A 57,671-nucleotide genomic window follows, 5' to 3' on the forward strand; every position below is an offset into this window, starting at 1 on the left:
TGAGATTGTGGTCCTTTTTTGCGTATGTATATTTTAAAAATACTCTTACAAAAGGAAGGTAACATTTTTGTTACGGAATGTTATTGGAAACCCGGTATAATATAGGTACTGAATCCCATATACACACGCTGCATTCTTGCAGAATTATGCAAATTCTTGAATTGGGTTTGTATAGTGAATCAAGCTGGTAAGGAGGGAAGATCATGCGGCGAAATAAATGGCTTGCTCTATTAGTGCTATTCAGTGTCGCTGTCGCGATCCTTACCGGGTGCGGGACAGAGGAGCCTTCTTGGACATCGTTTGAGGGTGCAGCGAACGAAAAAACGTTTCCTGTCCCTAAAGAAGCGAGTAAAACTGATCGGGCTAGCAGTAACTCAGACATGGACTATGTACGCTATGCATTACCGGCTTTGAAGGAAAGTGATAGCTTGCCTGCTCCCTATCTGGAGGAAATTGCAGCCTGGGGCTGGACGGAAGAACCGAATCTATCGACTTATAATCAAAAAGTATTTCTGAAAAATAAGCTTATGGTGCACTTGTCTGTGCATGATGGTTCTTTTACTGTATTGGTCCCGAAGGATGGTAAAGCTGCTGCGAAAAGCAAAAGTGTAGATCTTAATTAGTAATTCACTGTTCTCGGCCTGGATACAGAGGGCTGCGGATATAGGGCTGTTTTAGGTAAGTCACAAGCGACCTCAAATGTAGCAGATAAGATGCTGTGTATAATGAACGATAAAGCTGGATATAAGGAAGCACTCAAAACTGCTGTTAAGTAGATGGGGCTTCCTTTTTTATATTGATTGGTATATTAGAGTGTTAAAGATGGTAGTGTGGAATGGTGAGGGGAATAAAAAGGAACAACCTTATAGGGCTGCTCCTTTTTTGATATGGGGTTCTAGCTTATGGGAGATGGGAGATATGCCAGATCAGGTATAAGCTTCTATCTATATGGATAGATGAATGGCTAGCCTACTGCTGATAATATGAGGCATCTTCATCGGTGAACTTCAACATGCCATCTTTCCTTTCGCCTGTGAGACGGCTCAGGATGTATAGGCGCGGTGCAATAAGCCACAGATGCCAAAAGAGCAAGGATACAGTAAAGGCTGGCGGAGACCAGAGAATGAATACAGCGAACAAGCAGATGCCGATCCATAGTGTATGTATATGCACACGGCGAAAGAGGCCGTAGCCTATGTACTGATCTGTCATATAACCCAGCCACGGCAGCTTGCGGTGAAATGCCCAACGCTTGCGGAAGGATGTTTTGCTTATGAACAGTACAGATCGGGAGATCACGAAGTGTACCCATAAGGTCAGGAAGAAAGCTAGAACAAACAAAAACAGGCTAGTCCATGAAAAGGCAAGAAGCAGGAAAAGAAGCATAATAACAGGCAACGAGATGTGACTCCATATCAGCTGACGCGGAATACTGATTTTTTTAATGAGCTTGTAGTGATAGTAGGTAGCTTTGGTTCCGGTTTCCTCTGTCATGCAAACAGTCCTTTCATTAATCTACTGCATCACAAATGGCTTCTCGACCGCCCACCCCGGAAAAAGGGACGGTGCTGCGCTCATGCGGCTCTGACAAGCACTAAATTGCTTGGGTAAGGCTATAGAATGATCGGCTTCTAGTGTGAGCCAACCTATTCTATACTTACAGGGAAAAGCTATTACGAATGAAGTATGAAACGGCTCCAATGAAAGGGTATCCATATGTAGGAGCTTTTCTTATTATATCGGCATAGACGGCTGTTTTTTAAACATGTGGGTACAAACACCATAAGGGCTCACATGGAATATATATAGAGTATATCGTCGAGCTGGGCTATGAAAAGGTTTAAAATAGTAGAAAGTGCCCATACTAATAGTAAAAGAAACAAGGGTGGGATGGATATGCATGATCAAGGCGGCCACCGCTGCATTATATGCGGACAACACAAGCATGAAGGCATCTTTATCGTTTCCGAGTTTATCTGCGATGCGTGTGAGGCTGAAATGGTGCGCACGGATGCGACAGACGCCAAATATCATTTTTTTATTGATCAACTAAAGCAAATTTGGGTACAGAAAAATGCATAATATCCTTTGTCAGCTAGTCTTTAAAGGGTTAGTATTCCAGGGCCTGTCGGTACGGGCTTTTTTTTCTGTGAGTAAAAGTAGGATTCCGCTTGATTTTACGATAAAATAGGGTAGATATAAAGCTTTGTTTCGGAAGGATTGCAGAATGATGGGGAAAAAGGCTTCACACGCACCATTAATGGAAGCTCTATTACGTTACCGGGCTCAAGGCAATGCTTCTTATCATGTGCCTGGCCACAAAAATGGACAAGTATATGAAAATGAAGATATTGCATCTCTCTTGAAAGAAGTAATGTCTATTGATGCGACCGAAATTACCGGACTGGACGATTTGCATCACCCTGAGGATGTGATCCGTGAGGGCCAGGAGCTGGCGGCGATGTGCTTTGGTGCAGAGGACAGCTTTTGGCTGATTGGAGGAAGTACAGTCGGTAATTTGGCAATGATTTTGACCGTGTGTACGAAACCGGGGGATTTACTGCTGGTACAGAGAAACGTACACAAGTCAGTCCTGAATGGTCTTATGCTGTCTGGGGCTGCTGCGGTATTTCTGGAGCCGAAAATAGATACGACCAGCGGGCTTGCGGTTGCTCCATCGACGGATACGATACAGACCGCATTAAAAGCCTATCCTTCCGCCAAAGGGGTATTGATTACGCTGCCTAACTACTATGGGATGGGTTATGATCTGACAGCAACGGCTAAAGCCTGTCATGCGGCCCATGTGCCCTTGTTGGTGGATGAGGCGCATGGTGCCCATTACGGGCTGCATCCCCGTTTGCCGGCTTCTGCTTTGTCCTGTGGGGCTGATGTGGTCGTCCAATCGACACATAAGATGCTACCAGCCATGACGATGGGAGCCATGCTACACGTGCAGGGGGGACGGATCAACCGGGAGCTGCTTCGTCAGCGACTGGCAATGGTGCAAAGCTCCAGCCCTTCGTACCCGCTCATGGCTTCGCTTGATTTGGCAAGGCGGCATATTGCGGTTCATGGGGCGAATGCCTTTACGGAAGGCTTGGCGGCAGCAGATGCTTTTAGAAAAGGTCTGAAGCAGCTTCCACGCTTTCTTCTCGTTGAGCCTATTGAGCAAGCGCCTCAGGGGAATGAGGCCCAAGAGGGCATTACAGAGCGCTTGGAGAGGGATGGAGAGAAGGTGGACGGCTATTCGACCCATGACCCTTTTAAAATGGTGCTGTACGATGCATTTGGTGTATTGGATGGCTTTGGCTTAAAGCATGAGTTGGAAGTGTATGGCTGTATTCCGGAGATGAGTGACGAAAAACATGTTGTTTTATTGTTTACGTTAGGCTCCACGATTAGAGATACTAATCACCTGTTGCAGGCTCTTGTGCATATAAATAATGATATACGGTTTAAGGGGACGGCTGGTGGGCCGGGTTCCATGCAGAAGGAGCAATGTGGACCAGATTTGGATTTTTCCACGTGGAACAATGATATTCCTACAGTTTACTCTATTCCGGTGCAGTTTGGACTTCAACCAGTTCAATCGAATCAGATGGAGGTAGTATCTGTGGAGGACTCCGCTGGCAGGGTGGCTGCGGAAATGATTATCCCGTATCCTCCAGGTATTCCACTGCTATACGCAGGAGAAATGATTACGGAACCGATTGCTCAACGAATGAGACGTCTCCGGGATTTGGGAGCCAAATGGCAAGGGGCAGCAGATGAAAGGTTGCTTACAATTCGGGTATTCCGTTTAAAATAAAGATTAGATGTTGGAGACTTAACCAATAAAGAAGACTGAATAAGAGAAGCAAATGAGCCTGTAGGTGACTCTTATTTTTCAGGCTGGAAAGCAGGGAATGGCATGAATCGCAAAGGAATTTTTATTACGCTGGAGGGGGGAGACGGCTCCGGTAAAACAACGATGATTCAACGGCTGGCCAAGTTTATGGAGGAAGAAGGCTATCCAGTTGTCACGACGAGAGAACCAGGCGGGATCGAAATTTCGGAAAAGATCCGCTCTATCATTTTGGACCCTGCCCATACCAGTATGGATGCCCGGACAGAGGCGCTTCTGTATGCGGCGGCCAGGCGCCAGCATCTGGTAGAGAAGGTAAAGCCGGCTATTGAAAAGGGAGCTATCGTATTATGTGATCGTTTTGTGGATAGCAGCTTGGTCTATCAAGGGTTTGCGAGAGGGATCGGTATGGAGGAAGTGGCTTCGATTAATCGTTTTGCGGTGGATGATTGGGAACCGGATGCTACATTTTATCTGGATATCGAACCTGAATTGGGATTGGCCAGAATTCATGCGTCCCGGGGAGAGGGAATGGATCGCCTCGATATGGAGAGTATATCTTTTCACCACAAAGTACGAGAGGCGTATCTGGAGCTTGCCCGCAAATTTCCGGAGCGAATTACGATTGTCGATGCATCTCCCGCAACGGAGCAGGTAGAGCAAGTATTGAAGGATTTGCTGAAAAAGCGGTTTATTCAAAACTTTAGCATGTAATTGTCGAAGGATATACGGTAAAATTGAGCTAGGGACTAGCTTGTTCCTAATATGGCTTGAAGGAGGAATACAGGATGAAGCTGATTATTGCGATTGTGCAGGATAAGGATAGTAACAGATTATCCAGCGGACTGGTGAAAGCTAATTTCCGTGCTACCAAGCTGGCGAGTACAGGCGGATTTTTGCGAGCAGGGAATACGACGTTTATGATCGGTGTCGATGACAATCAGGTGGGCTCGTTGATGAATGTCATTCGCAGCAGTTGCAAGGTACGTGAACAGCTGGTCACACCCGTTACCCCTATGAGCGGGACAACGGACTCCTATCTGCCTTTGCCTGTTGAAGTACAGGTGGGTGGAGCGACGGTGTTCGTGATGCCTGTAGACCGTTTTGAGCACTTCTGAATCTACACAAAAGGACCTATTCTGCCGATATGATAGAGGAATTGCCTGTTTCTTGCCCGTATCATGGGAATGAGGAACAGATCCACTATAACGGTAGCGCCAAGGCGCAGTCCCTGGAAAGCCGCTATGTTCCCCCAGTTCCATGTTGAGCTGTTCATTAAAGGGAAAAGCGGAAGTATTCGGGGGGAAAGCAGGTTTATATGAAAATAAATCCGGGCTATCGCCCTTTACAGAGTACGTTGTCTACCAATGAAATGAATACGAAGCCGATTCAGCCTAAGAGCTTTTCCGATGTTATGCAGCAAAATGGGGAGCGGGCTTCGCATGAAGAACTGAACCGTCGCTTCAAAGAAATTCAGATGCAGGGAGACCGTCTGGCGCGCTCGATGACGATTCGTGAGCTGAAGGCTTATAAGATGCTGGTGAAACGCTTCCTGGAGGATACGGTTCGGCGTGGCGTGTCGATGAAGGACACAAAGGGCTGGGATCGCCGGGGACGCAGCAAGCGGTATAAGCTGATTGATGAAGTGGATGAGCTGTTGCTCAAGATGGCAGATGATCTGCTCGAAACCGAGCAAGGCAAGATTGAGCTTTTGCAAGGAGTCGGTGAAATTAGAGGGCTGCTGATTAATCTCTCGTTTTAAATGTAGACCCTTTCATAAACGAATACAAACGGGCTGTCGCCACGAAGGAATAATCTGCTTGCTGATGATGCTGGCAGATTATTTTTGACTATATTCATGTAGGCAATGGTTGGAGATATGGAAAAATAGCAGCAGAATAGGTGAGGAAATATGTCTTTCCAAAAGATAATGGGTCAGGATATAGCTAAAAAAATGCTGCAAAGCGCACTTCGGAATGAGACGGTCAACCATGCCTATGTATTTAGCGGGCCGCCGGGAAGCGGACAGATGAAGATGGCGCAGACCTTTGCCAAGGCATTATTTTGTGAGCGAATGACGGATGATGCATGTGGCGAATGTCTGTCCTGTCGTAAGGTAGAGCATGGAAATCACCCGGATCTGTTTATCGTAGAGCCGGATGGAGCTACAATTAAAATTGACCAGATTCGCGGACTTCAGCGCATATTCTCTTACAAATCGGAAAGCTCCAATCCGAAGGTATATATTATCCAGCAGGCGGATACCATGACAGTGCAAGCTGCAAACAGCCTGCTTAAGTTTCTGGAGGAGCCTCAGGTTCCAGTGGTGGGTATACTCATTTCCGAAAATGGACAGGCATTGCTGCCTACGATTCAATCACGGACGCAGCAGGTTCCTTTTCATGCTTTACAGCCTGAAGTGATGATGCAGGCCTTAATCGGGGAAGGCTATACGGCCGGACTTGTTCGGTCGGCGGTTCATATTGCCTCGGGACTGGAATCATGTAGAGAAATTCTCCAGCAGAATTGGTTTGCAGAAATTAGAAACGTAGTGTTACAATTAGTGAAGGAGTCCATGAGCCGGGGAAGCTCGTCCATTATTCTCGCTCAACAGAAGATTTTTAAAACTGGACTTTCTGAACACCTGGATATTCTGTTTCATCTGTTTCATTTGTGGTTCAAGGATATGCTTCATTTCCGTTACGGAAGGCACGAAAGCATTGTTTTCATAGATCATTTGGAGTCCGTCTCCAAATTGGCAATCACCCGCAGCACGGAACAATGGGTCTCTTATATGGATTTGGCCGCGAATTGCAGGAAGAAGCTCCGTTTTCACGTCAATGGTCAATTGTGTGTAGAGCAGCTTTTGATTGGGTTGTCCGATACAAGCGGTTCCATCACCGGCTAACAGGAAGGCGCGCTTGTTCCACTCTGCACAATCCGCGACGCCAGGTTCCCGGTTTGTGCGACAGTGAGACTTCAATTGCGGCCATTCGTAACATGTCGGCTTCAAATGAGGTTTAGTGGCATACAAGGGGGTTAATTTTTGTATAGTGTAGTGGGTGTCCGTTTCAAGAAGGCGGGCAAGACTTATTATTTTGATCCGCTGGACCTTCCGGTGGAGAAAGAAAACTGCGTTATTGTAGAAACCGCGCGCGGTATCGAATATGGCAAGGTTGTGGTGGGCAAAAAAGAAGTCAATGATTCGGACGTTGTCCTGCCCTTAAAGAAAGTCATCCGTATTGCCGGAGATGATGACGCTCTTGTTGTAGAAGAGAATAAACTGGCGGCCAAGGATGCATTTGGTACGTGTTTAAATAAAATCAAAGACCATGGCCTTAAAATGAAGCTGGTAGACGTGGAATTTACATTTGACCGCAATAAGATCATTTTTTATTTTACGGCAGAGGGCCGTGTGGATTTTCGGGAGCTTGTAAAGGATTTAGCCAGTATTTTTCGTACACGGATTGAGCTGCGGCAGATCGGAGTACGGGACGAGGCTAAAATGCTGGGCGGGATCGGTCCTTGCGGACGTATTCTGTGTTGCTCTTCGTGGCTGGGAGATTTTGAACCGGTATCCATTAAGATGGCGAAGGATCAGAGCTTGTCGCTGAATCCGACGAAGATTTCCGGGTTGTGTGGAAGATTGATGTGTTGTCTCAAGTTCGAACATGATAACTACGAGAGCATGAAGGAAGAATTGCCGCAGGTTGGCAAGATGGTCGTCACCTCTCTCGGAGAAGGCAAGGTCGTAGGCGTAAATGCTGGACATCGCACAGTACATGTTCAACTGTTTGAGATTAGCAAGGTCAAGGAACTTCCAATGGACGATGTAGTCGTCAAGTAAACCATTAGGTTGCTTCGGGGTGGAAACTTGGATAAATTAAATGTTTTTGCGCGTATTCACGAAATGGAAACCCAAATGGGACAGTTGCATAGTGATCTGGGTGAATTGAAGCTGGCAGTTAAAGAACTGCTGGAGGAAAATCAACGACTAACGATTGAAAACGAACAGGTGCGAAAGATACTCAAACGTGAAACCTCCAGAGAAGAAAAGGCGGCAAAAAGGCCGAAACTTTCTCCTCCGATTGTCATTAAGGATGAAGAGGAAACGGGTGAGGTTGTGGGCGAAGGCCACGACAATCTGGCAAGGCTGTATCATGAAGGATTTCATATATGCAACGTGTATTACGGACATTTGCGAACGGAAGGCGATTGCCTTTTCTGTCTGTCATTTTTGAATAAATAAAAAAAAGCCGTAGGAGCAAGGTGCCTACGGCTTTTTTTGTAAGGAAGTATGGGTTTAGAACGATTTGGGGTAAAAAGATGGGAGAGCGCTATGTACGAAAATGAACAGAAGTCTGAACGAATTGATGATCTATTGTCACATAATTTGCGTATTATCCAAAGTGATGAGGTGTTCAGCTTCTCCATGGACGCGGTTTTGCTAGCACGGTTTGCCGGTATACCGCAGCGTGGGAAGATTTTGGATCTATGTACAGGTAATGGGGTTGTTCCCCTGCTGCTAACGACACGAACCAAAGCTGCTATCGAAGGAATTGAAATTCAACCGCGCTTGGCAGATATGGCTAGACGCAGCGTCAGCCTGAACGGATTGGAGGCAGCGATTCAGATTCGGGAAGGCGATCTACGTGAGTTGGTTCAAATCACGGGACATGGTGTATATGATGCAATTACGGTAAATCCCCCCTATATGCCGCTAAACGGTAGCGATATTAAGCTAAACCCTCATCAAGCGATTGCACGTCATGAGGTGCATTGTACGCTGGAGGAGGTCATTCAGGCATGTACCCGGCTTGTCCGTAACGGTGGCAAAGTATCCATGGTTCATCGTCCGCAGCGGCTAGGTGAGATTATAACCCTGATGCGTGCCAACAGACTGGAGCCGAAACGGATTCGGTTTGTCCACCCACGGGCTCATATGGAGGCGAATATGGTGCTCATCGAGGCGCTATGTGATGGTAAGCCGGAGGTTCGTCTGTTGCCGCCGCTCATTGTATATCAGGAGAATGGGAATTATACTCAGGAAATAAGGGATATCTATGGAGAAGTAAGCAAGGGGGATTTATAGTGAAGGCAGCGGTGCAAAAAAGTTTTATAACCGGCGGAGAGGAACGGGGCAAGCTGTATCTCGTTGCGACACCGATTGGTAATCTGGACGATATGACCTTTAGGGCGATTAACACCTTAAAATCGTGCAGTATTATAGCAGCAGAGGATACGAGGCAGACGCGCAAACTGCTCACACATTTTGATATCACGCCGGAAATGCTATTCAGCTATCATGAACATAATAAAGCTGCCAGTGGGCCTGAGTTGATACGTTATATAATAGAAGGAAAAAATTTGGCACTGGTTAGCGATGCAGGTCTGCCGGCCATTTCGGACCCGGGTTCGGATCTGGTCAAGCTGGCGCTAGAGGCGGATGTTAGCGTTATTCCCATTCCCGGGGCGAACGCAGCATTGTCAGCTTTGATTGCCTCTGGACTGGATACGGAAAGATTTACATTTGCCGGATTCCCTCCACGAGAGAAAAAAGATCTGGAGAGGCTGCTACAGTCATTTCAGGTATCTCACGGCACGATCCTGTTTTATGAATCCCCTCATCGTATTGTGCGGACGTTGACGGTATTGAAGGAAACACTGGGAGAACGCAGAGTGGTGCTTGCACGTGAGTTGACCAAGCTGCATGAGGAATGGTTACGAGGAACGGCGGAGCAATGTCTTGCCAGACTGGAGGAGCATCCACCACTTGGTGAATATTGCCTGGTAGTTGAAGGGAAAAGCGAAGCAGAAGAGGAAGAGGAGCGACAGGCATGGTGGCAGTCCTTATCATTGGAGGCCCACGTTGCGCATTATGAGACAGAAGGGCTGACACGCAAGGACGCTATGAAGCGTACAGCTACCGACCGCTCCATTTCCAAAAGGGATGTATATAACGCTCTTTTATAAAAACTTCCTTACACAAAAAAGGGCCTTCCAACGGTTGGGTTCAAACCGTGGAAGGCAACAAGGAGTGTATATGAAAAAGGTTAGAATTAACAATCTCTTATGAGTCTATTATATACTAAAAATCTTAGTTTGTCACAGGTGTTGGAATTTCTGAGATGCAATCTTGACAAACAATTTTCCCTTTAAAGTAAATTACGTTCTCGGCGTTGCCGCAGAAGATACAAGCAGGCTCGTATTTTTTGAGCATAATGCGTTCGCCATCAACATAAATTTCCAAAGCGTCTTTTTCGCCAATACCCAATGTGCGGCGCAATTCAATTGGAATAACAACACGTCCGAGCTCGTCAACTTTTCTTACAATACCAGTGGATTTCATCATAATAAATCAGGCTCCTCTCGCCTTTAAAATAATATAAGTGTCATGATTCGACAAATTTTTCTCTTTTCTGATATTTACTATACCAACGATTCCCAAAACAGTCAACCTTAAAAATTTGCTAACAGCTTGATTATGCAAAAATATTTTGAATAAAGAGCATGATGTGTGTGTATTACCTTATTTTATTGATGATTTTAGCCATTTGTCGATTTGGAAATGTCGAAAATCTATAATTCGACATAATACGACAAACGATGTCGAATGAAGGAGATCGTTTAGGATTTTATTGTATCTTAATCCATTATTCAGAATATTAAAGGAGCTGATATCTTGCACCAGCCACTTAGTGAAGAAAAAGTTTTTAAGGACCCGGTACATAACTATATCCATGTTCAGGATACAGTGATATGGCGTTTGATCAATACTCCAGAGTTCCAACGCTTGCGCCGCATTCGGCAGTTGGGTACATCTTATCTTACGTTTCATGGAGCGGAGCATAGTCGTTTTTCGCATTCGCTAGGTGTGTACGAGATTACACGGCGTATTATTTCCCAATTTGAACGCGGCGAATTTTCCGATTGGCCGAAGGAAGAAGGTTTAGTCGCGCTGTGTGCGGCTTTGTTGCACGATGTGGGGCATGGTCCGTTTTCCCATTCCATAGAAGAAGCCTTTCATATGAACCACGAGGATTGGACATGCCGGATTGTATTGGGGAATACAGAGATTAACGCTGTGCTGAAGCAAGTCGATGAAGAGCTTCCAACGAAGGTGGCTGCGGTCATTGCCAAAACGTATGACAAGCCAATTGTCGTTAACCTGATCACAAGCCCACTGGATGCGGATCGCATGGATTATCTGCTGCGGGATGCTCACTCGACAGGCGTCAATTATGGCACCATTGATCTGGATCGTATTTTACGGCTGTTGCGTCCTCATAATGGAAGAATTGTAGTGAAGGAGTCAGGTATGCATGCGGTAGAGGATTATCTGATGTCACGCTATCAGATGTATTGGCAAATTTATTTTCATCCTGTGACGCGCAGCTCGGAAATTTTATTGCGTAAGATTTTCAAGCGGGCGAAGGAGCTGTTTGGAAACGGATATGAGTTTAGTTTTCTGCTGGAACCGTTGCCGGATCTCTTTCGGGGAGAGCTTACGGTGGAACAATATTTGATGCTCGATGAGTCTTTGATTCAGACAGTATTCAGTCAGTGGAAACAGGAAAAGGACGAGATTTTAAGCGATTTGAGCGCCCGTTTTATGGATCGCAAGCTGTATAAATATGTAGAGATTGAAAATATGGATACAGATACCATTGACGACATTCGGACAGCGCTGAAGCAGGTTGGTTTACATCCCGAATATGATCTGGAAATTGATTTTCCGACGGATCTTCCTTATGATGTGTTTCGGCAGGGTGGCTCGACGGACAACCAGATTTTACTGCTTGGACGTAAAGGAGAAGTGAGAGAAATTTCCGAAGTATCGGAAATTGTGCGCTCCATTAGCGGTATTCACCGGGGTAAATATCACATGTACTATCCCCAAAACAAATTGGATGGGGTAAAGGACAAGCTTCCTGCCGAAATAAGGAATTATTTTGTCAAACAATAGACAAACATATGCCAATAAAAGTAAATAAGGGGACATGAATTTTGAATTTATTTGACACTCATACCCATCTGGATGCGCCGCAATTTGACGAAGATCGGGAAGAAGTTATAGCACGTGCTGTCGAAGCGGGAGTAACCCGCATGATTAATATCGGATTTAATCGTGAGACGATTCCATCCACGATGAAATTGGCTGAGACGTATGATTTTATTTATGCGGCAATTGGATGGCACCCACAGGATGCGATTACGATGCAGGAGGGGGATTTGGAATGGATTGCATCGTTATGCAGTCATAAGAAAGTCGTGGCGATCGGGGAGATTGGTCTGGATTATTATTGGGACACATCACCGAAGGATGTACAGCATCGGGTGCTACGCAACCAGATTGGACTGGCTCGTGAGCTGCACATGCCAATTGTCATCCATAACCGGGATGCGCATGAAGATATTGTTAAGATTTTGCGTGAAGAAAAGGCGAGTGAGGTTGGCGGAGTCATGCATTCCTTTTCCGGAAGCTGGGAGACGGCTAAAATGGTGCTGGATATGGGCTTTCACCTCTCTTTTGGCGGACCCATAACGTTCAAAAATGCCAAGCAGCCAAAGGAGGTACTCGCACAGGTGCCGCTGGACCGTCTGCTCATTGAAACGGACGCTCCCTATCTAACGCCCCATCCGTTCCGCGGGAAGCGAAATGAGTCCGCACACGTGGGACTGGTCGCAGAGGCGGCTGCCCAAATCAAGGGAATTACGGTGGAGGAATTAGTGTCAATAACGACCCAAAATGCCTTGGAACGATTTGACATTAAGTGAAAAAGTGAAGGAATCGATCAAAATAAAGAGATAGACGAAGCTAATCATGAATTTGTTGCAGGAAACTCGAGAATATTACAATATTTTAACCGAATATTTTAAAAAATGTACTTGAAACCTGCTTTACAACATGCATAGAAACAGGATATCATCTTTTCAGTGAATTGTTGTTTGAGTGTAAACATCAACAGCTCATTTCATGAACCAGTCTCGCTGAGTCCCTTTTACAGGGAACGGGGGAACCGATATGGCTTACAGTACGTCCGGCGTATGGCAAGAAGGGAACGTCTCTTCCGTCCAGCCGGCTCGACCGAAATTCTTTTCCCGGATGGGATTGAACAGGTGGAGGGGCCGTATTTCGATTTCTTTCTGGGTCTTCGGGGTGAATGCGAAGGCGACCGCCATGAGCGGTTGACCCAAGCTAGGGCGTCTCTCTACGTCCGAACCCGACAGCTAACCCCGTAAGCGTAACAAGAGAGAAGCCATCTCGTGCATGATTTTTCCGCATATTCGCACATGCCGGAAGCCACGAAAGAGCTCTCTAGTCTCTTTTTCTGGCTTTTTTTGTTGTGAATAAAAGAAAATCTGTCATCATACTGTGATTAAACAGGGGAGGACAGCATGCCGCGAAGACGGGTACATGGTGCAGGACAGTCGCATTACGGGCTTGTCTTGTAGAAAATCTGTTATAGTCACGTCAATCTCAACTATGTCTTACTCCAGACGGCGGGCTATGTAAGGAGGACGGAGGAAATGGGCATTTTCCAAAAAGAGGAGACCCATGAGTCACGCTCATCCAGCATGTCTTACGTATTGCGTTGGAAGCAAGAAAATGTGCGCCAGGCTGCTTTGGTTGCTATTTTTCTAATCGCACTAACGATTATGATTTCAATTCTGGTGTACACTGAATCTAAAAAACAGGTCTTTTTTGTCATCGATGGTAAGGCATCTGCGGTAGAAACCCGGCAATCCCAGCTCCAAGATTTGCTCAAAGAGCATTCGATTTCACTTCAGCCGCATGATACGGTTTCGATGCCGCTGAACGGAGCAGTACAGGATGGGGATCGCGTAGTCATCAAACGTGCCAATCAGGTCAAATTATCCTTAGCCAACGAGACGAAAAAATTGTACACAACAGAAAATACAGTAGAGGGTGCCATTCGCACCTCGGGCTATAAATTATCGTCAAATGATAAAGTTTATCCTGCTCTGGATGCTTCTGTTTCGTCTAACATGGACATAAAAATCATCCGTGTGAAGAAACAGCAGGTTGAACAGAAGCAACAGGTACCTTATCAGGTCATCAAAACGGCCGATCCAAGTCTCTATAAAGGTGATAATCGGGTCATCCAAAGCGGTAAAACGGGTGTTGTGGTCCAGCATGTTCAAAAGGTATACCATGACGGAAAATTGGTATCCAAGCAGCTGGTAAACAAGGAAGTCGCACAGAATCGTGTGGATAAGGTGATTGCGGTAGGAACGAAGAAAAAACCGGTCGTTCTGGCTGCTTCTGTCGGTCCTGAAGATGCCGTTAAGGCAACACGGGTTAGTTCGGACAATGCTGTCCGTAAAGCAGGTGTGAATTTTAAATATAACAAAGTATTACAAAACGTCTCCATGACGGCCTATTCGTCACAGGAGCCAGGTATCGGTACACGTACCGCATCCGGCACGCGTGTCACGGAAGGACGCACCATCGCTGTCGATCCGAGTGTGATTCCAATCGGCTGGTGGGTATATATTGAAGGGGTGGGCTTCCGCCGTGCGGAGGATACCGGTGGCGCAATTAAAGGCCACAAAATCGATGTGTATTATGAGAGTTTGAGTCAAGCCAATCAGTTTGGTCGCAAGCACGGTAAAACCGTATATGTGATTGGACCCGTGAAGCCTGAAATGAACTAAAAACGTGTTGTATATGTTTAGGGCAATGCGATAGTATTAACATCATAGTTATGCCATGCTAAGAAGAGGATACCCTCTTCTTATTTTGTTTTCAAAAGCAGGGAAAGATGAATATAGCTGACTGTGTAGCAGTGGAGGGAAACGCAAATGATCAAGGAAGTGATCGTGGTAGAGGGTCGGGATGATACGGTCGCTATTCGCCGTGCTGTCGAAGCGGATACGATAGAAACGGGCGGCTCAGCCATTAATAAAATGACGCTGCGCAAAATTGCGCTGGCGCAGGAGCGGCGGGGTGTCATTATTTTGACCGATCCCGATCATGCAGGGGAGCGTATCCGCAAAATTATCGCCTCCAAGGTGCCTGGCTGCAAGCAGGCCTTTATACCAGAGGCAGAAGCGACGCGCAAAGGGGATATTGGCGTGGAGAATGCCTCGCCTGAAGCGATCAGACATGCTCTGGCACGGGTGCATACGACGGTGGAAGGGGCCGATCCGCTAATTGATTGGGCGGACCTGATTGACGCCGGGCTGATCACCCACCCGAATGCTGCTGCACGACGTATGGCTTTGGGTAATATGCTGGGTATTGGTTACTGTAACGGTAAGCAGTTACATAAACGGCTCGCTGTGTTCCAGATCAGCCGTGAGGAATTTGCCGGTGCGCTGGCACAAATTGAAAGTGAAGGAATGTGATATCCGTATGACAGGGATTCAAAATATAGCAACACCGCGGCGCACGAAGGAAATTATTCAGCGGCACGGGTTTTCGTTCAAGAAGAGCTTGGGACAAAACTTTCTGATTGATCAAAATATTCTGAACAAGATCGTGAATGCTGCGGGATTGGACGAAACGAAGGGCGCACTGGAGATCGGTCCGGGGATTGGCGCTTTGACCGAGAAGCTGGCGCAATCGGCCAAGGTAGTTACAGCTGTCGAAATTGACCAGCGGCTTTTGCCTATTCTCGAAGAGGTGCTGGCCCCTTATGAGCATGTGAAGGTACGCCATGGGGATGTGCTGAAGCTGGATTTGCGAGAGGTGTTTGCTTCCGATTTTGCCGGGGTCAGTAAAGTGAGCGTCGTCGCTAATCTGCCGTACTACGTCACTACACCGATTCTGATGAGGCTGCTGGAGGACAAGCTCCCTCTGGAGAATATTGTCGTCATGATTCAAAAGGAAGTGGCTGAGCGTATGGCAGCGTCTCCTGGGACGAAGGATTACGGCAGCTTGAGTATTGCAGTGCAATATTACAGCGAACCCGAATTGGTCTGCATCGTACCGAATACGGTATTTATTCCCCAGCCGAATGTAGAATCGGCGGTCATCCGTTTGCGTGTGCGGGAAGTGCCTCCGGTAGAGGTGGTGGACGAGCAGCATTTCTTCGAAGTCGTACATGCTTCATTTGCCCAGCGTCGCAAGACCATTTCGAATAACCTGAAAAGCCGCTTCTTTACCAAAGAGAACAGGGACACGCTGGAGCCGCTGTTGCTTCAGGCAGGCATAGAGCCTTCCCGTCGGGGCGAGACGCTGAGTATCGAGGAATTTGCGCGTCTGAGCGCTGTGTTGCTGGAAGCCGGGATTTCCTGACCTGACGTACGAGCTATCGCTTAGCAGCAATCAGAGAGTCTCTGGTTGCGCTTTGCACGGTTGTGGCTGGTTTGTATAAGCTCTTGAGCATGATAAGGAACCAAACTGTGCATTCACCCATACGATATGGGAGGGGTGATACAGTGTGATGATTTTAGGAGACTTGGTCGTTCGAAAATCGTATGGCGGAGATGTCACGTTTCGCGTTGAGGACATCCAGCGGGATAAAGCGATCATTAAAGGGACGGAATTTCGGCTTCTTGCCGATTCCCCTGTGAACGATCTGGTCAAGGTGCCTGCAGACCAGATTAGCGGGAAGACACGGCAGGCCCATATTAAGGCGGATGAGTCTCTCAATCTGTTGCAGCAGGCACGACAGAAGCAAGCAGCCCGCAGTCAGGCGGCTTTGATCGGGGAGTGGAGTGATCCGGTGGAGTCGACGTATTTTGAAATGCCCGGCAAGGTACTTCATCTGGATGGGGACCCCGGCTATTTGAAAAAATGTCTCAGCTTATATGAGCAGCTTCGCGTTCCTGCAGAGGGACATCATGTTCACGAATCAGCTATGGCCGACACGTTGTATCGTCTGCTTCCCCGTATTCGCCCGGATATCGTAGTCATTACCGGACATGACGGGGTGTTGAAGCAGCCACAGCCTTATGATTTATATAGCCTGAAAAGCTATAAAAATTCGCAAAATTTTGTGGCGGCGATCCAGGTAGCGAGACAATATGAACGTCATCTGGATTCATTGACGATTGTGGCGGGAGCGTGTCAGTCCCATTTTGAAGCGCTGCTGCGTGCAGGAGCGAACTTTGCCAGCTCACCAGGGCGTATACTGATTCACGCGCTGGACCCGGTATATGTGGCTGCCAAGGCTGCCTTTACGTCGATCCGTGATACAGTGAACATGGGCGACTTGTTTCATCAGACGATTAGTGGCAGCCGTGGCGTAGGTGGTATCGAAACCCGGGGAAGTTATCGTATCGGTTTGCCGAAGCTGGAAAATTTGTCGACTCTTAAAGTAACGCCTTCCGCAATCTAAGGTTTGAACCTGTTAAATAGGATTTATCTGGATAAAAAGCCTCTGTGTACAGGGGCTTTTTGGCATTTTTATACGCATATTCCTGTTCGCAAAAAATTAAATTGACAACTTATTTTTCGGGTTGATATAATATTTAGCTTGATTTGACATTGTCTCTAAAATTCGTTATAATGGACAAGGAAAGAGGTGGTCGTTAGGCAATGGCTAAAAATACGCTGTTGGAAATCAAACGCAGTCTCGACGCACATGTAGGGCAAAAAATTTTGCTGCGGGCTAACGGCGGACGCCGTAAGACCGTCGAACGAACTGGTGTCTTGGAAGAAACGTACCCTTCTGTTTTTATCGTCAAGCTGGATCAGGAGCAACAAACGTTCAAGCGTGTCTCCTACAGCTATGCTGACATTCTTACCGAGTCGGTAGAAGTTACCGTCTATGATCCCGACTCCCATACAAGTGTCGAATGTTTTGACACACCTTAATTGATTTTATGTAATCTATACCGGCTTTGCAGGTTTAACGGCGGCTTCGTCATTCCAAATGACGGGGCCGTTTTGTATATATGGGGCAGGATGAAGCATCGCGTCTTTGCGCATACTAAGGCGGGAATGATCTTCCTTATTCCACTGCCGAAGGAGGCGTACGCATGAGTCGGAGAAGACGAGGTGTCATGTCGGAAGAGCTTAAGTATGAGCTGGCTAAGGATCTTGGATTTTACGATACGGTCAAGGAAGAGGGCTGGGGAGGCATTAAAGCCAAGGATGCGGGCAATATGGTGAAGCGGGCCATTCAGCTTGCAGAGCAGGCAGCTTCCCGCAAATCGTAGCCATCGTTAGTGCTTCGGTAGTACTGATGAAAAAGCGGGGATCTCCGGTATTATACCGGGTGGTCTCCGCTTTTTTGAACCTCATGACTTGACACGCTGAGTCTGATATAATATGTTAAGCTGTCTTGAGGGAAAAGTTGAAGGTGGGTGAACGCCTTGAAAATATACGAAAAAGCACCGGCAAAAATCAATTTAATGCTTGATGTATTACGCAAACGGGATGACGGATATCACGAGGTTGAAATGATTATGACCATGGTCGATTTGTCTGATCGTTTGACCATGTCCGAGTTACCGCGTGATACCATTATCATTTCAAGCCAAGCCGGGTACATACCGCTAGATGAGAAAAATCTGGCTTTTCAGGCCGCGCGTCTGATTAAGGAACGTTATGATGTCTCTACGGGCGTGCATATCCATTTGGACAAGCATATCCCGGTAGCCGCAGGGTTAGCAGGCGGAAGCAGTGATGCCGCGGCAGCGCTGCGTGGGCTAAACAAGCTGTGGAAGCTTGGCATTTCGGATGCTGAATTAAGAGTACTGGGCGCTGAGCTTGGTTCTGATGTGCCCTTCTGTATTACAGGCGGTACGGCTTTAGCGAGTGGACGCGGGGAATTACTTAGGCCACTTCCGAATCCACCCCAATGCTGGGTCATTCTCGCGAAGCCGCCGATTAATGTATCGACGGCTGAAGTGTACGGACGCGTTAAAGCGGATCAGATCACGCATCACCCGTCTGCCCGGCAGATGGAGCAAGCGATCCGCAACGCTTCTTTTACCGATGTATGTAATGCGCTCGGGAATGTACTGGAGGATGTCACACTCAAGCTGTACCCGGAGGTGGAGCATCTTAAAAACTCTATGATTCGATTAGGAGCGGATGGGGTGCTAATGTCAGGCAGTGGTCCTACAGTGTTCGGGCTGGTGTCGAAGGAAGCCAAAGTACCGCGCATTTATAACGGACTCAGAGGATTCTGCAAGGATGTGTACGCAGTACGACTTCTGACCTGATTATGGTTTTTTATTTCTAATTTTAGTGGTATTTGTTGTACAAATACGTACGAAGATGATATATTTACTATTAAATATTCGGATTTTACTATATCACTTACATTCCGCCAGCAGCCGGCCAGTCCGCCGGTGCTTTTACTGTACGAAGCGGGCGGCAGGAGAAGAATAGATCGCGAGGAATTGTTGTGAAAAAACTTAAAAGAAGCTCACGATTGGTGGAAATGACACAATTTTTGCTGTCACGGCCGCATACGCTGGTGCCTCTTACGCATTTTGCGGATCGTTATGGGGCGGCAAAATCGTCCATAAGCGAAGACCTGGCCATTATCAAGGAAGTATTTGAGGATGAAGGCATTGGTGAGCTTCTGACGTTGGCGGGAGCGGCAGGAGGCGTCAAGCTGATCCCAAGACTGTCCAAGCAGCATGCGCTTACATTTGCGAATGACCTGTGTGCACAGCTGGAGCAGCCGGATCGTATCTTACCCGGAGGATATCTGTATCTGTCGGATTTGCTGGGTCAACCGGCGATGATGAATGAGGCTGGTAAAATATTTGCTACTGCATTTGCCAACAGACAGATTGATGTAGTCATGACGGTGGAAACGAAAGGGATTCCGCTTGCCTATGCAACCGGGGCACAACTGAACTTGCCCGTTGTCCTCGTACGGCGTGATCATCAGGTAACGGAGGGCTCGGCAGTGAGTATTAATTACGTCTCAGGGTCACAAAAGAGCCTGCATACGATGTCATTGTCCAGACGGGCGATGCGCGAGAAATCGCGTGTACTCATCGTGGATGATTTTATGAAGGCAGGTGGCACGATTCAGGGGATGGTCGACTTGCTGGCTGAGTTTAATGCTGAGGTAGCCGGAGTAGGTGTGCTGGTAGAATCGGGCGAGGTGGAGAATGGAGAACGCTTGCTGCACGATTATATTTCACTGGCGAATCTAACCGCGGTCGATTCTCGAAGCAAGCAAATTACAGTCAAGCTGGGGAATTATTTTGATGAATCTACAGGTCAGTAAATGTCACATTTCATCAAAAAATACCTAAATATGTCGAAAAGAAATCTTTTCAAAAAAATTACCTGAATTTAGGATACGTTTTGTCCAAAAAAAGAAGGAATTCGAAATGCTGTGTGGAATGTATACACCAAGTCCTATTTGGAAAAAGGTGGTGAAACACACATGCAGATTACGGATGTTAGACTCCGCCGAGTGAACTCAGAAGGAAGAATGAAGGCGATTGCATCCATTACAATTGATAACGAGTTTGTTGTTCATGACATTCGTGTTATCGATGGTAATAACGGGATGTTCGTGGCTATGCCTAGCAAACGGACCCCGGACGGAGAGTTTCGCGATATCGCTCATCCGATATCTTCAGGAACCCGGGAGAAAATTCAGGCTGCTGTACTAACTGAGTACGAACGCGCCGCGGTGGATGAAGAAGTAGCTATTGAAGAAGGCGCTTAATTCGTCTAAAGCAAGATTGGGGTACAAAAGAAAAGAGGGCCACAAACTGTGGCTCTCTTTTCTTTTTGTCTGGAATGAGATATATTCTTTAATGAGTTAACAGTCAGTTTTAAGGCAACTTGGAGCCATCCGGGCTGCCGAAGCGACTTTTTCATAAGACAGGGATCAAGCAGCGATGCATCCCGGGGATGAATGTCCAGCACAAGCTGGCCTGAAAAAATAGCCATTAACTAAAGGTTCGCCGTTATTTTTCAGGAGGATTGTGAAAAGTTAAGCAAAAATCTGATCTGGAAATTAACGTTTTAGCCAAAGGGAAATTGTTATTTTCAGGATAGGAGGTTGGACTTGTTGGAAAGGTTGGCAGTCATTCTTGCCGCAGGGCAGGGAAAACGTATGAGATCCAAATTATATAAAGTTCTGCATCCGGTATGCGGGAAACCGATGGTCGGTCATGTACTCGACACGGTTCGTGACATCGGAGTGTCCCGCAGTGTGGTGATTGTGGGTCACGGTGCGGAAGCGGTACAGTCTTATTTGGGACTGTCGGCAGAATATGCGCTTCAGGCAGAGCAGTTGGGAACGGGGCATGCTGTCAAGCAGGCCAAAGACTTGCTCGGTCAGGAGAAAGGTACGACCATCGTTATCTGTGGAGACACCCCCCTGATTACAGCGGAAACACTGGAGGGCTTGGTGCAGCTACATGAGAGCCGGGGAGCGGCCGCAACAATTCTGACCGCTGAGCTGGACGACCCTAAGGGATACGGCCGGGTCATCCGTGATGCTGCAAGAGCAGTGCTCAAGATCGTGGAGCAGAAGGATTGCTCACCTGGGGAAGACGCTGTTCGGGAAATTAACACGGGAACGTACTGCTTTGATAATGCCAAGCTGTTCGCAGCGTTGGACAAAGTAACCAACACCAATGTACAGCAGGAATACTACCTGACGGATGTCATTGGTATTTTGCATGGCGAAGGCGAGAAGGTTGAGGCATATTTAACAAATGATGTGTCGGAATCTATCGGTGTGAACGACAGGGTCGCTTTATCAGTGGCTGAGGGATACATGCGAGAACGCATTGTGCGCAAGCATATGCTGAACGGTGTGACCATCATTGATCCGTCCTCTACCTACATCGAGAGCGAGGTTGCCATTGGTTCCGATACCGTGCTGTATCCGAACACATGGCTGCGAGGTCAAACACAAATCGGTGAAGATTGTATGATTGGTCCGCAGACTGAGATTCAGGATACCCTGATTCATTCGGGCGCAACGGTGAAACATTCGGTGTTGAACGAAGCTGAAGTGGGTAGCAGTACATCTGTGGGTCCGTTTGCCTATCTGCGTCCGGGTGCGAAGCTGGGCGAGCATGTGAAGATTGGTGATTTTGTTGAGGTAAAAAATGCGACCATTGGTGATCATTCCAAGGTGTCCCATTTGAGCTATGTTGGTGATGCCAAGGTAGGTACAAACGTTAATATCGGTTGTGGGGCAATAACGGTTAATTATGATGGGTATAATAAATCTATTACAGAAATTGAAGATGATGCCTTTATTGGCAGTAATGTGAATCTGATTGCCCCAATTAAGATCGGAAAAGGCGCTTATGTCGTAGCGGGCTCCACCGTAACACATGCTGTCCCTGATAACGATCTGGCCATTGCCAGACCGCGTCAAGAGAACAAAGCCGGATATGCGGATAAAATCCGCGCGCGTGCCAAAGCGAAGAAGAAAAGATCGGAATAACCTTAATCAGCAAGTAGTTGGATCTGTAATGAATGAATCAGCACGGAGGGTTTCTATAAATGACTTATTGCGATTCCAAACTCAAAATATTTACTTGTAACTCCAATCCGAAGTTGGCCCACCAAATTGCGGACTACATCGGAATTCCAATGGGGGAATCCCATACCACATCGTTTAGTGACGGTGAAATTCAAATCAAACTGTCTGAAAGCGTGCGCGGTTGCCACGTATACATTGTGCAGTCGACTTGTCTGCCAGTTAACGACAACTTGATGGAGTTACTGGTTATGGTTGATGCACTCAAGCGGGCTTCTGCCAAAAGCATTAATGTCGTTATGCCATATTACGGCTATGCCCGTCAGGATCGGAAAGCACGTTCACGTGATCCGATCACGGCGAAGCTTGTCGCTAACCTGATTGAAAAAGCGGGTGCTCACCGTGTAATCAGTATGGATTTGCATGCGATGCAAATTCAGGGATTCTTTGATATTCCGGTGGATCACATGTTCGGCGCACCAATTCTGGCCCAGTATTTCCGTTCGAAGCAGATTGAAAACCCGGTTGTCGTTTCCCCTGACCACGGCGGTGTTGTGCGTGCGCGGAAGTTAGCGGATTTCCTGAATGCCCCGCTGGCTATTATCGACAAACGTCGTCCTGAGCCAAACGTAAGTGAAGTAATGAACATTATCGGAAATATTGAGGGTAAAACCGCTATTCTGATTGATGACATTATTGATACAGCGGGAACCATTGTGCTGGGTGCGAATGCGCTCAAGGAAGGCGGCGTAACGGATGTGTATGCGTGCTGTACGCATGCCGTGCTCTCCGGGCCCGCTATGGAAAGACTGGAGAATTCACCGTTAAAAGAGGTGGTCGTGACGGATACCATTCCGATCGTTCACCCCAATCCGACAAGCAAGCTGAAGGTATTATCTGTGGCTCCATTAATGGGAGAAGCCATTATCCGTGTGCATGAGGAATTGTCAATCAGCAAACTGTTTGAAATCGAATAAGCGCTGGCTCATTAAAAAAGGGGTTGCCTTTTCCAACTGGAAAAGGTAACCCCTATCAGCATGTCAGGCTAAAAGCCCGGTCTGGATATAAAGGTGAAGCGCTGACGATTGTATAGCGTGTCCTCCATTTCGACAAAATGCTCGTTAAAACGCGCAATGATGCCAATTTGGATATGTACATTCCCGTCATAGACTTGGACAGGAACCGAATGTTTTAAATGATATAGAAAATGGCTGTCATATAAGAGGATATCACCCTGATTGAGCATACCAGCACGCACCTTCCTGTTCAGTATAACTATTTTACCAAAAAATCAAGACTTCGAAAGAGGGTGTCACGGTTTATGAAGTGGATTGTAGGATTGGGCAACCCCGGTCCCCAGTACGAAAAAACGAGACATAATGTTGGATTTATGGCGCTGGATGCTCTGGCCGCCCGTCATAACATCCAGATTAACCAAAGCAAATGCAAGGCGTTGATTGGAGAAGGACATATTGGCGGCGTAAAAACGGTGCTGATCAAGCCGATGACCTATATGAATCTCTCGGGCGAGTCTCTGCGTGCTTATATGGACTATTACAAAGCGAATATAGATGATTTGGTCGTAATTTATGATGATCTGGATACAGAGGTCGGCAAAATAAGACTCCGGTATCAAGGCAGTGCAGGTGGTCATAACGGGATCAAGTCGATTATCCAGCATACGGGCACACAATCCTTTAATCGGGTTCGTATGGGCATTTCCCGTCCTGAGCCTGGCTATGCCATCGTGGACTATGTTCTGGGAACCTTTCCGAAGAAGGAGAAGGAGTTGCTGGCTGGAATGATAGAGGATACGTGTGATGCTTTGGAATACAGCTTGGGTCATCCTTTTGAACGGACCATGGCAGAATTCAATAAGTAAGGTCCAGAGCAGGCAGGATGGGCTTAAATGGAAGTTTATTGGACATACTGAAAGGTATAGAAAACTTTCAGGAGGCATATACATTACATGATTGTGAATTATGTATGCAGACATTGTCGAACTTTCTTGGGACGGATTGATTCCGATGCAATAACCGAAGAAAGGCTGGGCTTCCATTCCTTGACCCCTGCCGAGCGTAGAGATATAATAGCGTATAATTCGGGCGGTGAAGTGACCGTCAAAGTCATTTGCGAGCATTGCAACCAGGCGCTGGAAAATAATCCGGAGTTGAGTCTGCTCGTAAATCCGCTCCAATAACAGGTATTCAACTGGTCTGTACCAGCTTGAGAGGTGAAGCGGTAATCCCGCTTATGGAGCCTTGGCAGCATTGCTGAGGCTTCTTTTTCAGTTTACATGCAACTATTTATAAGCATAAAGGGGTGCCTTTTTTGTTACAAGCACTTATTCAGGCTTTTACCAAGGATGCTGATTATGCATCCATTGCAGCAGGTATATCATCAGGCATGAAGGAACAGCTCATATCTGGTTTGTCGGGCTCTTCCCGACAGGTACTGATGGCCGCGCTTGCCGAAGATACCGGACGACCGATCCTGGTCATGACGCACAACATGTTTGCTGCTCAAAAAATAGCAGATGATTTGCAGGAAGCGCTTCCTCCAGAACGGGTTTTGTTGTACCCCTCGAATGAGCTGGTAGCTGCTGAGGCCGCCATATCCAGCCCGGAGACGCTATCCCAACGAATTGAAGTATTGATACGATGCGCCCAGGGTTTTCGTGGGATTGTTGTCGTGCCGTTTTCTGGTGTCCGGCGTTTGCTGCCGCTTCCAGAGACATGGAGTGAAGCCCGAATCGAGCTGAGAGAAGGCGAAACGATCCAACTGGAGCCGTTTTTGCTGCATATGGTCGAGATGGGGTACCAGCGGGTGGAGCGTGTAGAATCACGTGGAGAGATGAGTGTCCGTGGCGGTATTATCGATTTTTATCCGATGACAACCCGTTGGGGCTACCGTGTGGAGCTGTTCGATGATGAAATTGACTCCATCCGTATGTTCGACCCGCAAGATCAGCGTTCGGTGGAAAAGGTGCAGGAAGTTACCGTAACGCCGTGCAAGGAAGTCATAGCGGATAACGCTCGTATGGATCAGGCGGCAGATGCCGCAGCGATTCTGTTGGAGGAGCAGCTCGGCAAAATGACAGACCGTCAGGCCAAGCTGCATCTGAAAGAAGAGATTCACCGCGAAATTGAGCTGCTGCGTGAGCATGTGTATTTTGACGAAATCTATAAATATATCTCGCTGTTGTATCCCGAACGCAAAACCTTGGCAGATTACATGCCGGAAGACACCATTCTGATCATTGACGAGCCTGCGCGGATGCTGGAAACAGCCAAGCAGCTTGAACGGGATGAGTCCGAGTGGAATCTGCATTTGCTTCAAAACGGTAAAACGTTACCGCAGCTAGAGCTGTCGGATAACGCGGACAATCTGCTGTATAACCGGAGATTCCAGACGTTGTTCCTGTCGATCTTTCTCCGTCAGGTTCCACATACACAGCCGCAAAATATTTTGAATTTCATCTGCCGGGGCATGCAGGATTTCCACGGTCAAATGAATGTGCTCAAGGCGGAAATGGATCGCTGGCGCAAGGCGGGTACACAGGTTATGATGCTGGCGAGTGGAGACGAGCGGCTGGATCGGATGCGCCGGGTGCTTCAGGATTACGGTATTGATGAGCCAACGATGGCTATCGGCAATTTACAAAGCGGTTTTGAGATGCCATCTATTCATTTGGTAGTGATTACTGAGGGCGAAATGTTCTCGCAAAAGCAACGCAAAGCACGCAAGCAGGGCCGCCATGTGGACAACGCAGAACGGATTAAGAGCTATAGCGAGCTGAAGGTGGGCGACCATGTCGTACACCAGAATCACGGGATCGGGAAGTACATGGGGATCGGTACGCTGGAGGTTGGCGGTATCCATAAGGATTACATGCACATTCTCTATGCGGGCGGCGATAAGCTGTCTGTACCGATTGAGCAGATTGACCTGATTCAGAAGTATGTCGGCTCAGAGGACAAGGAACCTAAGATTTACAAGCTGGGCGGAAATGAATGGACACGGGTGAAGAGCAAGGTTCGCAGCTCGGTTCAGGACATTGCTGATGATCTGATCAAGCTGTATGCAGAACGGCAGTCAGCGCCTGGTTTTGCTTTTGAAAAGGATTCACCGGAGCAGCAGGAATTCGAGGATATGTTCCCGTATGAAGAGACACGTGACCAGATTCGGGCGATTGAAGAGATCAAGAAGGACATGGAGCAGAGCCGTCCGATGGATCGTTTGCTGTGCGGTGATGTAGGCTACGGCAAAACAGAGGTCGCCATTCGTGCTGCGTTTAAGTCAGCCATTGAGGGCAAGCAGGTGGCCGTGTTAGTTCCAACGACGATTTTGGCACAGCAGCATTATGAGACGTTTCGCGAGCGCTTTTCCGGGTATCCATTCAATATTCAGGTGTTGAGCCGTTTTCGTTCGCGCAAGGAGCAGAATGAGACGATTAAAGGGGTTCGTCAGGGGACCGTCGATATTGTCATTGGCACCCATCGCCTGCTGTCGCAGGATCTGGTGTTTAAGGATCTGGGGATGCTCATTGTCGATGAGGAGCAGCGGTTTGGCGTGACGCACAAGGAAAAGCTGAAAAAGCTGAAAACGAATGTGGACGTGCTGACGTTAACGGCTACGCCTATTCCGCGTACACTGCACATGTCTATGCTCGGGGTTCGCGATTTGTCGGTCATTGAGACACCGCCGGAAAACCGTTTTCCGGTGCAGACCTATGTTGTCGAGCATAGTCAAACGTTGGTGCGTGAAGCGATTGAACGCGAGATGGCACGTGGAGGACAGGTGTACTATCTGTATAATCGCGTACAGGGCATTCAGGAAATGGCTGCCGAGATCAATGCGCTCGTGCCGGATGCCAAGGTGGGCGTGGGTCACGGTCAGATGTCCGAATCCGAGCTGGAGAAGACGATTTTAGACTTCCTGGACGGTGAATATGATGTACTGGTCAGCACCAGCATTATTGAGACCGGGGTGGACATTCCGAATGTGAATACACTTATTGTGCATGATGCCGATAAAATGGGGCTGTCCCAGCTTTATCAGCTGCGTGGGCGTGTAGGCCGTTCCAACCGGATTGCCTATGCTTATTTTACGTACCAGCGGGATAAGGTGCTGACGGAAGTGGCAGAGAAGCGCCTTCAGTCGATCAAGGAGTTTACGGAGCTGGGCTCCGGGTTCAAGATCGCGATGCGTGATTTGTCTATTCGCGGAGCGGGGAATTTGCTCGGTGCAGAGCAGCACGGATTCATTGCATCCGTCGGTTTTGACCTTTACTCGCAAATGCTGGCTGAGGAAATCAATAAGCGCAAGGTTAGCGTACTTGGAGAAGAGGATCTGTCGAATCGAAATTGGAGTACGTCCATTGATTTGGGCGTGGATGCTTACCTGCCGGGAGATTATATTTACGACAGTATTCAGAAGATTGAGATTTATAAAAAGGTTGCGGCAGTCAGCACGTTTGACGAGGCTATGGAGCTGGAGGATGAACTGGTCGACCGCTTTGGTGATTTGCCGGAGGCTGTGCGTCATTTGCTGGCTGTGGCCCGTCTCAAGGTATACGGACGCATGTATGGCATTGAGTCCATTGTCCAGCGGGATGACAACATCGTGTTGAAATTCCACGAAGGGCGCCAGCAGGCGGTACAGACCGCCAAGCTTGCAGAGATTGGCAATCGCTTTGAAAGACGTGTACAATTTGAACAGGGCACTCCTATGAGCGCACGTATCAAGGGCAAAGGTCTGGATGATCCACAGATACTAGAGCTGCTGGAGCAATTTTTGAGTGCACTAAAAGATGCATTCACATTGAAGGAGGAACTGCAAAATGTCACTACCAAATAAAAGAAAACCTTGGAGAATGCTATCGGTGGCCATTGCCGCGGTGCTGGCTATATCGGTGCTGGCAGCATGTACGAAGCAAGTCGAGGAGAGTAAGGTCAAGGACCAACCGAAGGACAGCAGTAAGGTTGTCGTGACCTACACTGGCGGAACCATTACAGAAAATGAGTTTAACCAGGAAATCAGTATGATGAAATTCCTGTATCCGGAATATGGAGCGATGCTTGCTTCGGATCAGGTGCGGGAGCAAATTGCCAAGCAAGAAGTGGTGTACAAGCTGCTGGCTGAAAAAGCAGACGATAAGTCCAAGGAACAGGGCGCCAAAGAAGGAACCGAACAACTGGAGCAGTATAAGAAGTCGGTCGGAGATGCTAAATTCAAGACATTTTTAAGTGATCAAAAACTGACTGAGCAGGGTGTGAAGGATTACTTTACCCGTGTGATGACGGTGATCAACAGTGAGACGAACAAAGTGACGGACGATCAGCTGAAACAGGAATTTGAGAAAAACAAAGATCAATTCACGACAGCAACCGTGCGTCATGTACTGATTAATTTCCAGGATCCAAAAACCAAAAAAGAACGCAAGAAAGAAGATGCTCTCAAGCTGGCCAAAGAAGTGAAGGCGAAGTTGGATGGCGGAGCTGATTTTGCGACGATTGCCAAGAAATACTCAGAAGATCCGGGTTCGGCTTCCAATGGCGGTTTGTATGAGAATGCATCCGTAGCTCAATGGGTGCCTGCATTCAAGGAAGCAGCCGAGAAGCAGCCGATTAATAAAATCGGAGATCCGGTGGAAACAGAATACGGATATCACATCATCAAGGTGGAATCCCGCAATGAACCTACGTTTGATAAATTGAAGGACAACGAGAAGGCTGCTTTGAAAAACAAGCTGGCTGGTGAAAGTATTCAAAACTTTACCGAAAAAGATTTGGCCAAACTTAATTTGAAATTCACCCTGCCGAAGGCACCTGCTACGCAAGAGAAAAGCGGCACCACACCGGGCGCTGGCAGCACAGCTACGCCTGAAGGCACTACAGGTGGAACAACTGATACCAAAGCAGGAACAGCCAAGGACGGAGCTACAACCGAAGGTAAATAACTGAACATGCATAAGGAATTGGGAACAGATGAATACTATGGTCAGATATCACCATAAACACCATGACCGTGACGTTCTTCGTGACCGCTTCCGGGGGAGCGGAAGCGTCTTTCGATACCGTCAGTAGTTTACTAAATTCTTCTTGAGAAAGTGGGGCAACATGTGAAATGAAAGCTACTGGTATAGTTCGCCGTATTGATGATCTGGGGCGGGTAGTTATTCCTAAGGAAATTCGCCGCACCTTGAGGATTCGTGAAGGAGATCCGCTTGAAATTTTTGTGGATCGTGACGGAGAAGTCATTTTGAAAAAGTATTCGCCTATCGGTGAACTTGGTGATTTCGCCAAAGAATACGCTGAGTCCCTGTTTGAAAGCACAGGCCATATTACGATGATTACCGACCGGGACACCATTATTACGGTGGCCGGAGGCTCCAAAAAAGAGTTTCTGGACAAGCCGGTCGGCAGTATTATCGAAGGTAGTATGGATAATCGCAAAACGGTACTGGAAACAGCCAGCGGCTCCTATGAGCTGACAAGAGACCACGAAGAAACACTTTCGTCCTTTGTGGCGGCTCCCATTGTTTCGGGTGGTGATCCTATTGGTTCCGTTGTGTTGCTGAACAAGGATGAAAACGTGAAGATGGCCGAAATGGAGATCAAAATGGCTGAAACAGCCGCTGGTTTCCTCGGTAAACAAATGGAACAGTAATCCCCCGGTCCGACCCTGTAAGACGTACTGAATGGCGAAAGCCGTCTGTCGTCTTGCAGGGCTTTTTTTCTTTCCAGAGAAAGAGGCGGTATAATAGGACTCGTGAAGGATGCATATTTCAGGTAGGAGTGGGGAACGGACGATGCAGGAAAATCGCGCTGCTTCGCGGCTACTACGGGGTGCTGTCATTTTGACACTGGCGGCGGTAGCGAGCAAGCTGATCGGCACATTGCAAAAAATCCCGCTGCAAAATATCGGCGGTGACGGCGTTTTCGGTATTTATAATACGGTTTATCCTTTTTATACGCTGTTGATTACTATTGCCGCTGCTGGATTTCCGGCAGCGATATCCAAATTTGTAGCAGAATATGAGGCGGTGGGAAACCGGGCCGCAGGGCAACGTGTAGCCCGATTGTCCTACCTTGTATTGGGCATGTTTGGTGTGATTCTGGGCGTGCTGATGTATACGTGCGCACCGCTGATCGGTCAGTGGATCGACAATGCTCATGTTATTCCCTCGGTGAGGGCGGCGGCCTTTGCCTTTTTGTTCGTGCCGGTTATGGCAGGGCTAAGGGGATATTTTCAGGGCTTGCAAAATATGATCCCGACCGCTGTCTCCCAAGTGACGGAGCAGGCGGTACGGGTGGGTGTGATGATCATGCTGTTGCTGGTTATGCTGTCGCAAGGAGCCGGACCCGATATGATTGCTGCCGGGGCTGTTTTTGGTTCTGCGGCTGGCGGGGCAGCGGGTCTGGTCGTCATGCTGCTATTCTGGCGCAACCACAGGAAGAAGCTCACAAGGCAAGGGAGGCTGTCTGAGCAGGCTTTGCAGGTCGCGGGGAAGACAGAACAGAAGGGCATACAGGAGACTGCGTCTGGACGTTCTGACGTCATAGAGAGAACGACGGACGATTGGGTGAGTGGTAGTCGTGCTGTCGTATCAGGTGTGCTCAAGAGTGCAGCAGGGACAGCGCAGGAGCGGGCTGGAGAAGCCCACCGGACGGAGAGCTACGGTGTTTTGCTAAAGGCATTGCTTCGTTATGCCCTGCCTGTTTGCCTGGGAGCGCTGGCGGTTCCGCTGATTAGCCTGGTGGACACGTTTACGGTGCCTCGTTTGTTAAAGCAGGAGGGCTTGGATGATACAGGAGTTATGGTGGCCTTCGGTGTCTATAACCGGGGTCTGCCGCTTGTACAGCTGGTGATGATGTTTGCCACTACGCTGTCGGCATTATTCATTCCGTCGCTGGCGGAAGCCCGGGTAACGGGCGGCACGGAGCTGGCCCGCCGCCAATGTGAGCAATCGCTGCGCTGGTTCTGGCTACTGGGACTAGCCGCCGCTACAGGCTTAATTGTGCTGGCGGTGCCCGTCAATGTGATGCTGTACGCGGACGACACCGGCAGCGGAGTCATGCGCTGGATGGCGCTGACCGCCGTAGGCGGCACGCTCAGCATCATCTCGGCGGCGCTGCTGCAAGGGCTGGGCGCAGTTCGCGCTCCAGCCTTGGCGATGCTCGCCGCAGCAGCAGCCAAAGCGCTGCTGAACTGGCTGCTCGTGCCGCAGCTGGGCACGGCTGGAGCCGCCATCGCGGGAGCCGCCGCCTATCTGCTGGCAGCGGCGATCAACATCGCGCTGCTTGCCCGCCTGGCGGGGCTGCGCTGGAGCTGGTCCGCCAGCGTGTTCAAGCCTGCGGCACTGCTTGTCGCCTTGGCCTGCGCAGCTGCGGCGGCGATGTGGGGCACCAGCGCCGCGCTGGGTGCCTTGGGTTGGGCCGCCGGAGGCCGTGCCACGGCGGCGGCGGAAAGCCTGCTGGGCGTAGCCGCAGGCGCCGTGGTGTTTGTGATCGGCCTCGCACGCTTGAGGCTGATCACAGAGGCGGAGCTTGTGGCGGTGCCCAAGCTCGGACGCCCGCTGGCAGCCGTGCTGCGCAGACTGCGCGTGCTGGCGTAGCCTTGTGGTTATGCCGCTTGCAGTTGCGCGGCGGAGGTAGCGATTTTATGAGCCTGTATATACTTTGTGGTATAGTAGTGCCAAAGCAAAGGAAGCGGAAGCAGGCAACGCGCCGTACATTGACGGAGTGTGTGCCACGTTTCAGCGGAACGGAGGATTGAACATGAGTGCAATACTAACAGTCGTAGGACTAGGCTCGGGAGACCCGGATCAGCTTACGATAGGGATATTGAACAAAATGCGGGGCGCTTCTGCGCTGTATCTGCGGACGAAGGAGCACCCGGTAGTTAAGGTACTGGATGAGTTTGGAGTGGCCTACGAGTCGTTTGACACCGTGTATGAGACCAAGGAATCTTTTCCAGAGGTATACGAGGAAATTACCAGTCAGTTGATAGCAGCGGCCGTTAAAGCTGTGGATGGAAGCGAAATCGTCTATGCGGTTCCAGGGCACCCGATGGTAGCGGAAGCGGCGGTGCAATTGCTCAAAGAGCGTTGTCCTGTGCAGGATATTCAACTGGAGATCCTTGGCGGTGAAAGTTTTCTGGATGAAGCTTTTGTGCGTCTTGGTTTTGACCCGATTGAAGGTTTCCAGTTGTTGGACGCAGGTACGCTGGATGCGAGCTGGCTTCAACCTCAGTTGCACACGTTGATCGGACAGGTATATGATACGTTTACGGCTTCAGATGTGAAGCTGTGTTTAATGGAGCGCTATCCTGATGATTATGAGGTTTATATAGGTCATGCGCTTGGCGTGGAGGGCGAGGAAGCGGTGCATAAAGTGCCACTGTACGAGCTGGATCGGGTGGTGGGCTACGGAAACCTGTCTCTGGTGTACATACCGCGTAGTGAGGATGATGCGCTAAAACGGCGTTCTTTTGACCGTCTGCATGAGATTGTTGATATTTTACGCAGTCCGGAAGGCTGTCCATGGGACCGGGAACAGACGCATCAGTCGATTCGCAAAAATCTGATCGAGGAAACCTATGAAGTCATCGAAACGATAGATGAGGACGATCCTGATCACATGAAGGAAGAGCTGGGCGACCTGCTGCTGCAAATTTTGCTGCATGCCCAGATGGAAGAAGAAGTCGGAACCTTCAATGTGTATGATGTGATTCAAGGGCTGAATGACAAGCTGATATTCCGCCATCCGCACGTGTTTGGAGACAATCAGGCGAAGGATGCGGAAGAGGCGCTGCAAAATTGGGAGCAAATGAAAGCCGAGGAAAAACGGATGAAAGGCATAGCTTCAGCACAGTCTTCTGTACTGGATGGTGTCCCGCGTGATTTGCCTGCGCTTATGAAGTCGTACAAGCTCCAGAAAAAGGCGGCGAAAGTAGGCTTTAACTGGGATGGCATTGAAGGCGTATTCGACAAATTGGACGAAGAAGTGGCTGAGCTGAAGGAAGCGGTCCGCGAAGGACATTCCGTGCAGGCGCAGTTGCTGGAGTTGGGCGACGTGCTCTTCGTTGCTGTGAACGCGGCCCGTTTTATGGGAGTTGATCCGGAAGAGGCACTGTCCGCCACCAACCGCAAATTTATCGACCGATTCCAGTACATTGAGAAAAGATTACGCGAGCAGGGACGACGTCCCGAGGATAGTAGCGTGGATGAGATGGAGACGTACTGGCAGGAAGCGAAAAAAACTCTTGGTAGATCTTAGGCCGTAAAGGCGGCAAATGCCTGTGTGGAGCTTGTCCGTTTGAGGAGACTTGCCAATGGGGAGGCTTTTGTAGTAGGATGTTGGCTTAACTGGGGTCGAATTAAAAAACGACTGCCATTGCAGGATTTTTAAGGCCTAGCCAGAATAACTTGTAGTAATTCTGAAATAACTGTAGCCTACGGGCAACTGTGTTCTAGTTGTATTCAGAGCGGCTTCGGCCACAGCTTGACCTCACTTCTGCCCCATTTATGGACATGCAGCGTGATGATTATTTTTTGACATTTGGGAGGCTTTTAACTTATGAACAAGACAGATCTAATCAACAATATTTCCAGCAAAAGCGGTTTGAGCAAACGTGACGTTGAAGCTGTATTGAATGGCGTACTTGGTGAAATTACAGATGCACTCGCCAGCGGCGATAAAGTGCAACTGATCGGCTTTGGTACTTTTGAAACGCGCAAGCGTTCCAGCCGTACAGGCCGCAATCCACAAACCGGCAACACGATTGAAATTCCAGAATCGACCGTTCCTGCTTTTAAAGCCGGTAATAAGCTTAAAGAAGCCGTTAACTAATGCGTCTTGATAAATTCTTGAAAGTCTCGCGGCTGATTAAGCGGCGTACGGTAGCCAAGGATGTCTCCGAACAAGGGAGAGTCATGGTGAACGGACGCGAAGCCAAGCCGAGCAGTGCGGTCAAAGTGGGGGATGAAATCACCGTCCAGTTTGGCCAGAAGCTGGTGACTGTGCGAGTGGAACGGCTCGCCGACACTACACGCAAGGACGAGGCTGCAAGTATGTACACTTTGGTGAAGGAAGAGCCCATTGCCAGAGACAATGGTTTGAACTGGTAACTGGAATCTAACTTTCTAATATGCTGTACATTAAAGCATCCCTTCATATTCTCATGAGGGGGTGCTTTTTCTTATGCAGTTTCTTTTCATGTAGTTCTAAATCCTGTTGTCCCCTTCATAAGCTAAGAACAGAAGGAGGGGTACATGCCATGATTGAACAAGGGAAGCCCAAACACCATGACCTGCGCATGCAAAGCCGAAAGCAGCTCGACATTTCAGGCGTCAGCAATGTGGAGAGCTTTGACAGTGAAGAGTTTCTGCTTCAGACCGAGCTGGGTCATCTCACCATTCGCGGACAGCATTTACATATCAAAAATCTCAGTCTGGAAGAGGGGCTGCTGTCCATTGAAGGTCTGATTACTTCCCTCGTCTACCTGGAGCCCGGGGCCCCGGCCAAAAACGGAAAAAGCCTATTCGGCAAGCTCTTCAAATGAACCCTCACACACAATGGCTGACATTGACGTGGATGCTGCTGTCGGGCATAGCCATGGGAGTGGTGTTCGACAGCTACCGGGTGCTGTCCATCCGCTTTCATTTTGCCCGTTGGAGCATTCATATGTTGGACGTGCTGTATTGGGTGGCCTCGACCCTGTTTATTTTCCGTGTGCTGTACGCGAGTAATCGCGGTGAGCTGCGGTTTTATGTCTTTTTAGGACTACTTTTGGGGGTTTGGCTCTATTTTTGGGCCTTTAGTGTTACAACCCAACGTTTTGTGGTAATGTTATTAAAGATAGTCCGCAGACTGACGTTGATCGTGAACAGCATACTGCGCATCCTGATTGTTCATCCGGTGTTGGCGCTGTATCGGCTGGTACGCAAGCTGGTCGGATGGACATGGGCACTTATTGTGTTCCTGGGAAGGATGCTGATATACATCTTGATGCCGGTTTGGAAGCCGCTCGTCTGGCTGATCGGTCCGCTTAAAGCGCGCTGGAGGACTCCAGAATTGCTTGTAAAGCTCGGCATCAGACTGAAAAACACAGCAAAAAGATGGTTTGGAGGGAGGTAGTATCATGCGTAATTCGTCTGTAGATCGCCATTCATCTCCTACGTCCAAGTCCAACGCGGGCGGGCGCAGGCGAATCATGATTTGGTTGCTATCGCTTGCCGCCTTTGGTAGTTGGGCTATTTTCACCTTTTTTTCTCAAGGTATGATTATGGCCGATCGAAGTGAACAGCTCACTCAGAAGGAAGAACAGAAGCAAGCTGCTACACAAACGGAACAACAGCTCCAAACTGAAGTGAATCGTCTCAAGGACCCCGAGTATATCGGAGAAATTGCCAGAAGCAAGTACGGTCTGTACAAACCGGAAGAGACGCCGATCATCGGGGAGCAGAAATAGGCGCATCATTGGGTCAATGCTTAGTTGACCTTGGTTCCGCCATTTTGTATAATCAAATCACCACAGCGGGATTTTTTTGCAAAAAAATCGGTTGTATATTTTAAGGGAGGATCATTTTATTCTATGGCAATTGAAGTGGGCACCAAGTTAGAGGGCAAAGTGACAGGCATCACGCATTTTGGAGCATTTGTGGATTTGTCTGGAGGTGTCACGGGTCTCGTTCACATCTCGGAAATCGCCGATAACTACGTTAAGGATGTTAACGATCACCTGAAGATTAATGATGTCGTGACGGTGAAAGTCATTAATGTTGACAAAGACGGCAAGATCGGACTTTCCATTAAGCAAACGATTGACAAGCCAGCAAGTGAAGCCCGTCCGCCAAGAGCTCCAAGACCGGAGCGCACAGGAGGACCAAGTGGAGGCGACCGTTTCGGCGGTGGAGGTTCAGGTCCAAGTCAAGGACGCGGCGGCGGCGGCGGTGGTGGTGGCGGTGGCGGTGGTTTCAACCGCGATCGTGGAGGCCGTTCGTTCAAGCCTGCACCGGGTAAACCTTCATTTGAGGATAAAATGTCACGCTTCCTGAAAGATAGTGAGGAACGCATTTCGTCGCTGAAAAAGAACACCGAAGGTAAACGCGGAGGACGCGGCGCGAAGCGTGTTTAATTCACTTTCACAACCGTATCAACCATACACGGAAAACCGTACAGTCGAAAGACTGCTACGGTTTTTTTTGCGTTCTGCCGACAAAAGCTGAAATATATGAAGAGCTATGGGAGCGTGGGAGATCCATACCACTGTTATCTTGCATGCGTTTTATGGTATTCAAGATTTGCTGAAGAAAAAGCAGGGCGATCAAGCTGAAAAGTGGACGTTTTTTTTGTCGTGTGGACATAATCGTCCGACAAACTCCAACGGTTTTCCGTCTATCTTCTGTGCAAATCGCTAGTCTAAGCGAAGGTGTGGGCGACAGGAAGGGGCTTTGTAGGGAGAGGGCGCTCGTAATTACCATGCGCTTCCAAGCGGACGTAGCTTGGCTTGAGGCCGATGCTCTGTGCTTTCGCGCAGAACGTTTTTTTGTCGGAAATTTCTTGGAATAAGACGTGAGGTTCTGACAAACTTTCTCAGTCGTTCCGGTTTAAGATGGGAACATCAAATTGATGAATGGGGTGCCTGACGCATGATGGAGAAATGGAACGTGGTACATTTTCCAGGGTTGAAATCCAGAAAGTCCAAATCTAAAGAACGTACGGAAGGTTGGTCTTCCAGACTCAAGAAGCGACTGGATTCACATAAAGCAGTGCAATGGGTAACGGCGCAAAGATGGATGCTGCTATTGTCTGCTATGGGATTTTTACTGGGACGCGCCACCATTTTGGACGAGCTATCCCCTTTTGCCCTCGCTTATTTTGCAGTCATCATGTTCCTGCGGCGTGATTTGATGCTGCCTGTAGCTGTATCGGTCGTGTTGGGCAGTCTGCTTGCCCCTTATCCATCCTTATTCATGATTGGCGGCGAGCTGCTTGTATTCTATCTCCTGTATCGTGGGCTACGAACCTTTGATCGGCTGGAATTATCTTATGCCCCGCTTATGGTTTTCCTGTCTGTGTTTATGGTCAATTTATTTTACGCGGTGATGGCCCCGTCCTTCACATGGTATGACCTTATCATCGTAGGGACGGATGCGGTTCTCAGCTTTATGCTGACACTTGTTTTTACGCAGGCCATTCCATTGTTTACGTATCGCAAAAAGACAAGCCAGCTCAAAAATGAGGAAATTTTGTGTCTGATCATTTTACTGGCCTCTGTGATGACGGGAGCGGTAGGATGGACGATTCACTCACTGTCTGTCGATCATGTGCTATCTCGCTATTTGGTCTTGGTATTCGCCTTGGTGGGAGGCGCTTCGTTGGGTGCTTCGGTCGGTGTGATTACCGGTTTAATTTTAAGCTTGGCCAATATGTCTGCGATTGTGCAGATGAGTTTGCTCGCTTTTGCCGGGTTGCTGGCAGGGATGCTGCGTGAAGGGCGAAAAGGTGCAGTGGCGCTCGGGATGTTGCTAGGTTCCTCAATTCTGACGATCTATTTGGACGGAACCGGGGATGTGCTAACATCGACCTGGGAGAGCTGTGCGGCGATTTTATTATTCTTAATGACCCCAAAAAGCTTCTTTAAAGCGGTTTCTACCTATGTTCCTGGTACGCAGGACCACGCCAAATCCCAGCATGAGTATGCCAAAAGGGTCCGTGATCTCACTGCCGAGCGGGTGACGAAATTCTCCCGCGTATTCAGTCAGCTATCCCGCAGCTTTCACCAGATATCTGCGAGTGAGAGCGCGAAGCCGGAAGGTGAAATCGAGCATTTTATGAACGCTGTAGCGGAGGGAACGTGTGCCTCCTGCTTCAAGTGCGAGCAGTGCTGGGACGGCAAGTTTATGCAAACCCATCAGTATATGACGGAAATGATGAGTGCTATTGAGGATAATCCGAATTTGATGCCGGAGCAGATGCCGCCGCAGTGGAGCAAGGCATGCGCCAAGACGGGCGCGGTGCTGCAAGTGATGAAGCAGCAATACAGCCTCTACCAGCATAATATGCAGTGGAAACGCCAAGTATACGACAGTCGTCAGCTTGTTGCTGATCAGCTATCCGGCGTATCACAGATTATGGAGGATTTGGCGCGGGAAATTCAGCGGGAAGGGCAAACCATGCATCGGCAGGAGGAACAAATACGTGAGGCGCTTGATCGGCTGGGCTTATCCATACAATCTATTGAGATTATTAATCTGGATGCGGGCCAAGTCGAAATTGAGATTGTCCATGCTTATACAAGGGGATTTGACGAATGCCGGAAAATCATTGCTCCACTGCTGTCGGACATATTGGACGAGCATATTGCTGTGATGCGCGAAACGGCGGCAGATCGCCGCCAGGGATTGGCTACGGTCATGTTTGGCTCCGCCAAAACCTATGAAATTGCAACGGGAGTAGCAAGCGCTGCCAAAGGAGGGGATTTTTTCTCGGGAGACAGCTACAGCATGATGGAGCTGGGGAACGGGACCTTTGCGGTCTCTTTGAGCGATGGTATGGGCAATGGAGAGCGGGCGCAGCAAGAGAGCAGCGCGGCGCTTAATATTTTAGAGGAATTACTGCAATCCGGCATGGATGAAAAGCTGGCGATTAAGTCGGTCAACTCTGTTCTGATGCTGAGATCACCAGAGGAGATGTATGCTACGGTCGATATGGCGCTGATTGATCAGTATACGGCCCGGACGACATTCATGAAGATTGGGTCAACACCGAGCTTTATTAAAAGAGGGGAGGAGGTCATTCCCGTATCTGCCAGTAATTTGCCGATTGGCATTATACAGGATATTGAAATTGATCTGGTGTCGCTTCAATTACAGCCGGGTGATATTTTGATCATGATTACAGATGGTATATATGACTCACCGGGTTATGCGGTAAACAAGGAAATATGGATGAAGCGCATGATTCAGGAAATTGAAAGCGATGACCCGCAGCAGTTGGCCGACTGCCTATTGGAACGAGTTATTCGTTACCAGCAAAATCAAATCTATGATGACATGACGGTAGTTGTTAGCAAAATAGATCATTTCCGCCCAGAATGGGCCACGCTTCATGTACCGGGTATGAGCTGGATGGAGCGTCCGCGTACGGTTAGCTGAATAGACATTGCCCGGGAAATTCCGCTTCCTTGTTAAAAATCCGCGTTCTTCGTTTGAATCGTTCCAGATTCGGCAAAGATAGAATCTATCGGAATAGATTAAGAGGAAGCGGGAGGTCAAGAAGCTTATGAAGCAAATTTTGATCATTACAGACGGATGCTCTAATGTGGGTGTCAGCCCGGTCATGGCGGCGGCCCAGGCTTTACAGGAAGGCATTACGGTGAACGTAGCCGGAGTCATAGATTATGGGACGATTGGCGAGCTTGGAAGTACAGAGATTCAGGAAATCGCTAAAGCGGGAGGAGGTTTCAGCCAAATCGTAGGCACGAGGCAGCTGGCACAGACCATGCAGATGATGACCCGTAAAACAGTGGTTCAAACGATTCAGCAGGCGGTTAATAGAGAGTTAACGCATATTTTGGGTGAGGGGGGCGCTCGACATATCGGTGAACTGCCGCCAGCCAAACGGGCTCAGGTGGTTGAGGTGATGGATGAACTGACAGAAACAAGCGCTTTGGAAATTGCTTTGCTCATTGATGCCAGTGCGAGTATGAAGCCCAAGCTGCCTGCCGTAGAAGACAGTATCCGGGATTTGCTGCTCAGTTTACAGTCCAGAAGCGGGCCTAGCCGTATTTCTGTCTTTCATTTTCCTGGGGGACGGATGGGAGAAGATGCGGTCATGGATATGGGTTGGACCTCTGAACTTAGCCAGGTTAAGTCGATATTCGGCCGTTTGCGGATGAAGGGGGCGACGCCAACAGGTCCAGCCATTTTACAAGTGATTGATTATTACCGATATGTTACACTAGGGGAACAGAAAGATATGGAAGAATCCTATGGCAAAGGAGAAGGGATGCTCGGTGACTACGTCGTCTGATCCCGTTCTTGCACCCGGAACGGTCATCAAGGGCAAGTGGAAGCGGAGCAGCTATGTCATTCAGCGTCTGCTGGGCCGTGGGGCGAACGGAACTGTATATTTGGTAAAAGGGGCACAGGCAGATCGACAATTTGCTCTGAAAATGGGGAAGAACACGCTTGATCTGCAATCAGAGATTAACGTGCTAACCACATTGCAGTCGCAGGGAACCCAATCTGCTCTCCAGCAAAACGGACATCCATCCTTTTTGTTCGAGGTGGACGATGTATCATTGCGTAGCGGCGGGGAGATACCCTTTTATGTCATGCGATACGTCAAGGGAGATCCGCTTCACCGTTTTGTGGCGCTCAAGGGAGCGGAATGGTATGGTGTGGCTGGAACTGGCATATTGAATCGTTTGGCTGATCTACATCAGGCAGGATGGGTATTTGGCGATTTGAAGCCTCAAAATATTTTGGTCAATGCCTATGGAGAAGCCGAGTTGATTGATTATGGCGGGGTGTCCCTTGCGGGACGGAGCGTCAAGCAATTTACAGAATGGTATGACAGGGGATTCTGGAATGCGGGCAGTCGAAATGCCGATTCTCAGTATGATCTGTTTGCCTTCGCCCTTCTGACTATTCATATATTGGAGGGCGAATCGCTAAAAGTAGCGGCGGGCAGGCTACCACAGCTGCGTAATACGGCGGAATTAACCATCATCATTCGTCGTAGCCGTGTATTACGACCCTATGCCGAATGGCTGATGGGTGCAGTGCGTGGAGAACATCCCGATACCCGTGTGGCGGCTCGTTCCTGGTCGCGTCTGGCTGCTGCACATGTCAGGCAATCGTCCGTGAAAAGAGGAACTCCACGCTGGCTGGGATATGCTTTCACTCTCTCGCTTTTGCTGCTTGCCGGAGCGCTCTGGATTGCGCTAAGATAGCGGCAGGACTTACATAATATAAAGATGATCATCATTTTTCGGTCGGCAGAAAAGAGGGTCGTGAATGGGAACAACAAAACCGACCGGTGTTGTACAGGAAGTGCTCGCCCTCGCGCGGGATCATTCGCTGTGGAGCCCCGGAGACCGCATTGTGGTTGCTGTATCCGGCGGGCCGGATTCGGTGGCCCTTTTGCACATTTTACATGAAATATCCGTTGTACATATGCCTTTGCAGTTGATCTGTGCTCACGTCCATCATGGCTTCAGGCCGGAGGAATCGGATGCGGAGGCGGAAGAGGTACGCCACATGGCCCGGAAACTTGAGGTTCCGTTTGAAATGATTCGCGTTGATGTACCCGTTTATATGAAGGAGAGCGGCAAGGGGCCGCAGGAAGCGGCTCGCGAGCTGCGCTATACCTTTTTGCATGATATGGCTGCAAAGTGGGCGGCACAGCATATTGCGATGGCTCATCATGGGGATGATCAGGCCGAAACTGTTCTTCTGCACTTGCTGCGCGGTAGTGGCCCGGCGGGTTTGGCGGGTATGCGGCTGACACGCAAGGAAAAAAATGTGCAACTCATTCGCCCGTTGCTTCGTATGTACAAGGCTGACCTGATTGAGTTCTGCAAGTATCATGACCTTTCCTATGTAACGGATAGCAGTAATTTATCATCGAAATACCGCCGCAACTCCATTCGTATGGATGTGCTTCCTTTTTTGGGGCAATATAATGAGCAACTAACACCTTCTCTAAATCGGCTGGCTGAAACCATGGCTGACGAAAATGATTTTATGGAGGCATCCACGCTGGCGGTATATGAGGAATTGGTGCACATAGATAACAGCAGGTATATGTTTTCCATCGCTTCCTATCGTAAGCTATCCATTGCTTTACAACGGAGGTTGATTAAACTAATATTAAATTATCTGCCTTCGGACAGTGAAAATTTAGATTTTCGTAAAATTGAGACCGTTCGACTGAGACTTCTCAAGGAACGACCGTCTACGTGGAGTTTGGACTTAGGCGGTGGCGCAGTTGGAGTCCGCGAATATGACCAAGCGGTTTTGTTTGACCGTACGCAAGGCGTTATGGGCGAATGGTGCTATGGACTGGACGTATTGCCTATTTCCGGTGAGCTTGAATTGCCTGAGGCGGGAGGTATACTTCGGTGGCGAAGAACTTCGTATCCGGTTGGACAAAATCCGGCGAATGAGGAGGAAGCATGCTTCGACGCAGATGAATTGGTCCTGCCGTTGACAGTACGCTCGCGATTACCTGGAGATACCATGTATGTAATGGGATTAAACGGAAGAAAAAAGGTTAAAGATATTTTCATTGATGAAAAAATACCTCCTTCGCTGCGTCCCGTTATTCCCGTCGTCTGCGACTGTTCCGGAGCTATTCTCTGGATTCCGGGCGTGCGACGCTCTGTACATGCCGCGGTGCAAAAGCACACGTCTTCGGTTATATACATGTCATGGCAAAGACAGGAGAGTCCAGGGCATCGGTAATTGCGCAGGAACGGCTTTCATAGTATAAACTTAGGAGGTTTACACCGTTGCAAAATGATATTCAGGAAGTATTGATCAGCGAAGAAGAAATTCAGAGTAAAATCAAGGAATTGGGCGCACAGCTCAGCGTGCAATACGAAGGAAAGAATCCGTTGGTGATCTGCGTGCTGAAGGGTGCGTTTATCTTTATGGCGGATTTGGTTAAAGCTATTACAGTACCACTGGAGCTTGATTTCATGGCTGTATCCAGTTATGGTGTGTCCACCAAGTCATCAGGCGTCGTTAAAATTATTAAGGATTTGGACGCTTCGGTTGAAGGACGCGACGTTCTGATCGTCGAAGATATTATCGACAGTGGCCTGACGTTGACTCATTTGATTGAATTGCTTAAGAACCGTAATGCCAATTCGGTATGTGTCGTAACCCTGTTTGACAAACCTGCCCGCCGGACGGTTAATCTTGAAGCTGATTATACCGGATTTACTCTTCCGGATGCGTTTGTTGTGGGTTATGGTCTGGATTATGCCGAGCACTACCGGAACCTCCCATACATAGGGATTTTGAAGCCGGAAATCTACACCAGCTAATCTCAGCCTCCAGTCCTAGGACTAAATAGCGTCCTTTGTTGAGAAGGGCTTATAGGCTATGGTAAAATAACTTAAGTGTTTCGAGAGGAGGTAGGGGATGAATCGGTTCATCCGGAATTCTGGTTTTTATTTGATTCTTTTTTTAGTTGTGGTGGGTATCGTTCAGTTTGTCAGCAACAGTAGCGAAGCCTCCGATCTCCCTAGATATGACCAATTACGGCAAGAGGTTAAAGCTAATAATATCTCTAAAGTAACGGTCCAATTTGACGGTTACGCCTATCTTGTAACCGGTGCATATAAGAAGCAGCCGGCTGATGCCAAATCCACCAATTTTTCTGTGTATGTTCCGCCAACGGACTCTGCTTTAACCGAACTGGTTACTGCTAGTGAAACGAACGGATTTGAATACGTACAGAAGAAAATGGAAGGCGAAAGTATTTGGCTGACGTTCTTGACTTCTATTGTTCCTTTGGTGATCATGTTCCTGCTGTTCTTCTTCCTGTTTAATCAGGCACAGGGCGGTGGCGGCAAAGTTATGAACTTCGGCAAGAGCAAAGCTCGTCTCTATAACGAAGAGAAGAAGAAAGTTACCTTCGAAGACGTGGCAGGAGCCGACGAAGAGAAGCAAGAGCTTGTTGAAGTCGTAGAATTCTTGAAGGATCCGCGTAAGTTCGCAGCTGTGGGCGCCCGTATTCCAAAAGGTGTTCTGTTAGTGGGCCCTCCGGGTACTGGTAAAACACTCTTGGCGAGAGCTGTTGCAGGCGAAGCTGGAGTACCTTTTTTCAGCATCTCGGGTTCTGATTTTGTAGAAATGTTCGTCGGTGTCGGCGCTTCCCGTGTACGGGATTTGTTCGAAAACGCGAAAAAGAACGCACCATGTATCATTTTCATTGATGAAATTGATGCTGTCGGACGTCAACGTGGCGCTGGATTGGGTGGCGGACATGATGAACGTGAGCAGACGCTTAACCAATTGCTCGTTGAGATGGATGGATTCGGAGCGAACGAAGGTATTATTATCGTAGCTGCAACGAACCGTCCGGATATTCTGGATCCGGCATTGCTTCGTCCGGGACGTTTTGACCGTCAAATTACAGTTGATCGCCCAGACGTTAAAGGTCGCGAAGCTGTGTTGTTTGTACATGCACGCAACAAGCCATTAACTAAAGATGTTAAAATGGATGTTATCGCGAAGCGTACAACAGGCTTTACAGGCGCTGATCTGGAAAACCTGTTGAACGAAGCTGCGTTGTTGGCAGCCCGTCGTGACCGTAAAGATATTTCGATGCGAGAAGTGGATGAAGCGATTGACCGTGTTATCGTAGGTACAGAAAAACGCAGCCGCGTAATCAGTGACCGCGAGAAACGGATTGTAGCTTATCACGAAGCAGGCCATACGATTATCGGCTTCTTCCTGGAAAATGCCGACATGGTTCACAAGGTAACGATTATTCCGCGTGGACGCGCAGGCGGATATGTCATCATGCTTCCGAAGGAAGATCGCATGCTGACGACCAAGCAGGAATTGCTGGACAAAATCACTGGTTTGCTGGGTGGACGCGTATCCGAGGAACTGTTTATTGGTGAAATTGGAACGGGAGCCTACAGTGACTTCCAGCAAGCAACAAGCATCGCACGCAGCATGATCGTGGAATACGGTATGAGTGAGAGGCTCGGTCCAATGCAGTTCGGCACTTCGCAAGGCCAGGTATTCCTTGGACGGGATATCGGTCATGAGCAGAACTACAGTGATCAGATCGCTTATCAGATTGACCAGGAGATGAACCGTTTCATCACCGAGTCTTATGAGCGTGCCAGAGAACTCCTGACCAAATATTCCAAAGAGGTTCATTTGATCGCCCAAACCTTGCTGGTAGAAGAAACTCTGGAACTTGAGCAAATTAAACGTTTGATTGAGACAGGTTCTTTGGACGGCAGCACGAATGAGGGAGAAGGAACACCGCCTGAAAATGGTGAGCCTGTGATCGACAACATCGGAGACGTTCGTGTACGTATTCAAGGCAAGGATGACGAGCCAAAGAATACAACGGATCAACCGAATGATATTCCTAATCTGCAAAAGCCAGAGGACGGTAATAATTCGGGCAACTCTGGTGGTACTCCACCGACAACAACCTGATCATCGGGTTGACAGTTGAATAAGCTTAGATGAAAGCTCCGGGGAACCAGTAATGATGGTTTTTCGGAGCTTTTTAAATACTGGAAAAATAGCTGAGGTGATTTGACAGACGAAGGAACGTTGTGTACATTTATTGTTAAATAAACGGCTGTTCGTGTTCTTGGCATATACAAGCTGTCAGCCGCTGTAACCGACTTTCAATCCTTTTGAACATATACCGTGAGCACATACTGTACGACCTATGGTGTGCGCTATTCTTCTGTGAAACAGGTGAAGGCATGACTCCAAGATATCTGGTTGATTTTGATGTAGCGGAATTACCCAAATTCGAAGCCGACGTGATGATTATCGGCTCCGGCATTGCGGGCTTATATACGGCCATTAAGGCTGCGGAGAATCGGCGGGTGTTGCTAATTACCAAGAAGGCATTGTTGGAAAGCAACACCAAGTATGCTCAAGGCGGCATCGCCGCTGTCACTTCGGCTGAGGATGCACCCGCTTATCATATTCAGGATACTCTGATTGCAGGTGCAGGTCTGTGTGAACCGGAAGCGGTCAGGACCCTTGTTCATGAGGGTCCAAGTGGTGTACAGGAATTAATACGTTTAGGGACGGCCTTTGACCGGGAGAATGGCAAACTTGCGCTGACACGGGAAGGCGCACATAGCCATCGGCGCATCTTGCATGCAAATGGGGATGCCACTGGCTATGAAATTGTTCGTGCATTGTCAGAGAAGGTCGCTGATCATCCCGCTATCGAGGTATGGAACGAGCATATGGTGATCGACCTGCTGACCGAGCATGGCGAGTGCATCGGCGCTCTGGTTCAAAAGCCGAATGGCGAACGATTATATGTCACTGCGAATGCAACGATTTTATGCTCCGGGGGCGGTGGACAATTATATCGATACACGACCAATCCCGATATCGCGACCGGGGATGGGGTTGCTATGGCATATCGCGCCGGGGCAGCTGTGCGGGATATGGAATTTATACAGTTTCATCCGACAGCGTTGTGTCATCCGGGTGCTCCAAGATTCCTAATTTCCGAAGCCGTGCGGGGCGAGGGGGCAGTGCTGCGCAATATTCATGGAGAGCGATTCATGGAGCAGTATGATTCCCGACAGGAACTGGCACCAAGGGATATTGTAGCTCGTGCCATCATTCATGAGATGGAACGTACGCAGGCTGAGTTTGTATATCTGGATATTACACATGAGCCTTCTGAACGGATCAAGCAACGGTTTCCAACCATTTATCGAACATGCCTGTCCTTTGATCTCGATATAACGACGGACTGGATTCCTATAGCGCCCGCTGCGCATTATATGATGGGCGGCGTCCAGACTAATTTGCATGGAGAAAGCACCCTTGCACGCCTGTTCGCTTGTGGTGAGGTGTCTTCCACTGGTGTACACGGGGCTAATCGGTTAGCGAGTAATTCGTTATCTGAGGCGGTCGTATTTGGCAGCAGGATTGTCGAGCGGTTACATTCTTTACTGCCGCTGGCTGGTCATACGCTGATATCCTACAATGACAACCGCGTGGACTCTCTGGCTTCGTCTATCATGGAGCAGCAGCTTAAGCTGCAAGAGACAATGGTCCATTATGCCGGAGTCCGTCGGAATGGGGAGGGGCTGCAAGCAGCCCTGGATCAGCTACGGGGGCAGATGTCCGTTTTCAGCGCTGTCCTGTCCAGTCGGGAAGAGATTGAGTTTGCCAATTTGCTCACCTGTGGTTTGCTGGTCACGGATGGGGCGTTGCTGCGTGAGGAAAGCAGGGGAGCACATTACCGTGACGATTTCCCGACAGCAGACGATGGCGTATGGCGCAAGCATGTCCAGCAGCGACGTGAGCAAGGGATAACGGAGGAGTGCATTCATGACATCTAACAGCGAGCATTACGGAGAGTTTAGCGGGTATCAGGAAGAGCTGACAGCACAAATTCGCAGCTGGCTGCGAGAAGATACAGGATCGGGCGATGTGACCACGCGCTGGACCATCGAGCCGAAGCATCAATCCAAAGCGGTAATCCATGCCAAGGAATCCGGTGTTGCTGCGGGCTTGCCTGTGGCAAAACTCGTATTTCGGGTCGTAGATCCCTCGCTGTCCTTCACTCCACTGGTGACCGATGGGCAATGGATCGAGCAGGGAACCGTTCTGGCAGAAGTGACAGGGAGCACCCATGCGATTCTGACGGGAGAACGTTTGGCTCTAAACTTGATTCAGCGGATGTCCGGCATTGCGACGCGAACCAAATCTTTTGTCGACCAGCTCCACGGACTTTCGACGCGCTTGGTGGATACACGGAAAACAACACCAGGGCATCGGTTGCTTGAAAAATATGCTGTTCGTGTGGGTGGCGGTTCCAATCATCGGTTTGGCTTGTACGATGCCGTTATGATAAAGGATAATCATATCAAGGGTGCGGGTGGGATCATGCAGGCCGTGACCCGGGCACGTACCCATATTCCGCACACGATGACGATTGAAGTAGAGACGGAAAATATGGAACAGGTTCAGGAAGCGCTGAATGCCGGAGCGGATATTATTATGCTGGATAACATGTCCGTTCAGGATATGAAGGAAGCCGTTCGTTTTATTCGGGAACAGGCTCCACATGTCAAAACGGAGGCTTCAGGCAATGTATCGCTGGAAACAGTGCGTGCGATGGCTGAGAGCGGCGTAGATGTGATTTCTGTAGGCAGGCTGACGTACTCTTTTCATAATCTGGATATCAGCCTTGACCTTAACGCAAAGAAAGATAGGTGACACCGATTGATTCTTGTAGTGGATGTAGGCAATACCAATATTGTGCTGGGGATATATCAGGGCCGGGAGCTATTGCATCATTACCGGATCAGCACCTCCAGACAGGCAACCGCAGATGAATACGGCGTGCTCATACATAATCTTTTTAGTATGGGCGGTGTATTAAAGGATGATATTGAAGGGGTCATTATCTCCTCAGTCGTTCCACCGCTGGTTCATGTGTTGGAGGAAATGTGCGACAAATACATAGGCAGAACGCCCCTAATTGTCGGACCGGGAATCAAGACCGGTCTTAATCTGCGTTATGAAAATCCGCGTGAAGTAGGGGCTGACCGGATCGTGAACGCCGTTGCTGCTGTCGAGCGGTATGGCGGCCCTCTGGTTGTGGTGGATTTTGGAACAGCCACGACGTTTGATTGTATTGATGACAAGGGAAACTACTTGGGCGGAGTCATTGTGCCAGGTATCGGAATATCGACGGAGGCGCTGTATCAACGGGCTTCCAAGCTGCCTCGCATTGAGCTGGAAAAACCCAAGAAGGTCATCGGCCGCAATACGGTTCATGCTATGCAAGCGGGGATCATTTTTGGTTATGCGGGGCAAGTGGACGGTATTGTGGAGCGCATAAAGGAGGAAATGCAGGTAGAGCCTACGGTTATTGCTACCGGAGGTCTTGCCGAGTTAATTGCCTCAGAGACACGGAGCATTCAGAAAGTGTTGCCGATGTTGACGCTGGAGGGCTTGCGTATTATTTACCAACGTAACGCTGAATAGAAAAGATATAAGCTGCCGCCGAGGCCAGCCGGAGATGAAACCGGTTTGGATTGGCGGCGTTTTTCGTCTATACTGAAATATGTTACGTTTTTGAACGATTCGCGTGATCTGTCAATGCAGGTTGTTTATATAGCAGGAATCATGCTTTAGTGATGCGGAAAAAAATATACACTAACGAAAATAACAGCCTATAGCTGCTCTGAGAATAGGGGAGGAAATCAATATGGAAAAGAAACAGGATCGACTTATTCGTGGTACAGCTATGGATGGAAGGGTCAGAGCCTTTGCGGTCCGGACAACAGAACTGGTGGAGGAATTGCGGAGAAGACATGATACGTATCCTACCGCCACCGCTGCTTTGGGACGAACACTTACAGCGGGTGCCATTATGGGCTCTATGTTAAAAGGCAAAGAGCGACTGACCATTCAGGTTAAAGGTGACGGTCCCATCGGACAAATCGTTGTTGATGCCAATGCTGTAGGTGAGGTGCGGGGCTATGTGTCCGAGCCACATGTTCATTTGCCGAGCAATAGTATGGGCAAACTGGATGTAGCAGGTGCTGTCGGAACAGAGGGCTTTATTCATATCATCAAGGATTTGGGATTAAAAGAACCCTATCGTGGAAGTACGCCGATTATTTCCGGCGAGCTGGGTGAAGATTTTACTTATTATTTTGCCAAATCAGAGCAGACACCTTCGGCGGTGGGCTTGGGCGTGCTGGTGGATACCGATAACTCGGTTATCGTGGCGGGTGGATTTATTATTCAGTTGCTTCCGGGCTTGGATGATGATGAGATTACAGCCATCGAAAATGCAGTTGGTTCCATTCCGCCAGTTACAGCTCTGCTGGATCAGGGCTTAGAGCTTGATGAAATGCTGCGTTGGATGCTGCCGGACGTTCGGATTCTCGACGAAATGGATATTCATTTTCAATGTGAATGCTCGCGAGAGCGTGTGGAAAAAACATTAATCAGCTTGGGAGAAAGCGAATTGGAGCAGCTGATTGAGGAAGAGGAACAGGCCGAGGTCGTGTGCCACTTCTGTAATGAGGCTTATCAGTTTAATAAAGACGAATTGCAAAATCTGTTAGATCAAGCCAAAGCCTAACCGGATGGGCGGTGCGAGCGATGACTACACGGGAGAAAGGATTATGGACGACTGTCATTATCCTGACCGTCAGTGTCGCCGCCTTGGGGGGGTTTATCATGCTTCGCGGGCTGTTAAAGCCGGGTGATGTAACCAAGGACGACGGCGATCATAATGTGGCGGAGATGGGTCAGGAAGGCATATCTGAGGAACAGTGGATTGCAGAGCTGAAAAAACGCTATGGAGCCGCTACATTGTTGCAAATGTTAAACCGCAAAGTTGTGGAGGCGGAGGCTGGACGTCTCGGTATCAAGGTTACCCAAGAGGATTTGCAGCAGGTGCTGAAGCAGGATAGTAAAGGGTATGCCTCGGATCGCGCCTATTTTGATGAAATGCAGCAACAGTTCGGATTAAATCCGGATGATTTGCGGAATGAGGCGGAATACCGGATTGGGTTGGAGAAAATAGCCACACAGGGTATTCAAGTTCAGGAAGCTGAGATTGAGGAGTACTGGAAGCAACATCCTGAGGAATTTGCAGTCGGCAAGAAGATCAAGCTGGCAACCATATACCTGACCCAATCGGAGGAAGCTGAGAGGCTACTTGAACGGGTTAAGCAGGGAGAAAGCTTTGATACACTTCTTCAAGAACATTCCAGTCATCTTGACGGCAAAGACAAAAGCGGACAGCTGGGATGGGTGGATGCGTATGATCCTTTTCAGCCGCAAGAGATTATGGAGGCAGCGAGAGAGCTAAGCTCCGGTGATGTTGCTGGTCCCATCGCTGTTAACGAGGGCTACGCCGTCATTTTTGTACAGGATATCCGCCTGGAAGCTCCCCCGAACGAACAACAGATTCGACAGCAAATTCGCCGCTCGCTTGCACTCGCTCAAGCTGCCCCTCTGGAGGAGGTAGAGAAAAGCCTGCGTGATAAATACGGGGTACGCATTTTGCCTGGAAAAGATATGCCCTCCATTGCTCTATAAACAGGGTGAGCAATCCTGGGTTTGAAGGAAGCGCGATGCTGAAAATCAGAGCAGAAGGCATCGTGTTTTTTATGGCTCGTATTGACAATGGATTTGAAGATTGTTATGATTATCGTATAATACCTACCTTTTTTATCGGAAATTAAAACCAGGATGGATTAACAATGTGATTTCGCAAAAACTTAATATAACATTCAATGTCAGGGAGGAACTTATCATGGCTAAAGTCGTCAATAACGTTACCGAGCTTATCGGGGAGACCCCTCTCGTCCGTCTTAACCGGATCGTACCGGAAGATAGCGCAGAAATTTATTTGAAACTGGAATACCAGAACCCGGGGTCCAGTGTAAAAGACCGCATCGCGATTAGTATGGTGGAAGAGGCCGAACGTGAAGGATTGCTCAAACCAGGCGGTACGATTATTGAAGCTACCAGCGGTAATACAGGAATCGGCTTGGCTATGGTTGCAGCTGCAAAGGGATACAAGGCAGTAATCGTTATGCCAGAAACAATGAGCTTGGAGCGTCGCAACCTGCTACGCGCTTACGGAGCAGATCTGGTGCTGACACCCGGATCGGAGGGCATGAACGGCTCTGTTAAGAAAATGGAAGAGCTGCTGAGTGAGAATCCCGAGTATTTTGCTGCCGAGCAGTTCAAGAACAAAGCCAACATCAAGATTCACCGTGAAACGACAGGCCCTGAGATCGTTGAAGCCATCCGCTCCATCGGTGGTAGCTTGGACGGTTTTGTAGCCGGGATTGGTACAGGTGGTACTATTTCTGGTGCAGGGGAAGTGCTTAAGAAAGAATTCCCTGAAATCAAAATCGTTGCTGTAGAGCCGGCTGCTTCTCCAATCTTGGCTGGTGGCAAGCCAGGACCGCACAAAATTCAGGGGATTGGTGCCAACTTCATTCCTGAAATTTTGAACCGTGACATCTATGATGAAATTATTCATGTAGAAAACGATGAAGCTTTCGAATTGGCGCGTACAGTAGCCAAGGAAGAAGGCATCTTGTCTGGTATTTCCTCCGGTGCGGCTGTTCATGCCGCTTTGAAGCTGGCTAAAGAATTAGGCAAAGGCAAGCGTATTGTTGTCATCATTCCAAGTAATGGTGAACGTTACCTGAGTACGCCACTGTATAATTTCGAGCTGTAATTAGTCGTAATTGTGTATACTATATGTAAGGAGTCCCTCATTTCCCTGTTCCCAGGGGGGTGGGGGATTCTTTTTAAAAAAAGCTTATAGACTTTGCGCAAAGTAAGGGAAGGGGAAGCACACACGTATGAAATCGACAGCTAGAGTAACGGAGGTACAGTGGCAGGCCTGGCAGAAGGAAGGATGGAGTATACTCCCATATATCGCTGAGTATCAGTTACCTGCGGACGGTTTACCGTTATCATGGCAGAGGGCATGGGAGGATTCGTCACCCAATGCCTTTTTACTGGAGAGTGCTAAAGGCGGGAGATACACCTATCTGTGCTTAAATCCGGTTGCTATATTGGAAGGTAAGGGGGAACAGGCAGTCTGGACCGATCTAAAAAGCGGCAAGCGTGATCTCATGCACGGTCAGCCCCTGACCGTCATGAACGACTGGATCGCTTCCTACCGTGCGCCGCACGTACCGGGCATCCCTTTTTTCACTGGAGGCTTTGCCGGTTATTTCGGCTACGATGTAGCTCGCTCACTGGAGCGCCTGCCGATACAGGCAGCAGACGATACAGGCATACCGGACTATGTATGGATGCAAGTGAACGAGCTATGGATCTATGATCATGAGGAAGGCCGTATTTATTGCGCTGTTCATACGCCCGCACCTGTTCACCTGGATACCGTCAGTAGTAACACCGCCAGTGTCGATGATGTAGCTTTGGATCAGCGGAAAGCCATACTTTCCGAATATTACGCAGAAGCTGTCCAGCATGCAGAACGTATGCTGACCCAGTGGGAAAACATCATACAAGCCGGAGCATCTGACCCTGCTTATATTCGCCGTTGCGCAAGGCTTGCCGAAGAAGAGCTGTTCGTTGCTCATCATGAAGCAGAAGGCTGGAAAGCAGCTTTCAACCAAGAGGATTTTGAACACGCTGTAAAGCGCGTGCAGGAATACATTGCACAAGGTGACGTGTTTCAGGTGAACCTGTCGATTCGTCAGCAACGTACGCTGGCAGCCCAACCTGAGGATATCTATGAGTGGCTTCGCCTGCTGAACCCTTCCCCTTACATGGGCCTGCTGCGGATGCCGGATTTACGAATCGTCAGCGGTTCGCCGGAATTACTGGTAAAGCTGGAGAATGGACGCGTCAGCGCACGTCCCATTGCAGGTACGAGAAGGCGAGGACTCACACCGGAAGAGGATACTGCCATGGCTGCCGAGCTGCTATCGAGCGAAAAAGAGCGCGCCGAGCATATCATGCTCGTCGATCTGGAACGCAATGATATCGGACGGATTGCTGAATACGGAACGGTGCATGTGCCGGAACTTCTGACAGTGGAGTATTATTCGCACGTGATGCATCTCGTTTCTCAAGTAGAGGGTAAGCTGGCCGCAGGTCGTACCGCTTTAGATGTGATCGCCGCCACCTTTCCCGGGGGAACCATTACCGGAGCGCCCAAGGTGCGCACCATGGAAATCATTGAAGAATTAGAGCCTGTCCGGCGTGGTCCTTATACAGGGTCCATGGGATGGATTGACTATAACGGCAATATGGAATTAAATATTATAATAAGAACACTAGCTGTCAAAGGCAGCACGGCCTACTTACAGGCAGGTGCAGGCATTGTCATTGACTCAGACCCGTACAGGGAATATCGCGAGTGCCGAAATAAGGCAAGAGCCGTCATGAAGGCAGTACAATGTGGTGAAGAAGAAGCCGCTTTGAGCAAAAGCGGTATCACAGGAGGGTGAGTCGTATGATCTTGGTGATTGATAACTATGATTCGTTTACGTACAATCTTGTTCAGTATTTGGGTGAGCTAGGCGAGGAAGTAACCGTAAGACGGAACGATGAGATTGATCTGAAAGGCATAGAAGAGCTGGCGCCGGAGCATATTCTGATTTCACCGGGTCCATGCACGCCGAATGAGGCGGGAATATCGCTGGACGTGATTAGCCACTTTAAAGGGCTGATTCCGATCTTCGGCGTTTGTCTCGGTCACCAGGCCATCGGACAGGCGTTTGGGGGTCATGTCATCCGGGCTGAACGACTCATGCACGGCAAAACATCACCGATTCTCCACCATAATACATCGGTATTTGAAGGTTTGCCTTCCCCGTTTACAGCGACCCGGTATCATTCTTTGCTAGTGGAGCGCGAGAGCCTGCCTGAATGTCTGGAAATTACCGCTGAAACTGCGGAAGGTGAAATTATGGGCTTGCGGCATAAAGAATTTGCCGTGGAAGGAGTTCAGTTCCATCCGGAGTCCATTATTACGGACCACGGGCATCAACTGCTACGCAATTTCCTGAAACGCAAGGTAGGCGTCTGATTCATGAAATATATCGGAGTCAATGGCGCCCTCACGGAAGCCGCAGATGCCGTGATTCACGTAAGTGATCACGGCTTTTTGTACGGAATGGGCCTATTTGAGACCTTTCGTACCTACAAGGGAGTTCCGTTTCTGCTCGATCGTCATTTGCACAGACTGGCAGAGGGCTGCCAGATGCTGGGCATTCCTTTTCAACCGGACAAGAACCAACTTATCGCGCATATCCAAAGTCTGATGGCCGCGAATGGTCTGAACGAAGCATATATCCGCTACACCGTGTCAGCGGGCGAAGAGGTACTCGGCTTGCCATCTGGTGACTATACGCGCCCTAACCATATTTTGTTCGCCAAGCCGTTACCCGCTACGCATATAGAGGCCGTGGGAACAACTTCCATATCGGCGCTTCAGTTGTTGCGAACTCCGAGAAACACGCCCGAGGGCGAGGTTCGTTTAAAATCGCTCCATTATATGAATAACATTCTCGCCAAGCGGGAGCTTCAGCAGTACGCCACTGCCGTCCAGCATAAGGCTGAAGGGATGATGCTTACGGCAGACGGTTTCCTGGCAGAAGGAATGGTCAGCAACCTGTTTTTTGTCCGAAACGGTACGCTGTACACCCCAGATCTGTCCACAGGTATCCTGTCAGGGATTACACGCGGACTCCTTCTGGAGCTGGCGCAAGCGAGGGGCATCCGCTGTGAGCAGGGTCTATACCGTTGGGACGAGCTGCGGCTGGCTGATGAAATATTGATGACGAACTCCATACAGGAAATTCGGCCTGTGAACCTACTGCTGGAGCGGGATGGAACGATGCACCGGTTATCCGATGCCTGGAAACAGGCTGGTTCCATAACAGCTCTGCTGATACACGATTACAGAGAGAAAGCAGGGATGAATTGAACATACCGACCTTGTACCGACGAAGCTATCAGATGGGCGAGGCCAAGCTTACGCTCGGAGATTCCACATTGGTGATGGGTATACTGAACGTGACCCCGGATTCATTTTCCGATGGCGGATTGCACACTAGTCTGGAGATTGCCGTTTTACATGCCTTAAAGCTGGTGGAGGATGGAGCCGATATGATTGATATTGGCGGAGAGTCCACCCGGCCGGGGCATGATCCGGTAGGCGTGGAAGAAGAACTGGCACGTGTCATTCCGGTCGTACAGGCTATCCATCGTATTGCTCCGCACATTCCATTATCCGTGGATACTTACAAAGCTGAAGTAGCCCGGCAGGCGCTTGAAGCAGGTGCGCATATCATCAATGATGTGTGGGGGTTTAAGGCAGACCCTGACATGGCAAGTGTGGCTTCACAATTCGATTGTCCAGTCATTTTAATGCATAATCGTCATGACCGTAGCTATAGCGATTTTATACCTGATATGATAAATGATTTAAAAGAAAGTATCGGATTGGCGCTGGATGCAGGTGTACGTGCGGAACAGATTATTTTAGATCCGGGCATCGGATTTGCCAAAGATTATGACGAAAATATTCATGCTATGACTTCTCTCGATACACTAAGTCAGTTGGGCTACCCGCTGTTGTTGGCGACGTCACGCAAAAGATTTATTCGTACAGCGCTGGATTTGCCTGTGGATGATGTGGTTGAGGGCACTGCGGCTACTGTCGCCTTTGGCATTGCCCAAGGCTGTCAGATTGTGCGTGTACATGATGTTGCGCAAATCAAGCGCACAGTGCGTATGTGTGATGCGATGGTGTACGGGTCAAAATAAAAAAACAGGGGGACTACCACGATGGATAAAATAGTTTTGCATCGCATGGAGTATTATGGATATCACGGCGTTTTTCCTGAAGAACGCAAGCTGGGACAGCGTTTTTACATTGATTTGGAACTGGAGCTTGATCTGCGTGAGGCGGGCGAGCAAGACGCATTGGACAAAACGGTTAATTACGCTGAGGTGCATTACACCGTTAAAGATATTGTAGAAAAGGAATCTTACCAATTGATTGAAGCTTTGGGCGAACGTATTGCATCTTCCTTACTGGACACTTATACTAGTGTCAATGCACTGACTGTCAAAGTCACGAAGCCGCATCCGCCGTTCGATATTCATTTTGAGGGCGTGACGGTTGAGCTTTATCGCGCAAGAAAGTAGGAACGGTACATGAACGCACATTCGACCTCTGAGGCATCAGAGGCTTATATTGCTTTAGGGGCTAATTTGGGGGATCGTGAGCATACCCTGTATGAAGCCATCACGGCGCTGGACGAACATCCGGGTATACGGGTGCTGCGTTGCTCCAGCCTGTACGAAACAGAGCCTGTAGGTTATTTGGATCAGCCTTCTTTTTTGAATATGTCAGCAGCCATATCCACAACACTTGCTCCAGAGGAGCTTCTGGCCTTCATGCTGGAGGTAGAGAGTCATCTGGGTAGAGTAAGACATATTCCTAACGGTCCGCGCACTATTGATCTGGATTTGTTATGGATGGAAGCGGTGCAGCTCGCTACACCGGATTTGGAGCTTCCTCATCCCCGCATGCTGGAGCGTGCTTTTGTACTTGTGCCATTAGCTGATATCGTTCCGAACCAAGATCCATCCGGTCTGTACAGTATCGTGCATACTGCATTGAAATCATTGGATGGAAAGGACGGCATACAGTTTTGGAAAACAAGCAGCTGGCGCAACGGCTTCGCGCCTTTCGGAAGCTAAAAGGATTCACGCAGCAGGAGTTGGCTGAGCGAACCGGCATATCCTTGGCTGTGCTGGGTGCTGTGGAACGGGGCAACCGAACAGTAGAGCCTGACATGTTGGACATTATTGCCCGAACGCTAGAAATTGAAGTCCGGGAACTGACGGAATGACGATAAGTGTACGATATAAAAGAAGGAATAAAGGAGTGAACAGATATGTTGAAAATCGGCGGTATTGAAATGAAAAACCAAGTCGTCCTGGCTCCGATGGCGGGCGTGTGTAATCCTGCTTTTCGCCTGATTGCCAAAGAATTTGGCACAGGCTTGGTATGCGCAGAAATGGTTAGTGACAAGGCGATCATTCACGGTAACAAGCGCACGCGTGAGATGCTGTTCGTAGATGATCGCGAGAAACCGCTTAGTCTGCAAATTTTCGGGGGAGACCGTGA

At 48.8% G+C, this 57,671-nt stretch carries 60 protein-coding genes and 1 riboswitch (1 of these 61 running past the window's edge); of the genes, 57 read left to right on the forward strand and 3 right to left on the reverse strand.

Annotated elements, in window-relative coordinates; all coding sequences use genetic code 11:
- The first annotated feature begins 203 nt into the window (after positions 1-203).
- Positions 204-623 carry a hypothetical protein gene (locus tag ACIFQM_RS14025; RefSeq protein WP_430039751.1) on the forward strand — a complete coding sequence of 140 codons (420 nt, stop codon included), beginning with the start codon at positions 204-206 and terminating at the stop codon, positions 621-623.
- 346 nt (positions 624-969) lie between these two features.
- On the opposite strand, the gene ACIFQM_RS14030 is transcribed toward ACIFQM_RS14025, so the two are convergent.
- Positions 970-1,494 carry a hypothetical protein gene (locus ACIFQM_RS14030; RefSeq protein WP_430039754.1) on the reverse strand — a complete coding sequence of 175 codons (525 nt, stop codon included), beginning with the start codon at positions 1,492-1,494 and terminating at the stop codon, positions 970-972.
- A gap of 402 nt (positions 1,495-1,896) precedes the next feature.
- Between ACIFQM_RS14030 and ACIFQM_RS14035 the strand changes: the two genes are divergently transcribed.
- The 10 genes from ACIFQM_RS14035 to rsmI all read left to right on the forward strand — a co-directional run bounded on the left by ACIFQM_RS14035 (position 1,897) and on the right by rsmI (position 9,820).
- The gene (locus ACIFQM_RS14035) at positions 1,897-2,082 is read left to right on the forward strand and encodes a sigma factor G inhibitor Gin (RefSeq protein ID WP_025682457.1); all 186 of its coding nucleotides are present in this window, start codon (positions 1,897-1,899) and stop codon (positions 2,080-2,082) included.
- A 145-nt stretch (positions 2,083-2,227) separates the two neighbouring features.
- A complete protein-coding gene (locus ACIFQM_RS14040; RefSeq protein WP_430039757.1) occupies positions 2,228-3,811 on the forward strand; it encodes an aminotransferase class I/II-fold pyridoxal phosphate-dependent enzyme in 1,584 nt (527 codons plus the stop codon).
- Between the two features lie 102 nt (positions 3,812-3,913).
- Positions 3,914-4,561 carry a dTMP kinase gene (gene tmk / locus ACIFQM_RS14045; RefSeq protein WP_430039760.1) on the forward strand — a complete coding sequence of 216 codons (648 nt, stop codon included), beginning with the start codon at positions 3,914-3,916 and terminating at the stop codon, positions 4,559-4,561.
- Positions 4,562-4,635: 74 nt separating this feature from the next.
- Entirely contained in the window at positions 4,636-4,965 is a 330-nt protein-coding gene (locus ACIFQM_RS14050) for a cyclic-di-AMP receptor (RefSeq protein WP_430039763.1), read from the forward strand.
- Positions 4,966-5,165: 200 nt separating this feature from the next.
- The gene (locus ACIFQM_RS14055; RefSeq protein WP_404521360.1) at positions 5,166-5,609 is read left to right on the forward strand and encodes a YaaR family protein; all 444 of its coding nucleotides are present in this window, start codon (positions 5,166-5,168) and stop codon (positions 5,607-5,609) included.
- A 150-nt stretch (positions 5,610-5,759) separates the two neighbouring features.
- Positions 5,760-6,755: a DNA polymerase III subunit delta' gene (gene holB / locus ACIFQM_RS14060; RefSeq protein ID WP_430039766.1), complete on the forward strand. Its 996-nt coding sequence runs from the start codon at positions 5,760-5,762 to the stop codon at positions 6,753-6,755.
- Positions 6,756-6,893: 138 nt separating this feature from the next.
- On the forward strand, positions 6,894-7,694 hold the full coding sequence (locus ACIFQM_RS14065; protein ID WP_014279023.1) for a PSP1 domain-containing protein: 801 nt from the start codon (positions 6,894-6,896) through the stop codon (positions 7,692-7,694).
- A 27-nt stretch (positions 7,695-7,721) separates the two neighbouring features.
- Positions 7,722-8,096 carry a DNA replication initiation control protein YabA gene (yabA, locus tag ACIFQM_RS14070; RefSeq protein WP_430039769.1) on the forward strand — a complete coding sequence of 125 codons (375 nt, stop codon included), beginning with the start codon at positions 7,722-7,724 and terminating at the stop codon, positions 8,094-8,096.
- 90 nt (positions 8,097-8,186) lie between these two features.
- Positions 8,187-8,939: a tRNA1(Val) (adenine(37)-N6)-methyltransferase gene (locus ACIFQM_RS14075; protein WP_430039772.1), complete on the forward strand. Its 753-nt coding sequence runs from the start codon at positions 8,187-8,189 to the stop codon at positions 8,937-8,939.
- A complete protein-coding gene (gene rsmI / locus ACIFQM_RS14080) occupies positions 8,939-9,820 on the forward strand; it encodes a 16S rRNA (cytidine(1402)-2'-O)-methyltransferase (RefSeq protein ID WP_430039775.1) in 882 nt (293 codons plus the stop codon). Before ACIFQM_RS14075 ends, rsmI begins: the two co-directional genes overlap by 1 nt.
- A 124-nt stretch (positions 9,821-9,944) precedes the next feature.
- Here the strand turns inward: rsmI and ACIFQM_RS14085 are convergent, their stop codons facing one another.
- The gene (locus tag ACIFQM_RS14085; protein ID WP_007428005.1) at positions 9,945-10,199 is read right to left on the reverse strand and encodes an AbrB/MazE/SpoVT family DNA-binding domain-containing protein; all 255 of its coding nucleotides are present in this window, start codon (positions 10,197-10,199) and stop codon (positions 9,945-9,947) included.
- 330 nt (positions 10,200-10,529) lie between these two features.
- Between ACIFQM_RS14085 and ACIFQM_RS14090 the strand changes: the two genes are divergently transcribed.
- The 13 genes from ACIFQM_RS14090 (at position 10,530) to ACIFQM_RS14150 (ending at position 23,222) form a co-directional block, all read left to right on the forward strand.
- Positions 10,530-11,813 carry an HD domain-containing protein gene (locus ACIFQM_RS14090; protein ID WP_430039778.1) on the forward strand — a complete coding sequence of 428 codons (1,284 nt, stop codon included), beginning with the start codon at positions 10,530-10,532 and terminating at the stop codon, positions 11,811-11,813.
- Positions 11,814-11,854: 41 nt separating this feature from the next.
- Positions 11,855-12,625 (forward strand): TatD family hydrolase, encoded by a 771-nt coding sequence (locus ACIFQM_RS14095; protein WP_430039781.1) that lies wholly within the window; start codon positions 11,855-11,857, stop codon positions 12,623-12,625.
- A gap of 201 nt (positions 12,626-12,826) precedes the next feature.
- Positions 12,827-13,109, forward strand: a riboswitch (cyclic di-AMP (ydaO/yuaA leader).
- Positions 13,110-13,378: 269 nt separating this feature from the next.
- Positions 13,379-14,527, forward strand: a complete 1,149-nt coding sequence (locus ACIFQM_RS14100) for a G5 domain-containing protein (RefSeq protein ID WP_430039784.1) — start codon at positions 13,379-13,381, stop codon at positions 14,525-14,527.
- A gap of 147 nt (positions 14,528-14,674) precedes the next feature.
- On the forward strand, positions 14,675-15,220 hold the full coding sequence (gene rnmV, locus ACIFQM_RS14105) for a ribonuclease M5 (protein WP_430039786.1): 546 nt from the start codon (positions 14,675-14,677) through the stop codon (positions 15,218-15,220).
- Positions 15,221-15,227: 7 nt separating this feature from the next.
- Complete coding sequence (rsmA, locus tag ACIFQM_RS14110) at positions 15,228-16,112, forward strand: 16S rRNA (adenine(1518)-N(6)/adenine(1519)-N(6))-dimethyltransferase RsmA (protein ID WP_430039865.1); 885 nt, start codon at positions 15,228-15,230, stop codon at positions 16,110-16,112.
- Positions 16,113-16,260: 148 nt separating this feature from the next.
- Positions 16,261-17,157 (forward strand): sporulation peptidase YabG, encoded by an 897-nt coding sequence (gene yabG / locus ACIFQM_RS14115; RefSeq protein ID WP_283656357.1) that lies wholly within the window; start codon positions 16,261-16,263, stop codon positions 17,155-17,157.
- A gap of 200 nt (positions 17,158-17,357) precedes the next feature.
- Positions 17,358-17,636: a biofilm formation stimulator Veg gene (gene veg / locus ACIFQM_RS14120; RefSeq protein ID WP_044646031.1), complete on the forward strand. Its 279-nt coding sequence runs from the start codon at positions 17,358-17,360 to the stop codon at positions 17,634-17,636.
- 164 nt (positions 17,637-17,800) lie between these two features.
- Positions 17,801-17,980 (forward strand): small, acid-soluble spore protein, alpha/beta type, encoded by a 180-nt coding sequence (locus ACIFQM_RS14125; protein ID WP_283654048.1) that lies wholly within the window; start codon positions 17,801-17,803, stop codon positions 17,978-17,980.
- A gap of 156 nt (positions 17,981-18,136) precedes the next feature.
- Positions 18,137-18,991 carry a 4-(cytidine 5'-diphospho)-2-C-methyl-D-erythritol kinase gene (gene ispE / locus ACIFQM_RS14130; protein ID WP_430039789.1) on the forward strand — a complete coding sequence of 285 codons (855 nt, stop codon included), beginning with the start codon at positions 18,137-18,139 and terminating at the stop codon, positions 18,989-18,991.
- A gap of 185 nt (positions 18,992-19,176) precedes the next feature.
- A complete protein-coding gene (gene purR, locus ACIFQM_RS14135) occupies positions 19,177-20,016 on the forward strand; it encodes a pur operon repressor (protein WP_430039791.1) in 840 nt (279 codons plus the stop codon).
- Positions 20,017-20,178: 162 nt separating this feature from the next.
- Positions 20,179-20,466 (forward strand): septation regulator SpoVG, encoded by a 288-nt coding sequence (gene spoVG, locus ACIFQM_RS14140; RefSeq protein ID WP_007428016.1) that lies wholly within the window; start codon positions 20,179-20,181, stop codon positions 20,464-20,466.
- Between the two features lie 345 nt (positions 20,467-20,811).
- Positions 20,812-22,209: a bifunctional UDP-N-acetylglucosamine diphosphorylase/glucosamine-1-phosphate N-acetyltransferase GlmU gene (gene glmU, locus ACIFQM_RS14145; protein ID WP_430039793.1), complete on the forward strand. Its 1,398-nt coding sequence runs from the start codon at positions 20,812-20,814 to the stop codon at positions 22,207-22,209.
- 59 nt (positions 22,210-22,268) lie between these two features.
- Positions 22,269-23,222, forward strand: coding sequence for a ribose-phosphate diphosphokinase (locus ACIFQM_RS14150; protein WP_025682473.1), 954 nt, complete (start codon positions 22,269-22,271; stop codon positions 23,220-23,222).
- A 68-nt stretch (positions 23,223-23,290) separates the two neighbouring features.
- Here ACIFQM_RS14150 and ACIFQM_RS14155 read toward each other — a convergent pair whose 3' ends face one another.
- Positions 23,291-23,491 carry a hypothetical protein gene (locus ACIFQM_RS14155; RefSeq protein ID WP_025682474.1) on the reverse strand — a complete coding sequence of 67 codons (201 nt, stop codon included), beginning with the start codon at positions 23,489-23,491 and terminating at the stop codon, positions 23,291-23,293.
- Between the two features lie 75 nt (positions 23,492-23,566).
- Between ACIFQM_RS14155 and pth the strand changes: the two genes are divergently transcribed.
- The 33 genes from pth to dusB all read left to right on the forward strand — a co-directional run.
- Positions 23,567-24,127, forward strand: coding sequence for an aminoacyl-tRNA hydrolase (gene pth, locus ACIFQM_RS14160; protein ID WP_430039795.1), 561 nt, complete (start codon positions 23,567-23,569; stop codon positions 24,125-24,127).
- Between the two features lie 87 nt (positions 24,128-24,214).
- Positions 24,215-24,445, forward strand: a complete 231-nt coding sequence (locus ACIFQM_RS14165; RefSeq protein WP_137061098.1) for an anti-sigma-F factor Fin family protein — start codon at positions 24,215-24,217, stop codon at positions 24,443-24,445.
- Between the two features lie 131 nt (positions 24,446-24,576).
- Positions 24,577-28,104 carry a transcription-repair coupling factor gene (gene mfd / locus ACIFQM_RS14170; protein ID WP_430039797.1) on the forward strand — a complete coding sequence of 1,176 codons (3,528 nt, stop codon included), beginning with the start codon at positions 24,577-24,579 and terminating at the stop codon, positions 28,102-28,104.
- Positions 28,088-29,206 (forward strand): foldase protein PrsA, encoded by a 1,119-nt coding sequence (locus tag ACIFQM_RS14175; RefSeq protein ID WP_430039799.1) that lies wholly within the window; start codon positions 28,088-28,090, stop codon positions 29,204-29,206. The genes mfd and ACIFQM_RS14175 overlap by 17 nt, the downstream gene beginning before the upstream one ends.
- 167 nt (positions 29,207-29,373) lie before the next feature.
- A complete protein-coding gene (spoVT, locus tag ACIFQM_RS14180) occupies positions 29,374-29,916 on the forward strand; it encodes a stage V sporulation protein T (RefSeq protein WP_134911735.1) in 543 nt (180 codons plus the stop codon).
- A 142-nt stretch (positions 29,917-30,058) separates the two neighbouring features.
- Complete coding sequence (locus ACIFQM_RS14185; protein WP_430065699.1) at positions 30,059-31,864, forward strand: putative polysaccharide biosynthesis protein; 1,806 nt, start codon at positions 30,059-30,061, stop codon at positions 31,862-31,864.
- A gap of 163 nt (positions 31,865-32,027) precedes the next feature.
- The gene (gene mazG, locus ACIFQM_RS14190; RefSeq protein WP_430039803.1) at positions 32,028-33,527 is read left to right on the forward strand and encodes a nucleoside triphosphate pyrophosphohydrolase; all 1,500 of its coding nucleotides are present in this window, start codon (positions 32,028-32,030) and stop codon (positions 33,525-33,527) included.
- A gap of 300 nt (positions 33,528-33,827) precedes the next feature.
- Positions 33,828-34,100: an HU family DNA-binding protein gene (locus ACIFQM_RS14195; RefSeq protein ID WP_007428028.1), complete on the forward strand. Its 273-nt coding sequence runs from the start codon at positions 33,828-33,830 to the stop codon at positions 34,098-34,100.
- Positions 34,100-34,378 carry an RNA-binding S4 domain-containing protein gene (locus tag ACIFQM_RS14200; protein WP_430039805.1) on the forward strand — a complete coding sequence of 93 codons (279 nt, stop codon included), beginning with the start codon at positions 34,100-34,102 and terminating at the stop codon, positions 34,376-34,378. The genes ACIFQM_RS14195 and ACIFQM_RS14200 overlap by 1 nt, the downstream gene beginning before the upstream one ends.
- Positions 34,379-34,527: 149 nt before the next feature.
- Positions 34,528-34,812 carry a sporulation protein YabP gene (yabP, locus tag ACIFQM_RS14205; RefSeq protein WP_014279048.1) on the forward strand — a complete coding sequence of 95 codons (285 nt, stop codon included), beginning with the start codon at positions 34,528-34,530 and terminating at the stop codon, positions 34,810-34,812.
- On the forward strand, positions 34,809-35,387 hold the full coding sequence (gene yabQ, locus ACIFQM_RS14210; protein WP_430047727.1) for a spore cortex biosynthesis protein YabQ: 579 nt from the start codon (positions 34,809-34,811) through the stop codon (positions 35,385-35,387). The genes yabP and yabQ overlap by 4 nt, the downstream gene beginning before the upstream one ends.
- Before the next feature lie 4 nt (positions 35,388-35,391).
- The gene (locus ACIFQM_RS14215; RefSeq protein WP_430039809.1) at positions 35,392-35,721 is read left to right on the forward strand and encodes an FtsB family cell division protein; all 330 of its coding nucleotides are present in this window, start codon (positions 35,392-35,394) and stop codon (positions 35,719-35,721) included.
- A gap of 123 nt (positions 35,722-35,844) precedes the next feature.
- Positions 35,845-36,387, forward strand: a complete 543-nt coding sequence (locus ACIFQM_RS14220) for a S1 domain-containing RNA-binding protein (RefSeq protein ID WP_430065701.1) — start codon at positions 35,845-35,847, stop codon at positions 36,385-36,387.
- Between the two features lie 514 nt (positions 36,388-36,901).
- Positions 36,902-39,409, forward strand: a complete 2,508-nt coding sequence (gene spoIIE / locus ACIFQM_RS14225; RefSeq protein ID WP_430039813.1) for a stage II sporulation protein E — start codon at positions 36,902-36,904, stop codon at positions 39,407-39,409.
- 127 nt (positions 39,410-39,536) lie between these two features.
- Complete coding sequence (locus ACIFQM_RS14230) at positions 39,537-40,286, forward strand: hypothetical protein (protein WP_430039814.1); 750 nt, start codon at positions 39,537-39,539, stop codon at positions 40,284-40,286.
- On the forward strand, positions 40,270-41,211 hold the full coding sequence (locus ACIFQM_RS14235; protein WP_430039867.1) for a protein kinase domain-containing protein: 942 nt from the start codon (positions 40,270-40,272) through the stop codon (positions 41,209-41,211). The genes ACIFQM_RS14230 and ACIFQM_RS14235 overlap by 17 nt, the downstream gene beginning before the upstream one ends.
- 64 nt (positions 41,212-41,275) lie before the next feature.
- Positions 41,276-42,724 carry a tRNA lysidine(34) synthetase TilS gene (tilS, locus tag ACIFQM_RS14240; RefSeq protein WP_430039816.1) on the forward strand — a complete coding sequence of 483 codons (1,449 nt, stop codon included), beginning with the start codon at positions 41,276-41,278 and terminating at the stop codon, positions 42,722-42,724.
- A gap of 47 nt (positions 42,725-42,771) precedes the next feature.
- Positions 42,772-43,311, forward strand: coding sequence for a hypoxanthine phosphoribosyltransferase (gene hpt / locus ACIFQM_RS14245; protein ID WP_014279057.1), 540 nt, complete (start codon positions 42,772-42,774; stop codon positions 43,309-43,311).
- A 97-nt stretch (positions 43,312-43,408) separates the two neighbouring features.
- A complete protein-coding gene (ftsH, locus tag ACIFQM_RS14250) occupies positions 43,409-45,451 on the forward strand; it encodes an ATP-dependent zinc metalloprotease FtsH (RefSeq protein ID WP_430039818.1) in 2,043 nt (680 codons plus the stop codon).
- A 278-nt stretch (positions 45,452-45,729) separates the two neighbouring features.
- On the forward strand, positions 45,730-47,343 hold the full coding sequence (nadB, locus tag ACIFQM_RS14255; protein ID WP_430047736.1) for an L-aspartate oxidase: 1,614 nt from the start codon (positions 45,730-45,732) through the stop codon (positions 47,341-47,343).
- Positions 47,333-48,223, forward strand: a complete 891-nt coding sequence (nadC, locus tag ACIFQM_RS14260; protein ID WP_430039822.1) for a carboxylating nicotinate-nucleotide diphosphorylase — start codon at positions 47,333-47,335, stop codon at positions 48,221-48,223. The genes nadB and nadC overlap by 11 nt, the downstream gene beginning before the upstream one ends.
- A 6-nt stretch (positions 48,224-48,229) precedes the next feature.
- The gene (locus ACIFQM_RS14265) at positions 48,230-48,997 is read left to right on the forward strand and encodes a type III pantothenate kinase (RefSeq protein WP_430039824.1); all 768 of its coding nucleotides are present in this window, start codon (positions 48,230-48,232) and stop codon (positions 48,995-48,997) included.
- A gap of 223 nt (positions 48,998-49,220) precedes the next feature.
- Entirely contained in the window at positions 49,221-50,105 is an 885-nt protein-coding gene (hslO, locus tag ACIFQM_RS14270; protein ID WP_430039826.1) for an Hsp33 family molecular chaperone HslO, read from the forward strand.
- 20 nt (positions 50,106-50,125) lie between these two features.
- Positions 50,126-51,070: a peptidyl-prolyl cis-trans isomerase gene (locus ACIFQM_RS14275; protein ID WP_430065703.1), complete on the forward strand. Its 945-nt coding sequence runs from the start codon at positions 50,126-50,128 to the stop codon at positions 51,068-51,070.
- 217 nt (positions 51,071-51,287) lie between these two features.
- Positions 51,288-52,226, forward strand: coding sequence for a cysteine synthase A (cysK, locus tag ACIFQM_RS14280; protein ID WP_430039830.1), 939 nt, complete (start codon positions 51,288-51,290; stop codon positions 52,224-52,226).
- A 127-nt stretch (positions 52,227-52,353) separates the two neighbouring features.
- A complete protein-coding gene (locus tag ACIFQM_RS14285) occupies positions 52,354-53,976 on the forward strand; it encodes an anthranilate synthase component I family protein (RefSeq protein WP_430065705.1) in 1,623 nt (540 codons plus the stop codon).
- 5 nt (positions 53,977-53,981) lie between these two features.
- The gene (pabA, locus tag ACIFQM_RS14290) at positions 53,982-54,557 is read left to right on the forward strand and encodes an aminodeoxychorismate/anthranilate synthase component II (protein ID WP_430039833.1); all 576 of its coding nucleotides are present in this window, start codon (positions 53,982-53,984) and stop codon (positions 54,555-54,557) included.
- A gap of 3 nt (positions 54,558-54,560) precedes the next feature.
- Positions 54,561-55,457, forward strand: coding sequence for an aminotransferase class IV (locus tag ACIFQM_RS14295; protein ID WP_430039835.1), 897 nt, complete (start codon positions 54,561-54,563; stop codon positions 55,455-55,457).
- The gene (folP, locus tag ACIFQM_RS14300; protein WP_430039837.1) at positions 55,454-56,299 is read left to right on the forward strand and encodes a dihydropteroate synthase; all 846 of its coding nucleotides are present in this window, start codon (positions 55,454-55,456) and stop codon (positions 56,297-56,299) included. The genes ACIFQM_RS14295 and folP overlap by 4 nt, the downstream gene beginning before the upstream one ends.
- Before the next feature lie 21 nt (positions 56,300-56,320).
- Positions 56,321-56,683 (forward strand): dihydroneopterin aldolase, encoded by a 363-nt coding sequence (gene folB / locus ACIFQM_RS14305; RefSeq protein ID WP_430039838.1) that lies wholly within the window; start codon positions 56,321-56,323, stop codon positions 56,681-56,683.
- A gap of 9 nt (positions 56,684-56,692) precedes the next feature.
- Positions 56,693-57,241 carry a 2-amino-4-hydroxy-6-hydroxymethyldihydropteridine diphosphokinase gene (folK, locus tag ACIFQM_RS14310; RefSeq protein WP_430039839.1) on the forward strand — a complete coding sequence of 183 codons (549 nt, stop codon included), beginning with the start codon at positions 56,693-56,695 and terminating at the stop codon, positions 57,239-57,241.
- Positions 57,193-57,393, forward strand: a complete 201-nt coding sequence (locus ACIFQM_RS14315; protein WP_430039841.1) for a helix-turn-helix domain-containing protein — start codon at positions 57,193-57,195, stop codon at positions 57,391-57,393. The genes folK and ACIFQM_RS14315 overlap by 49 nt, the downstream gene beginning before the upstream one ends.
- 45 nt (positions 57,394-57,438) lie before the next feature.
- Positions 57,439-57,671: the 5' end (the start) of a tRNA dihydrouridine synthase DusB gene (dusB, locus tag ACIFQM_RS14320; protein WP_430039843.1), read on the forward strand. The gene runs 796 nt beyond the window's last position; the window shows 233 of its 1,029 coding nt (coding positions 1-233); its start codon is at positions 57,439-57,441; its stop codon lies off the right edge, out of view.

Origin of the sequence: Paenibacillus sp. NRS-1782 (assembly GCF_050467685.1) — a bacterium.
Lineage (GTDB): Bacteria > Bacillota > Bacilli > Paenibacillales > Paenibacillaceae > Paenibacillus > Paenibacillus terrae_A.

Coding starts and splice junctions, on each gene's coding strand:
- spoIIE (WP_430039813.1), top strand. CDS start 36,902: ATGATGGAGAAATGGAACGTGGTACATTTTCCAGGGTTGAAATCCAGA.
- ACIFQM_RS14025 (WP_430039751.1), top strand. CDS start 204: ATGCGGCGAAATAAATGGCTTGCTCTATTAGTGCTATTCAGTGTCGCT.
- ACIFQM_RS14295 (WP_430039835.1), top strand. CDS start 54,561: ATGAAATATATCGGAGTCAATGGCGCCCTCACGGAAGCCGCAGATGCC.
- ftsH (WP_430039818.1), top strand. CDS start 43,409: ATGAATCGGTTCATCCGGAATTCTGGTTTTTATTTGATTCTTTTTTTA.
- holB (WP_430039766.1), top strand. CDS start 5,760: ATGTCTTTCCAAAAGATAATGGGTCAGGATATAGCTAAAAAAATGCTG.
- ACIFQM_RS14100 (WP_430039784.1), top strand. CDS start 13,379: ATGGGCATTTTCCAAAAAGAGGAGACCCATGAGTCACGCTCATCCAGC.
- tmk (WP_430039760.1), top strand. CDS start 3,914: ATGAATCGCAAAGGAATTTTTATTACGCTGGAGGGGGGAGACGGCTCC.
- folK (WP_430039839.1), top strand. CDS start 56,693: ATGAACGCACATTCGACCTCTGAGGCATCAGAGGCTTATATTGCTTTA.
- pth (WP_430039795.1), top strand. CDS start 23,567: ATGAAGTGGATTGTAGGATTGGGCAACCCCGGTCCCCAGTACGAAAAA.
- yabP (WP_014279048.1), top strand. CDS start 34,528: ATGATTGAACAAGGGAAGCCCAAACACCATGACCTGCGCATGCAAAGC.
- ACIFQM_RS14275 (WP_430065703.1), top strand. CDS start 50,126: ATGACTACACGGGAGAAAGGATTATGGACGACTGTCATTATCCTGACC.
- spoVT (WP_134911735.1), top strand. CDS start 29,374: ATGAAAGCTACTGGTATAGTTCGCCGTATTGATGATCTGGGGCGGGTA.
- ACIFQM_RS14150 (WP_025682473.1), top strand. CDS start 22,269: ATGACTTATTGCGATTCCAAACTCAAAATATTTACTTGTAACTCCAAT.
- pabA (WP_430039833.1), top strand. CDS start 53,982: ATGATCTTGGTGATTGATAACTATGATTCGTTTACGTACAATCTTGTT.
- yabG (WP_283656357.1), top strand. CDS start 16,261: ATGATTTTAGGAGACTTGGTCGTTCGAAAATCGTATGGCGGAGATGTC.
- cysK (WP_430039830.1), top strand. CDS start 51,288: ATGGCTAAAGTCGTCAATAACGTTACCGAGCTTATCGGGGAGACCCCT.
- ACIFQM_RS14195 (WP_007428028.1), top strand. CDS start 33,828: ATGAACAAGACAGATCTAATCAACAATATTTCCAGCAAAAGCGGTTTG.
- ACIFQM_RS14185 (WP_430065699.1), top strand. CDS start 30,059: ATGCAGGAAAATCGCGCTGCTTCGCGGCTACTACGGGGTGCTGTCATT.
- ACIFQM_RS14050 (WP_430039763.1), top strand. CDS start 4,636: ATGAAGCTGATTATTGCGATTGTGCAGGATAAGGATAGTAACAGATTA.
- tilS (WP_430039816.1), top strand. CDS start 41,276: ATGGGAACAACAAAACCGACCGGTGTTGTACAGGAAGTGCTCGCCCTC.
- ACIFQM_RS14085 (WP_007428005.1), bottom strand. CDS start 10,199: ATGATGAAATCCACTGGTATTGTAAGAAAAGTTGACGAGCTCGGACGT.
- ACIFQM_RS14125 (WP_283654048.1), top strand. CDS start 17,801: ATGAGTCGGAGAAGACGAGGTGTCATGTCGGAAGAGCTTAAGTATGAG.
- rnmV (WP_430039786.1), top strand. CDS start 14,675: ATGATCAAGGAAGTGATCGTGGTAGAGGGTCGGGATGATACGGTCGCT.
- rsmA (WP_430039865.1), top strand. CDS start 15,228: ATGACAGGGATTCAAAATATAGCAACACCGCGGCGCACGAAGGAAATT.
- ACIFQM_RS14215 (WP_430039809.1), top strand. CDS start 35,392: ATGCGTAATTCGTCTGTAGATCGCCATTCATCTCCTACGTCCAAGTCC.
- ACIFQM_RS14035 (WP_025682457.1), top strand. CDS start 1,897: ATGCATGATCAAGGCGGCCACCGCTGCATTATATGCGGACAACACAAG.
- ACIFQM_RS14175 (WP_430039799.1), top strand. CDS start 28,088: ATGTCACTACCAAATAAAAGAAAACCTTGGAGAATGCTATCGGTGGCC.
- ACIFQM_RS14075 (WP_430039772.1), top strand. CDS start 8,187: ATGTACGAAAATGAACAGAAGTCTGAACGAATTGATGATCTATTGTCA.
- mazG (WP_430039803.1), top strand. CDS start 32,028: ATGAGTGCAATACTAACAGTCGTAGGACTAGGCTCGGGAGACCCGGAT.
- ACIFQM_RS14055 (WP_404521360.1), top strand. CDS start 5,166: ATGAAAATAAATCCGGGCTATCGCCCTTTACAGAGTACGTTGTCTACC.
- nadC (WP_430039822.1), top strand. CDS start 47,333: ATGACATCTAACAGCGAGCATTACGGAGAGTTTAGCGGGTATCAGGAA.
- ACIFQM_RS14030 (WP_430039754.1), bottom strand. CDS start 1,494: ATGACAGAGGAAACCGGAACCAAAGCTACCTACTATCACTACAAGCTC.
- folB (WP_430039838.1), top strand. CDS start 56,321: ATGGATAAAATAGTTTTGCATCGCATGGAGTATTATGGATATCACGGC.
- ACIFQM_RS14200 (WP_430039805.1), top strand. CDS start 34,100: ATGCGTCTTGATAAATTCTTGAAAGTCTCGCGGCTGATTAAGCGGCGT.
- hslO (WP_430039826.1), top strand. CDS start 49,221: ATGGAAAAGAAACAGGATCGACTTATTCGTGGTACAGCTATGGATGGA.
- yabQ (WP_430047727.1), top strand. CDS start 34,809: ATGAACCCTCACACACAATGGCTGACATTGACGTGGATGCTGCTGTCG.
- nadB (WP_430047736.1), top strand. CDS start 45,730: ATGACTCCAAGATATCTGGTTGATTTTGATGTAGCGGAATTACCCAAA.
- ACIFQM_RS14040 (WP_430039757.1), top strand. CDS start 2,228: ATGATGGGGAAAAAGGCTTCACACGCACCATTAATGGAAGCTCTATTA.
- ACIFQM_RS14230 (WP_430039814.1), top strand. CDS start 39,537: ATGAAGCAAATTTTGATCATTACAGACGGATGCTCTAATGTGGGTGTC.
- ACIFQM_RS14165 (WP_137061098.1), top strand. CDS start 24,215: ATGATTGTGAATTATGTATGCAGACATTGTCGAACTTTCTTGGGACGG.
- veg (WP_044646031.1), top strand. CDS start 17,358: ATGGCTAAAAATACGCTGTTGGAAATCAAACGCAGTCTCGACGCACAT.
- spoVG (WP_007428016.1), top strand. CDS start 20,179: ATGCAGATTACGGATGTTAGACTCCGCCGAGTGAACTCAGAAGGAAGA.
- ACIFQM_RS14220 (WP_430065701.1), top strand. CDS start 35,845: ATGGCAATTGAAGTGGGCACCAAGTTAGAGGGCAAAGTGACAGGCATC.
- ACIFQM_RS14285 (WP_430065705.1), top strand. CDS start 52,354: ATGAAATCGACAGCTAGAGTAACGGAGGTACAGTGGCAGGCCTGGCAG.
- ACIFQM_RS14155 (WP_025682474.1), bottom strand. CDS start 23,491: ATGCTCAATCAGGGTGATATCCTCTTATATGACAGCCATTTTCTATAT.